Source organism: Methylobacterium sp. FW306-05-D (assembly GCF_058782155.1).
In genome coordinates, this window is sequence record NZ_JBYSXL010000002.1 from 107307 (window position 1) to 162100 (window position 54794).

Genomic DNA, 54794 nt, shown 5'->3' on the forward strand with positions numbered 1-54794 from the left:
TCCCGCCGATACCTACGGCGCAGTCGTCCCGTTCACGCCCCGCGCGCCGAGGCCTACGCTGCCGGCCGTCAGCGTCGAGACCGAGGCCGCGCTGATCGGCTGTGTGCTCTGGCAGCCCCAGGTCTACCCGCTGATCCAGCACCTCGTCGCGCCCGAGCATTTCTTCGAGCAGACCCACGGCGCGGTGTGGGAGATCATCATGGCGGTCGCGGCCGCGGGCGACACGCCGAACCTGTTGAAGGTGAAGGCGGCGGCCGGGCCGAAGCTGCTGGCCTGCGATCTCGGCGGCCAGACCGCGATGCAGTACCTGACGCGCCTCGCGTCTGACGGCTGCACGCCCGCTACGGCCGAGGAATATGCCAGGACGATTCAGCAGTACTGGCAGCTCCGCGAGCTGGCGATCGCCACGGTCGACGTGCGCGAGGGGGCCGGTTTCGTGCCAGGCCCGGCGCTGGAGCGGATCTACGCCCGGGTCGACGAGGTCCGCGCCTCGTTCGTGTCCCGCAAGAGCATGTCGGCCACCCTGGAGCAGGCCGGCGACGACCTCGTCGCATCGATCCAGGCGGATCTCCAGGGCACCGGCCGGAAGCTGCCGAGTTCGGGGCTGGCCCAATTCGACCGGGAAATCGGTGGGGCGCCCCAGCCGGGAACCCTGACCACCGTCGCGGCCCGGACCTCGATGGGAAAATCGGTGTTCGGGGTCGAAGTGGCCTCGCACATGGCGGACCAGGGCTTCGCCGCGATCTACCACTCGTTGGAGATGTCCCGCCGGCAGGTCGCGGCGCGCATCGCGGCGAGCGAGCTGGAGCGGCGCGGCGTCAGGATGCCGTTCGAACAAATCCTGCGCCGCGGCGGGTTGAACCAGCGCCAGGCCGAGATCGTGGCCGGCACGCTCTACGAGCAGCGTGCCCAGCCCATGACGATCGAGGACGGTGGCGGGCGCACCATCGGCGACATCGCGGCCGCCTCGGACCGATTGGCGAACCACTACGCCCGGAAGGGCATCCCGCTCGGGTGCGTGGTGATCGATCACGCCCACATCGTGAAGGCGTCGCGGGCCTACCGTCGGGAGGACGAGGGCCTGAAGGAGGTCGCGGACGGCGCCCTGGCCCTGGCCAAGCACCTCGACTGCCCGGTGTTCCTGCTGGCGCAGTGCAACCGCAACACCGAGGGGCGGGAGGACAAGCGCCCGCAGCTCGCCGACATCCGCGGCGCCGGCGCCTTCGAGGAGAACTCGGACGCCGTCGTCTTCCTCTACCGGGCCTCCTACTACATCGAGCGATCCCAGGCCTTCCGCGACGGTGACCCGACCGCGCAGGACGATTTCGAACGCGTCCGGCACGACCTCGAACTCATCATCGACAAGAACCGGGCCGGCCGCGCGAACCAGGTCGTGCGCGCCTGGATCGACCCGGCCCTCAACGCGATCCGCAACAGGCAGCAGCCATGACCGTGCAGCCCCTCGTTCCTGCGCACGTCGACCTGCGCGACTTCCCCTTCATGCCGCTCGAGGTGTCTCGGTTGCGGGACTCCTCCATCGTGGACGAGATCACCGGCGACGAGTTCCGGGCCGCCATCCTGCTGTGGTGCGCCTCCTGGCACCAGGTCCCGGCCGGGTCGCTCCCGAAGGAGGCCCGGCAGCTCTCGAAGTTCGCGGGCTATGGCCGGGTCGTGGCCGAGTGGGACAAGGTCTCCGCCGGCGCTCTCTACGGCTGGGTCGAGTGCTCGGACGGGCGCCTCTACCATCCCGTCATCGCGGAAAAGGCGATCGAAGCCTGGGAGAAGAAGCAGGAGTTCGCCACGCGCGAGACCCAGCGCAAAGAGCAGGCGGCGAAGGCGGCCGGCGCCCGCTGGGGCAAGAAAGACCCGGCCGCCGAACCGCCTCCGGAGGGGGATGACCCCGGCTCAGGGGCCAAGAATGCCCGAGCAATGCCCGAGCAATGCGCCAGCATGCCGGGAGCATTGCCGAAAGGGAATAGACAGGGACAGGGACAGGGAGAGGGAACCGCGCATCAGCGCGGGCAGCCGCCGGCCCGGGGCACGGACGAACTCGGACCGTGGCTGCGATCCCTCGTCGGCCAGGAACCGGTGCTGGTCGCCCAGGACATCCACGTCATCGAACGCCTGCTTGCCGAGGATTCGACCCGGGCCGACGTCGAGGCCGGCATCGCGGCGGCCATGGCGACGAAGGATTTCCGGCCCCGCCGATGGCAGCAGCTCGTCGGCTGGATCAAGGGCGCGACCAAGGACCGGCTCGAAGGGGTCGCCAAGGCCGGCCCGAGATCCGTGGCCAAGCCGCCCGCCACGCCGGAGCAGGACCGGCGGAATCGGCTGGCCAAGGCCACCGCCCATTTCCGCGGCGAGTGGCGCCAGGGCTGGCCCGACGAGTTCCTGCCCGGGCATCCGGCCTGCACCACGCCAGCCGACGTGATCGCCGAGGCTCGCGCCGTCGCCGAGCGAGACCACCCGGATGCGAGGAGTGCTGCGTGAGCACTGCTGCTGCATTGCTCCCGGATTCCGGGCGCATCGTCGAGCATTGGCGTGCTGGCGTCCTGTCGGTGCCGTCGCATTACCCGCCCTGCCCCGGCATGATCTGGACGGGCTGGCCGGACGTCCATGCGGGCATGATCGAGTTCCTCGACACCTGGGGCGTCGAGGCGGTTCATCTCGGGTTCGGAACCCGGGCGCTATTCGGGGTCCATCACCTCGCTGCTGCGATCCGTGCGGATTCCACCGGTGCGCTCGTGAACGTCACCCACATGCCGGTGGCCTCGCTCGAGCCCGGCATCATCCGGTTCGCGAACGGCCTCGTGCACCGCGGCATGACAAACCCGGCCGAATCCGTCCCGCTCTGGGAGTTCGTAAGGAGTGCCCGCGCGCGTGCTGGCTGAAAACCCGTTTCGTATTGAAGGGCCCGATCCGCCCGAGACCTATCCCCCACACCGTGTCCGGCTCTGGCTGCTTGCCGCCTGGGCCGGGCATTCCGAGGCCGATGCGCAGGCCGGCCCGAAACCGGGCGATATCAGGGTGCAGCGCTGGCCAGAAATATACGTCGCGGACTGGCGAATGAAAGCGCAGTTGAAAGCTTGGCTGAATTCCCAGGTCGGACGCGAGCCTAGTTTTCGCCAGGCTTGCCTCAACAATGGATGGAATCGCGACAGCGCGATGCGGGGCGTCGACATGGCGATCCGCCTAATTTGCATCGGGCTTGGCGCGACTCGATGAAGGGTGATCGTCTACTGGTATCTTCACGGTGGTACCAATAGGTTGCATTTGAGTCACCGCTGGCCTTCAATCAGCGCGAAACGCGAGGATGACGTATGGCCGACGACAACGAAGCCCAAAATCGCGAGATAGCTGCTCGCAGTTTAATTATCAAGCAACCTGAGTATTACTTTGCTGCCGAGCGCAAAAGCTTGGAAGCTAGGCTTTCGGAGCAGGCGCTAACACAAGAACAAATCGAAAGCATCCGAGAGAAGCAGGGTGGAAAGGTTATTCGAGACGCTTTGCTGGGAACATTTATTGTCGGAAAGGTCGCAAAGGCGTTTATTGATTTCAATGAAGGTGTTGATAAAAGCATATCTGAGGCAAAAAAATCACATCTTCTCGAAATTTATTTTGAAAAATCGGATAAAACAGAAAGTTCAGTTCTTGCGTTGCAGCATTTGATCACTGATCCGCATGGAAGCGTCTTGTTTAACAAGATTATACATATACTAGACGAGTCACCGCCTGATCCAGAGCAGTTTTCTCATCTTGCTGCGGCGCTGAAATTTGTTTCGGAAAACAACTTCGCGAAATTGTTCTCAGAGCATAAATTTGCTTTGTCTCAAATTGCAGCAATGACGCCCCAAGCGTTATCCATTTTGGCGAATTATAAGCACTGGCCCGCATTTGAGATGGGAACTCGCTCAAGTAGCGGTGGCAAAATCACAAACGACTACAACGATGTCTTTGCGGATGCTTTCGCTGCAGCGAAAGGCGTATCAAATGGTGCGGACATCGAACGCTTAAAGCACTCAATCAGTGAACTTATAAGCAGACGATTCATTGAGGCTGTCGTAGGGGATGATGACAGGGTTTACTGCAAGAGTACGGGTGCGGGCAGGAGTATAATACCATATTTAGCTGATATCTATTAAGTGGAGCTTCAGGCTGCTTTTCGACAGCTTTGCATGTAACATGCGCCGCACCGACCGTTTTCCCGAAAGTGCGGCGCATCTTCGATAATGGCGGGATTGACTTTCGTGCCAGCCCGCGGCGATCCGCGATTTAGGCCCGGCGTTAAGGACTGGACCTGCACAGGGGCACCACCGTGACCGCGTCGGCAACGAAGTCGTCCAGCACCACCCGCACCACCAAGACCCGCACCACCAGCGCGCGCCGCCGGCCGGTCAGCCTCGCGCCGATCACCGCGCGCGACACCGAGATCCAGGTCGGCACAGCCTCGGTCCGCAATCCCTACGATCCTTCGAGCTTCATCACCGCCACGGTGAACCGCAAGGTCGATGTGCTCTCCGCCGAGCGCGGCCAGGGCCGGATCACGGAAGCGCAGTTCCTCGTCGGCCGCGCCCTGCAGATGCTCTGGGAGAAGCAACTCGGCGTGCGCTCCGGCGGCGCCTGGGACGCCACCACGTCGAACGCCGGCCCGGGCCAGCTCGCCGTCTCCCATGCTTTCACCCTCGAAGACATCCGGATGCTCGGCCGGATCGAGACGGCCCGCGTGGTGAAGGCCACCAACGACCGGGCGGCCCGCGTGATCGGCGATGCCGGCGTGCGCTTCCTCCGCGCCATCCTCGCCGACGGGCACAGCTTCGGATCGTATGCCGAGGCCCGCGGCCGCGGCACCAGCGACCGTGCCTCCGCCGACATCGCCAAGCGCTTCCGCTGGCTCCTCGAGGAACTGACCGAAGCGCAACACACCGCCCGGGCGCCGGGCGCGGCCCCGATCCGCGACGCCTACGCCGCCCAGGCGGACGATCTGGCCGAGCGCCTGCTGCGGTCTGCCGCTCTTGCTCAGGCGGGAGAACAGGACTGAGCCACTGGCGAGGGAAAGTCTCATTGTCTCTACTCACGTCGGGTTTGATGCCGTGAGGACAACAAAATGGGGCAAGCTGCTTCGAATGAAAAACTGAAGCTTAGTGCGAATTTTCGCAATAATCTAAGTGTAGGATTGATACTGGGTGGCGTGCTAATCCCGTATATCAGTATCGCCTCGCGAGAAGATCATCTCTATCTAAAGCTTGTGACGTGGTCATTTACGCACGAGGAAGCGCTCTCCGCGACCAGAGCCTTCGGGGGAATGCTGGTCGCATTCGTCTACGCCTGGATCCTTCGTCGCCAAGCCGACAGCATAGCAGCGCGGATCGAAGGAGATTGAATGCGCCGTTGACCCGACGGGCATTCCGCTGCAAAAGACCAACGTCGCACGACACGCGCCCGGGGCTCACAGCCGCCGGGCGTTTGCATGTCTGGACCCCTTCCCCAGCTTCAGCGTTGCCAGAGCGTGACGCGGCCGGGCCTCCCTGACATGATCGGCACCCGATGATGACGGATCGCGAACGCGCCGAGCAGGTCGCCGACCTGCTTCGCATGGCCGACCGGCTCCGGGTCCCGGGCCACCGGCACACCGTCGACATGGTCATCGAGTCCCAGGACGAGATCCGCGCCGGGCTCCGCCGGCTCTACCGCGACCTGACCGGCCACGAGCTGCCGCGCGAGCCCGCGCCGCGCCGCTCGGTCGTCGCCTCGTTCAGCCCCGGATCGATCGCCGGGACCCGCGCCACGGTCGCGTTCCGGGGTCGGTCCCGGGGCCTCGCCGCGCGGGCCTGACCGCTTGATTTTTCGGGTCGATTTCGACGCCACGCTTCAGGGGTCGGACCACCCAAGTTTCTGGGCCTGATCGGCTCCCGGCCGCGATGAGCTGGGGCGCACGATAATCGCCCTTCCCTAGCTTCCATGCTTAGCGTGGCAAGCTCCCATGATAACGGGTCGAGCTCCCCTCCTTAGCTCCCCTCCTTAATCGCGCAGGCCCCTCACCTTGGGCCCCGAAACGCACCGGTTTCCAAGGTCTCCTGAGACTCTGGAAATAGCGGCCATTTAGGCGCTGAAACGCTAGCAAATACAGAGGCTTATCGGTGGTTTCAGGCTCGCGTCGCGTGGGCCGCCAACGGGCCCGGAATAAAATCCAGACGGAGACGAAGGCCTCCAGGGCGACCCGCGCCCTCGGATACCTCCGGGTCTCCACCGAGGAGCAGGCCGCGACCGGCCACGGCCTCGAAGCGCAGGAGAAATCGGTCCGCGCCTTCGCCGAAAGCCAGGGCTACGAGCTCGTCGAGGTCCTGACCGACCCGGGCGTCTCGGGCGCGACCCGGCCCGCGGATCGCCCGGCCTTCGGACGCGCCCTCGAACTCGCGGCGGCCGGGGCCTTCGACGTCCTGCTCGTCGCGAAGATCGATCGCCTCTCGCGCGACATCCGCCACGCCATGACGACGGTCTCGGATCTCGCCGAGCAGCACGAGATCGCATTCCGCTCGGTCACCGAGTCGGTGATCGACACCTCGAACCCGATGGGCCGGACCTTCTTCGCGATCTTCGCGGGCATGGCCGAGAACGAGCGGTTCGTGATCCGGGACCGCACCGCGGGCGGCCGGGTCGCCAAGGCGGGCAAGGGCGGGTTCGCCGGCGGGCAGGCGCCCTACGGTTACGCCAAGGATCTCGAGGGCGGTCTCCGGATCGTCCCGGATCAGGCCCGCATCGTTCGGCGCATCTACCAGGAGCGCCGCCGGAAGCGGACGCTCCAGGCCATCGCGGACGGTCTGAACGCCGAGGGCATTCCCTCGCCGAAGGGCGGCCGATGGGCCGTCTCGACGGTCGCCTACGTGACCGACAACCCGAAATACCGCGGCGCGGTCGAGTACCTCTTCCGCTGGAACGGTGCCGAGCAGCACGTGCTCCAGCCGGGCGCGCACGAGGCCATCGTCGCATGACCGCTCGCCCGGACTGGACGCCAGCGCAGGCCGCCCAGGCCCAGCGCGATCTCAAGCGCGACCCGGCCACCGCGGCCTACTGGATCCACATCAAGGCCCGCCGCGAGGCCCAGGCACGGAAGGCGCGGACCGTATGAACGCCGTCACGCTCTCGCGCCGCCTCGCCGGCCTCGCGCTCACCATCGACCGGGGCCGCCCCACCGCCGCGCACTGGGTCGCCGCCATGGCCCTCGCCGCCCAGACCGATCCGGTCCCGGGCCACACCCGCAAAATCGAGTTCATCGCCGGCCGCGCGAGCGTCCGCCTCGACCCGCTGCCCCGCTCAGGAATCCGCCCGTGATCCAGCCCCGCCCGTCCTCGCTGTGCCAGGTGCCCGGCTCCCCCCTGAAGGTCGGCAGGGCGATGGAGCCCCGGATGCGTCGCGTCGCGATCGGCGCGCGCCTCTCCGATGGCGCGGCGACGCTCGGAATGACCGGCCCCGATCCGGAGAAGCTCTCGGCCGAGGAGGCCCTGCGCTGCTTCGGCGTTGTGCAGGGCGGACGCTGATGCCGCGCGTCGGCATCCTGCTCCTGTTCGCGGGGCTGCTCGGCCTCATCGTGTATGCGGTGGTCGACGAGATCACGGCTGAAAAATTCAGCCTCCGTAAGGATAGCTGGATCTGCACCGCCAGCCACACCGAGACGTCGACCACGTACATCCAGGTCGGCAACGTGATGGTCCCGCAGTTCCACTCCAATGTGGTCTGCGATCAGTGGACGGCACGCTGATGCTGACATCGTTCTTCCGCGAATTGCTCGGGCCCGGTCCGGCCGATCACGGTCCGCCGCCGGTCGTCGACTTCGGCCGCATGGTGCTCGGCGCGATCGTCATCGCCTGCATCATCCTGTGGGTCCACCTGCTGCCCCAGCCGGCCCAGGCCGATGAGGCCGGGTTCCGCGCCGTGGTGCTGGTGTGCCCGGCCGGCGTCGCGGGCCCGGACTGCTCGCGCGACAACGCCCTCGACATGGCCGTGCAACCCGTCCCGCTGGTCACCGCCTGCGCCCAGGTCGGCGCGGTGCTGGCCACGCACCTGAGCCTCGCCCCGGGCGAGACGCACAAGATCGCCTGCGAGCGGCGGAAGGGCTGACCATGGCGATGACGAAGGATCAGGTCGAAGCACTGCTGCGAATGGCGGCGGGGAACGCGCACGCGCATCCCGGCTTCGTCTTCGGCTTCGACCCGGCGCGCGCCGGAAGCGATCGGTCCAGCACCTTCCACTTCACCCAGGCGCCGCCCCCGCCGCCGCGCAAGCCCTCGAAGTTCGACGGGCCCGACGTCATCGACCTCGTCCGCGATGCGGAGGGCGCGTGGCGCGTGCCGGCCGCGCTGGAGCCGCGGGTCCGCGCGCTCTGATGCTGATCCGGCCGCGCCCGCCCGAGGACATGATCGGCGCCGAGGGCGCCGTCACCGAGACCCCGGTGCGCCCCGCGCCCGACCTGCTCGCCTGGATGCGGGCCACCTTCATCGACGAGGACGCGCTGCTCGTGAACGAGGACCACGCCCATCTGCGCGAGGCGCGGCTCGGCGTGCTCTGGTGTGCCGTCCCGAACGCCCGCCAGGGCAACGCGGTGGTCGGCATGTGCGAGACGACCGCCTTCATGGGCAACCGCTGGGCCAAGGCGCGCTTCGAGCAGCAGGTCACCGGGTGGTTCGGGGAGATGCCCCACTTCCTGCTGACCTTCGACGCCGAGTACGCGGCTCTGTGTGACGACGCCACGTTCTGCAGTCTGGTCGAGCACGAGCTTTACCACGCGGGCCAGGAGCGCGATCCCTACGGCGCTCCGAAGTTCCGGAAGGACGGATCGCCGGCCTTCACGATCCGCGGCCACGACGTCGAGGAGTTCGTCGGCGTGGTGGCGCGCTATGGCGCCGGCGCGGCGGCGGGCCAGACCGCAGCCTTGGTCGCAGCGGCCAACCGGGCCCCGATCGTCTGCGAGGCGGAGATCGCCGGGGCGTGCGGGACCTGCGGCCGGGCTTTGACGTGACTTTGATCGGATCTCGGCCGTGAGCGCGCTTTCAGACGAGGTGAAAACCTTCATCGTCCAGCAGCTTGCGTGCTTCGACCCGCCCTCGGTGGTGGTGAAGGCGGTCAAGGCGGAGTTCGGCGAGGTCGTCACGCCCCAGCAGGTCGAGGCCTACAACCCGGAGCGCCGGGCGGGTCAGGGCCTCTCCGAGGGCTATCGCGAGCTGTTCCGGACCACGCGCGAGCACTTCCTCGACGACACGGCCTCGATCGGCATCTCGCATCGGGTCGCGCGCCTCCGGACGCTTCAGCGCCTCGCGGACCGGGCCGAGGCTCAGGGCAACATCGCGCTGGCCGCGCAGCTCGTCGTCCAGGCCGCGAAGGAAGTCGGCGACGTGTTCACGAACCGGCAGCGGATCGATGCAAGCCACACCGTCCGCAGCCACGAAGACGCTCTCGGGGATCTTGAGTGAGCGCGAGCTCGCGATCCGCCAGAAGCTGAAGGACGATTTCGAGCACTACGCGCCGCGCTGCCTGCGCATCCGGACGAAGTCGGGCAGGATCGTCGCCTTCACGCTGAACAAGGCGCAGCGCTACATCCACGCCCGGCTGCAGGAGCAGTTGCTCAGCACCGGCAGTGTTCGGGCCCTGATCCTGAAGGGCCGGCAGCAGGGCGCCTCGACCTACATCGGCGGCCGGTTCTTCTGGCGCACCAGCCACAACCGCGGCGTCCGGACCTTCATCCTGACGCACCAGGAGGATTCGACCGCGGCGCTGTTCGAGATGGTGTCGCGCTACCACGAGCACTGCCCCTCGCTGGTGCGGCCCTCCGCGGGCGCGGCCAACGCGAAGGAGCTGCTCTTCGACCGGCTCGACAGCGGGTACAAGGTCGGCACGGCCGGCTCGAAGGCGGTCGGACGCGGCAACACGCTCCAGTTCTTCCACGGCTCCGAGGTCGGGTTCTGGCCGCACGCGCACAGCCACGCGTCGGGCATCCTCCAGGCCATCGCGGACGAGCCCGGCACCGAGGTGATCCTCGAAAGCACGGCCAACGGGGTCGGGAACTACTTCCACCAGCAATGGCGGAAGGCGGAGCGGGGCGAGTCCGAGTTCCAGGCGATCTTCGTCCCGTGGTTCTGGGACGACGGCTATCGGAAGGCCCCGCCGCCGGACTTCGCGCTCTCGGCCGATCCCGACGAGCAGGGCGAGTCCGAGATCGACTACGCCGAGGCGCACGGCCTCGACCCCGAGCAGATGTTCTGGCGCCGCCGCAAGATCGCGGATCTCGGCGAGTCCCTGTTCCGGCAGGAATACCCCGCGACGGCGGCCGAGGCTTTCCAGATGGCGAACACCAACGGGCTGATCAGCGCGAAGCTGGTCATGGCCGCCCGCAAGCGCACGGTGGAGCCCTCGGGCCCGCTCGTGTTCGGGTACGATCCGGCCCACCAGGGCGGCGATCGCCACGCGCTGGCCAAGCGCCGCGGCCGCAAGGTCCTCTGGGCCGGCGGCAAGCCGGGCATGTCGATCCCGGAGAGTGCGAACTACGTCGCGGGCCACATCGACCGGGACAACCCGGTGAAGTGCTTCATCGACGTGACGGGCGGCTACGGCGCCGGCGTCTACGACATCCTGGTCGAGCGCGGCTACGGCTCGCCGGGCCGGGGCATCGTCGTCCCGGTCAACTTCGGCGGCGCCCCGATCCAGGAGGAGCGCTACTCGCCCACCACCGGCGAGAAGCTGCCCGGTCCGCTGAACCGCCGCGCCGAGATCTGGCTCAACTCGCTCGAATGGCTCGAGGACCCGGCCGGCGTCGACCTGCCGGACGAGGACGAGATTCAGGCCGACGCCTGCTCCACCGGCTACGGCCACAACTCGCGCGGCCAGGTGCAGCTCTGGTCGAAGGAGAAGATGCGCGGCATGGGCATCCCCTCGCCTGACCTGTGGGATGCCGTCGCGCTGACCTTCGCCGAGCCCGTGGTCGACGCCGCTCCGCTCAAGATCAAGGCCGGCGCCCGTCGCGCCGGCGGTTGGATGGGTGCCTGATGGCCACGAAGCAATCCCGTCGCCCAAAGGCCGCCGCCGAGGCGAAGCCCGAGCCGAAGGCCAAGCCGGCCGGGCGCTCGGTGCACGAGATCGCGATGGCGCGCTGGCGCAGGGCCGACGAGGCCGACCGCGAGAACCGCGAGAAAGCCTACTCCGACCTGGAGTTCGTCGAGGTCGAGGGCGCGCAGTGGACCGAGGAGGCCAAGCGCGCCCGTGAGGGCCGGCCCTGCCTAGAGTTCGACCGTCTCGGCACGTCCATCCTGCAGATCACCGGCGACATCCGGCAGATGCGCCCCGCGATCAAGGTCGTGCCGGTCGACAGCCGCGGCGACGTGAAGACGGCCGACACCATCGCCGGCATGACCCGGTACGTCGAGAACCGCTCCGACGCGCCCGCGGCGTATTTCGCGGCGGCCGACCAGCAGGTGACGGCTGGCATCGGCCACTGGCAGGTCCTGACCGAGTACGGCTCCGACTCCACGTTCGAGCAGGAGATCCGCATCGCCCCGATCCCGGATGGCATCGGCGTGCGCTGGGACCCCGACGCGGTGCTCCCGACCCGAGAGGACGCCAAGTTCTGCTTCGTGCCCTTCGACATGAGCCGGGACATTTACGAGGAGACCTATCCGGACCACCCGGCCGCCGAGATCGGCGCCTCCGACGTTGATGGCCGCAGCCTCGCGGAATGGGCGACGGCCGACATGGTCCGGATCGCCAAGTACTGGGTGAAGACCCCGGTCAAGAAGACCCTCGCCCTGATGCCCGACGGCGAGATCCTGGACCTGACCGACAAGGCGGCCGATGACTATGCCGAGAAGCTCGCCCTGGCCGAGACGGCCGGCGCCCGCATCGAGGAGCGCGACGGCCACAAGGTCGAAAGCTACCTGATCAGCGCGACCGAGATCCTCGAAGGCCCGATCGAATGGAAGGGCCGGTTCATTCCGGTCGTGCCGGCGATCGGCATCGAGATGACGATCGGCAAGAAGCGCACCCGCCGCGGCGTGGTCCGCAAGGCGAAGGACGCGCAGCGCGCCTACAACTATGCCCGATCGACCGAGACCGAGGTCGTCGGGCTCCAGCCCAAGGCGCCCTTCATCGGCACCGAGAAGCAGTTCAAGGGCTACGAGGACATCTGGCAGACGGCCAACACCGAGGCCCACCCGTTCCTGCCCTACAACGCCGACCAGCAGGCGCAAGGTGCCCCGCAGCGCGTCCAGCCACCGGTTGCCTCGTCCGGCATCATGGATCTGATCCGCGCCTCCGCCGAGGACATCAAGGCGGTGACCGGCATCTACGACGCCTCGCTCGGCGCCCGCTCGAACGAGACCTCGGGCAAGGCGATCCGCGCCCGCCAGCAGGAGGGCGACGTCGGGTCCTTCGTCTACATCGTGAACTTCAGCCGCTCGATCCGGCACACCGGCGCGATCGTCTGCGACCTGATCCCCCACATCTACGACACGGCGCGCACGCTCCGGATCGTGGGCGAGGACGGCAAGGTCGACCTCGTCGACATCAACAAGCCGCAGGGCGTGGCGGTGGACGGCAAGGCGCAGGTCATCGAGAACGACGTCACGGTCGGGGCCTACGATGTGGCCATGGAGATGGGCGCCTCGTACACGACCCGGCGCGAGGCCGCGCTCGACGGCATGATCCAGCTCGTCCAGGCCGCGCCGCAGCTCGCTCCAATGATCCTGGACCTCCTGGCCAAAGCCCAGGACTGGCCGATGGCGGACAAGATCGCCAAGCGCATCCGCACCATGCTGCCGCCCCAGATCCAGGCCGAGGAGGCACGGGAGAGTGGCGAGCCCGTGCCGCCGCCCGTGCCGCCCTCGCCCGAGCAGCAGGCCGCGATGCAGGCGCAGCAGCGGCAGGAGCAGCTTGAAGCAGCCAGGCACGAACTGGAGAACGCGAAGCTCGGGGTGGAGCACCAGAAGCTCCAGGCCGAGATGGCGAAGATCCAGGGCGAGATCCAGAAAGCCGTGCTCGACCACCAGGCCCGCATCGCCGAGGCCAATCGGCCGGCGGAGGGCGCGCCCGGCGGTCCGGTCGAGGATCCGCGCGTCGACGCGCTGGCCAATGGCCTCCAGCAGCTCTCGGACCTCGTCGCAATGCTGATGGAGGCAATGACCCCTCCGGCCGAGGCCCAGGAACCCGATCCCGCCGCGATGGGCGGCCCGCCAGGGCTGCCGGACCCCATGCCGGGCCAGATGCCCGCCGAACCGACCGAGGCGCCCCAGGGCGCCTTTTCTTTTGACCCGAGCGCGATGGGCCAGCCCGCCGCTCCGATGATGAGCTGATCACCATGGAACGCGCCTTCCGAGCGGTCCCGAACGGGACCATCCGCCTGCAGGCCGCAACGGTGGCAGGAGCCGCGCCGCTGCTGGCCGGCCTGCCGATCGGCGGCGGCTGTCAGGTCCGGATCTGGAACCGGGGCTCGGTCCCCGTCGCCATCGAGTTCGGCGCCAAGCTCGACATGCCCCTGCCAGTCCTGCCGAACGGGGCCACGCCCGGCGCCCAGAGCATCCCGGCCGGCGCGGTCGAGGTGCAGACCCTGCAGGCCGGCCAGCGCCATGTCGCGGTCGCCGCGGCATCGGGGACGCCCGACGTTGAGATCTCGGCGGGCGAAGGCCTGTAGCCGTGCTCCACAGCCAGGGCATCGAGCCGGCCATCGCTGCGGCCCAAGCCGTGGCCGCGGCGGCTGTCGCCGGATCGTCCCCGATCATCGATGGCGAATGGACCGTCGATTCCCTTCCGGACCCGGCCCTGAACCTCGACCGCTACGCCCGCGTGTCCGACCTGTTCGGCACCAAGCGCGACTTGGTGCTCGCCTCGAGGGTGGGCCAGGTCGCGTTCTGGCAGCCCGTGCGCCCGGTCTTCGCCGCCACCGCGCCCGTCACGGCCGACATGACGCTCCTGCCGCTCAAGAGCCCGTCCGTGATGTTCCTGACCGGGACCGTTGGCGTGGGCGTCACGCGCACGCTGTCGCTGTCCACGGCCCTCGCCTACCCGGGCGCGTCCTTCGAGATCCGCAACGACATGAGCGGCCTCGGCTCGCTGAAGCTCGCCGGCCTCGCGGTCGGCGGCCTCCTCTCCCTCGCCTTCGGCACCACGCAGCGCTTCTTCTTCGACGCGGCGTCGGGCTGGAAGCAGTTTTCCTGAGGCCCGCATGACCATCAAGTTCCTGGGGGCTGGTGGCGCGGCTGTCGTCGTCTATGGCCCGGATGCCACGGGCAGGACCTTTACCGGCAAGGCCCCGGCCGGTGCCAGCGTCGCGATCCTCAAGAACGGGACGCAGGACGGCACGGCGACCGCCGATGCGTCCGGGCTCTGGTCCTACACCTTCGCCACCGCGCCGGCGGCCAACGACGCCGTGATCGCGCGCGCGCTGGTCTCTTCGGCCGCCTTCACCGTGCCCGCGCCCGTCCCGGGCCCCGGCCCATCCATCCCCACCAACGCCCTCACGCTGAACGGCGAACCCCTCGCCCTCGGCAGCGAAGTCCTGACCCTCGGAGCCGCAGCATGACCATCGACGTCGCCAATCCGGGCGCGAGCACCGACCCCCTGCGCGCCGCCCTCGTCGCGCTCGCACCGCCCCGCCCCATGAACCGGCGCGCCATGGTGCTCGGCGACAGCCGCGGCGTGCTCGGCATGCCGCGCGGCGACCAGGCCGAGACGGTCACCAAGGATCGCGGCGCGCTCAACATCGGCTGGCAGTTCTGGCTGCAGCTCATGGCCAAGGGCCGGATCACCTTCGACGAGGCCGATTGCTTCGCCGTCGCGGGCTGCCCGACGCGGTCCTTCACCGGTTCCACCGCCGGGACGCCCCAGGCCATGGGCATGGTCGACTATCAGCTCCCGCTGGCCCTCGCGAACTCGACCGCCGGCATCGCCGTCCTGATCTGCTCGACCAACGAGCGCGGGGCCAACGGCGGCACCTGGACCCCGGACCAGTCCGTGGCGAACATCGTCGAGACCGCGACCCGCCTGACGGCCAAAGGCGTGCACGTCTACGTCATCACCGAGTATCCGAAGGGGAACGCGGGCTTCTCGCCGTCGGGCATCATCGACTTCGGCATCAAGCAGGCCGCCTATTCCGCCCTCGGCAGCGGCTATACCTTCGGGGACGTTCTCACGCTGACGAAATCCGGTCTTAACCCTGGGGTGAATGGCCAGGGTCCCAAGGTGAAGGTCGCGAACCCCGGCAACAATGTCGGCGCGGTCTCGGTGATCGAGGCCGGGACCTATGCGGCCTCGATCGGCGGCTCGCTGACGGGCTGGACGGTCGCCTCCGGCGTGAAGGCGGATGGCGTCACCCCCACCGGCGGCTCCGGCGCCACCTTCACAGTGGTGGAGGGGCCGGGCAACGGCACGCAGGGCCACATGCGGGTGCACGAGCGCCTGAACGCGCTGGATCTGCCGAACGTGTTCCCGGTCGACGTGTGGCCGGATCTCGCCGTCTCCCGCGACAGCCCCTTCATCGACCTCAACAAGTCGGCGGACGGCGTGCACCTGAACACGACCGGGGCCTACCTCGTCGCGCTGCGCCTCCTGGAGGCGATGGAGCCCAACCTTCCCCCGCGTCCCCGCATCCAGGGCGGCGGCCAGCGCTACGACGCCAAGTACAACCTCGGCGGCAATCTCCTGCCGTTCGGCACCGAGCTGTCGGGTCCGTCCCAGGCCGGCACGGCAGCTCTGCTCAACTTCCAGGCGGGAGGCGCCAGCGCCGCGACGGTGACGGTCACGGGCAACACCCCGAGCCCCGGTCTCATCGTCTCGCACGATAACGCCTACGGCAACGGCACCGGGCTGATGATCGACTTGGCGCCGGCGGCCGACGACCCGACCTATTTCGAGATCCGGCTCCGGGGCACCTCGACGACGTCGGGCGGGCGCGTGCGCCTGCAACTGCCGACCGCCCTGGTCTCGAACTTCAACGCGAACGTCGTCTATTCGCAGATGGCCGCCGGCGACAACGTCCGCGCCACGGCCGAGACCCGGATCAAGCGGGGCGCGGCAGGCATGATGGGCGTCCGTCTCAGCATCGGCGAAATCCGCGCCAACGCGGCCGGCTACTTCGCCGAGCACGCCGGCTACCCGGGCGCGTCCGGCGCGGCTCCGGGCCAGGGGGTCTACAGCGCCCCGTGGGACCCGATCCTGGCGGGCACGGGCTACCTCGAAGGCTTGCTGCGCACGAGCCTCCTGCCGATCGTTCAGGGCCAGAGCCTCAGTCTGCTCTGCCTCGAGCTGAACATCATCGCCGCCGCGACCGCCTACGACTTCACGGTCGGCTTCCGGAACTGGTCCGTCCAGAAAGTCCTGTGAGCCGGACGGCTTGACCCGACGGGCATTCTGCGCGCAATAGCTACCTGTCGCGAGACGCGTGGGCCGCATCGGCCCTGCTCGCGCCAGTTCCCATTTCCGACGTGCCGCCCGATCCCATCGGCGCCGATGCACGTCCGCTCCCCTTCACGCAGGCCAGTGCATGACGCGCAGGCCGCGATGATGCCCGCACCCGCTCCTCACCAGGGCGGGTTTTTTCATGGACGAACCACATGGACGAGGACCTGATCGTGCTGGGCGCGCAGGCGGAAACGCCAGCGGCAGGTGGCGAGGTCTCGGAAGCGACCGAAGCTCCCGGAGGCCAGCAGGCCGAAGGCGCCGAGGCCGCACAGCCAGGGACAGAGCAGGCCGATCCGGCCAACCCGACTCCGAAGTCCGATGCCCCGGAGGGCGAAGGCGAGGAGGACGGCGAGGCGGAGAAGCCGAAGAGGCGTTCCGGCATCCAGCGGATGCAGGAGCGTATCGCCCGACTCGAAGCCGAGCGTGCCGAACTCCTGAGCCGCAGTGCGCCGACGGGCGCCGGTGGCGACCGGAAGGCGGCCATCGAGAAAGAGATCGGCGCCGCCCCAAAGGAAGCCGACTTCGAGGACTATGCCGCGTTCGAGGATGCCAAGGCGGATTACCGTCTCGCCAAGGCCCTCGCCGAGCAGCGCCTGAACGAGCGGGACGCCCACGCGTCGCGCGCCCAGACGCAGGCCCGGGAAGCGGCGATCGAGGCCTTCCACGACCGGATGGACGACGCACGGGAGAAGATCCCGGACTTCGACACGGTCGTGAAGGCCGCTGCTGAGCGTGAGATCAAGGCTCACGTGCAGGATCTCGTCGTCGACAGCGAGAAAGGTGGGCTGCTCGCCTACTACCTCGCGAAGAACCCCGCCGAGCTGACCAAGCTCAACGGGATGAGCCCGCTCCAGGCCGCGAAGGCCGTGGGTGCGCTCGAAGCTCGCCTGACCCTGGCGAAACCCAACAAGGCCACCGCCGCCCCTGCTCCCGGCAAGACTGTCAGCGGTTCCGCAGCGCCGTCGTTCGACCCATCCAAGGCGTCAATGGACGACTATGCGGCTTGGCGGGCCAAGCAGCGCTGATCAACCTCTCAAATCAGGACACTTGATCCATGCCCAATACTCTGATCACCCCCTCGCTCGTCGCGAAGGAAGCCCTCGTCATCCTCGACAATAACTGCGTGATGGCGAACCAGGTCTACCGGGCCTACGAGCCCGAGTTCAAGAACACCGTGAATGGCTACAAGCAGGGCGACACCGTTTCCGTGCGTCGTCCCGCCCAGTTCACCGCCCGCCGCGGCAACGTCTCGGTCGCCCAGGACGTCGTCGAGGGCAAGACCGCGATCCAGATCAACCAGCAGGTCGGTGTGGACTTCAAGTTCTCCTCGACCGACCTGACGCTCAACATCGGTGAGCTGTCCGAGCGCGTGATCCGCCCCGCCATGGTGCAGATCGTGAACGCCATCGATCTCGACCTGATGGGTCTCTACACCAACGTCTGGAACTGGGTCGGCACGCCCGGGAACGTGATCAACAACTTCTCGAAGCTCGGCGCCGCCGGCCAGCGCCTCGACGAGATGGCCGTGCAGAACGACGAGCGCTCCGCTGTCCTGTCTCCGGCCGATCAGTGGGCGCTCCTCGGCACCCAGACCGGCCTCTACATGCAGGATGCCGCGAAGGACGCCTATCGCAAGGCGAAGCTCGGCATGATCGGCGACTTCGATACCTTCAAGTCGCAGAACGTGCCGACCCTGACCACCGGCGCCCGTGGCGGCGTCCCGGTCGTCAACGGCGCAGGCCAGTCGGTCGTCTATGCCGGCGCGGTCGCCAACACCTATGTCCAGACGCTGAACATCAACGGCGCCACGGCATCCGTGGCCGGCTATGCCAAGGCCGGTGACGTGTTCACCATCGCCGGGGTGTTCGCGGTCAACCCGGTGACCAAGGCGCAGCTGCCCTACCTGCAGCAGTTCGTCGTGACGGCCGACGCCGCGACCGACGGTACGGGCGCCGCCGCGCTCAGCATCTCGCCCCAGATCATCCCCACGGGTGCGTTCAAGACCGTCTCGGCGGCTCCGGCATCCGGTGCGGCGATCACCTTCAACGGTGCGGCCAACTCGAACTATGCCCAGTCGCTCGCCTTCCACAAGAACGCGTTCGCCCTGTGCATGGTCCCGATGGAGCTGCCGCCGGGTGCGGTGAACCCGGCCCGTGAGACCTACAAGGGTCTCTCGGTCCGCGTGGTGCCGTTCTACGATGGCGTCAACGACGTGAGCACCTGGCGCCTGGACGTCCTGTACGGCGTGAAGGCCATCGACCCCCGCCTCGCCTCGCGCGTCAGCGGCTGACGCCTCTCCACCACCACTAAGACGAAAGGGCGCCCTCGTGGCGCCCTTCGTCGTTCTGGGGCCCGGCCCCGCAGCAGACGAGGCCTCAGATGGACGAGACCACCACCACGTTGGCGACCTGGGGCTACAAGCCCGACGGGTCCGCCGAGATCTTCGACCTCGCCCCCGGCGAGCCCCTGCCCGAGGGCTGGCACGCCTCCCCCGACTGCATCGCCGACCCGGCGATGGCCACGGCGGAAGCCGTCTCGGCCCGTGCGGCCGGGCGCCCCTTCGAGCCCGTCGTCATGGTCGGCGATCAGGCCGGCGCCGACCCGCTCGCCGAGATCATGACGCTGAACGCCGAGGTTACCCGTCTGGGCGACATCATCGCGACCGGCACGGCCGAGAACGCGAAGCTGGTCGACGAGATCGAGGCCGTCGAGGCGGCCCGCGATGCGGCCCTGGCCGAGGTCGAGACGGCCCGGGCGGCCCACGCCGACACCCTCGCCGCGCTCGACGCGGCCGGCACGGCCCTGACCGACCTGCAGGCGCAGCTCACCCAGGCCCAGGCCGACGGCGGCTTCGCGGTTGCGGAGCGCGACGCGGCCAACGCCGACCTGGAGCGCCTTCGCGCCGATCTCGTCCAGGCCCGCGCCGACCTCGACGCCGCCACCGCCCCGGCCGCGCCGAAGGCCACCAAGGCCCGCTGACATGCGCACCCGCGAGGACCTGATCAAGCGCGTCCTGAAGGACGTCGGGGTGCTCGCGGCCGGGCAGCAGCCCTCCGACGAGGACCGGGCCGAGATCGACGACCTGATCGAGCCGGTCTGCGCCAAGCTGTTCGCGGACGAGGTCGCCAAGGTGAACGGCGACGAGATCGACGATGCGGTGTACCTGCCGCTCGCCGCGATCATCGCCGAGGCCGCCCTCGTGCCGTTCGGGATCGGCGGGTCCCGCGCGCAGGAGCTGACGGCGAACGCCGCGCAGGCCCGCACCGACCTGAAGCTGGCCTATCGCGTGTACGACGCCCGGCCCCCGATGCGGATCGAGCCGTTCTGGGGCGGCTCCGGCTCCCGACGCGGGCGCTGCTGATGCCGGCGATCTCCTGGCCGCTCTCGTCGCGCCCCGGGCTCTCCGACGCGGAGGGCTCGGGCCGGCTCATCAACGCCTTCGTCGAGAAGCTCGGCGACGGCGCCCGCGCACCGGTGTCCCGCCGCCGCGCGCCCGGTCTGGCGCGCTTCGTCGACACCGGCCTGCGCGGGCCCCGCGGCATGCGCCAGATCGGGGCGAACGTGCTGGCCGCCTATCGCGACCAGGTCGCCCGGATCTCCGAGGACGGCACGGTGCGGGTGCTCGGACCGCTGCCCGGCTCCCAGCGCATCACGATCGGGCGCAACAACCGCGCCCCGGTGCCGGACATCGTCGCGACGACCGAGTACGGCGCCTACCGGCTCACCCCCGACGGCCAGCCCCAACCCCTGATCATCCCCGGCGGACTGCCCCAGCCCAACTCGGTCTGCGAGCTGTTCGGGTTCCTGTTCTTCACCGCCGGCGACGGCACGTGCTTCGCCTCGGGGCTGAACGCGACCACGTTCAACACCCTCGACAAGACCACAGAGCAGGCGCGGCCCGGCGGGCTGCTGCGCGGCGTGGCGTTCCGCGACGAGCTCTTCCTGTTCGGCCCGTCCGGGATCGGGGTCTACGGCGGTCAGGCCCAGGCCAACGGCTTCCCGCTCGCCCGGGTCACCGGCATTCCGCGCGGCCTGATCGGGCCGTGGGCCGTCGCGGGCCACGAGGAAGGCTGGTCGAACGAGATGATCTGGGTCGGCGACGATTCCGTCGTCTACAAGCTCAGCGGCTACACCCCGGTCCGCGTCTCCAACCACGACGTCGAGCGCGATCTCGCTGCGGCGGCGAAGGTCGATCGCACCGCGATCGAGGCCTCGGTCCACTTGATCGGCGGCCACGCGTTCTGGGTCGTCTCGATGCCGGGCCGCACCTGGGTGCTCGACCTGACCACCGAGCAGTGGTTCGAGCGGGCCAGCGCCGGCCTCGATCGGTGGCGCGGCACCCAGAGCACCACGGCGTTCGGCCGCTGGCTGATCGGCGACAGCGTCGGGACCGGCCTCCTTGAGGTGCGCGAGGACGTGTTCGACGAGGACGGCGCCCCGCTGCGCTTCCGGATCGAAAGCCTGCCGGGCCAGGGCTTCCCCCAGCGCCTCCAGATCCCGCGAGCCGATTTCGACTTCGTGCTCGGCACCGGGCGGCTCTCGGCCGACCCGACCATCCGCGACCCGCGCGTCCTGATCTCGTGGTCGGACGACGGCGGCACGACCTGGTCGAACCCGCTGAGCCGTCCGCTGGGCCGCCAGGGCGAGACCCGGACCCGCATCAACGTGCTCCGCACCGGCCTGACCAGCCCGCAGGGCCGGACGTGGCGCATCGACGTGTCCGATCCGGTCTACTGCGCCCTCCTGGGCGGCGCGATGGCAGTCGAGGCCCGCACCGAATGAGCACCTCCCTCCCGACCACGCCATCCCCGCAGGCGCCCGCCGTCGTCGCCTCGACCGGGGTGCTGAACCGCGAGTGGTTCGTGTTCCTGCAAGCCCTCCTCGCCGCGCTCGTCGCGCAGGAGGCCCGCATCTCCGCCCTCGAAAATCAGTAGGAGGCCGCCATGGGCCTATTCGGCGCGTTCAGCGCGAAGCCGACCAAGGACGCCGTCGCGACCGCCGCGAAGGCGATCCAGACCGGCCAGATCCAGGGCAAGGATCAGCTCGACCAGGGCTACGACAACGCGGCGAACCTGTACGGCCAGGCCGGCGGCCTCTTCGGCAACCTCGCGGCCGGGTACGGCGCCGGCTCGAAGCTCTACGCCGACGCGCTGGGCATCAACGGCGAGGACGCCAGCAAGGCGGCCCGCTCGGCCTACACCGCGACGCCCGGGTACACGTTCAACCTGGATCAGGGGCTCCAGGGCCTCCAGCGCACCCGCGCCGTGAACGGCACGCTCGCCTCGGGCAACGCGGATACGGACGCGATGAAGTTCGCGTCCGGCCTCGCCTCGCAGGACTTCAACACCTGGCTCCAGAACCTGTCGGGCTACGACGGCAAGACCCTCGCCGCGACCACGGGAGAGGCCGGGACCCTCGGTACGCTGGGCGGCCTCGCCTACCAGACCGGCGCGGGCAAGGCCGGGATCGACGTCAACGCCGGCAACGCGGTCGCGCAGGGCGCCTACAAGGTGGGCGAGGCCGAGACCCGGGCCAACGAGAACACGTTCCAGGCCCTGCTCGGCGGCGCGAACCTCGTGGCCGGCGGCCTCGGCAAGGCCTTCTCGATCTTCGGAGGCGGCAAGTGAGCGGCGGCCCCAGCATCTTCTCGATGATTACGGGCATCGGGAAGTCGTTCGACGATTCCTACGATGCGGCCGAGAAAAGCCGCCTGGAGCGCGAGGCGCCGAACCTGATCTCGGACTACATGAGGGCGGCGTCCGGCGGCGCGGCCGCGCCCGTTCCCGGCACCACGCTCGGCACGATCGGGCAGGGTCCGGCACCGGGCCGGTCCGTTCCGGCCTTCGCGGCCACCGACGGCGCGATGGGCGATTATCTGGCGACGACCCGCGCCAAGGAGAGTGGCGGCAACGATCTGGCCGCGAACCCGAACTCGACCGCGAAGGGCCGCTATCAGTTCACCGACTCGACCTGGGCCGGCGTCGCCAAGCGTCACCCCGACCTCGGCCTCCAGCCCGGCGGCTGGCGCGATCCGGACCAGCAGGAACGCGCCATGGCCGCGTTCACGGCCGACAACGCGAAGGCCCTGACCGCGGCCGGCATCCCCATCAACCCGGGCAACCTCTACGTCTCGCACTTCCTTGGCGAGGCGGGCGGCCCGAAGTTCATCGCCGGCGCCATGTCGAACCCGGACGCGCCCGCGGTGGCCTTCGTGTCGCCCGGCGCGGCGCGGGCGAACCGTTCGATCTTCTTCGATCCGGACGGGCGGCCCAAGACGGCGGGCGCGGTCTATGCCGAGCGCACCGGCCGGTTCGCCGGCGGCGGCCCTGCGCAGGTCCCGACCCTGCCCGCGCCCGGCGGCGGCGTGCCGAGCATGGTGGCGGCGGCCTCGCCTCTCGCCGCCCAGCGCCCGGTCCAGGTCGCCGAGAACGAGGCCCAGACACAGGCGCTGGAGCAGCGGATGGGGATGACGCCTGGCACCGCGACGGCCGAGGCCGACATGCCGGCCGCCGACGCGGTGCCGGCGCAGTTCCAGATCCCCGGGCAGGCCGCGCCTGCCGCCCCCGCAGCGGCCGGTTTCGCGGGCTTCGGCACCCGCACGACCCGGTCCTCGCCGGAGCAGATGGCCGCCCTGCAGGCCATGTGGCGGAACCCGAACACCCGCGCCATCGCGACCCAGATCTATGGCTCGGTCCTGAAGGGCGAGGACAGCGCCTGGACGCTCTCGTCGATGGGCGACCAGCCGGTCCTGTTCAACGCGAAGACGGCCCAGATCGTGCCCGTGGGCCAAGCCAAGCGCTCGACGGCGACCGTGGGCAATGCCGTGGTCGACACGGCGACGGGACAGGTGATCTACCAGGGTCCCGACAAGGACGCCGACAAGCTCCAGAGCGTCGCGCCGGGGACCACCCTCTACGATCCGCGTGCGCGTCAGCCCGTCTTCACGGCCCCCGACAGGGAGGCCGAGACGAAGGACGAAGGCGCCAAGATCGCCGCGCAGGTCGCGGCCCGGAAGCGGGAGGCCGCCGGGCTCGGTTTGAAGGAAGGCACGCCGGCGTGGCAGGCCTACGTCGGAACGGGCAAGATCGGGCGCGACCAGGACCTGTCCGCCACCGACAAAAAGGCCATCCAGGAGGCCGACGAGGGCGTGCTCTCGGCTCAGACCGCGATCGAGGCCTTGGGCCAAGCCAAGACGCTGTCGAAACAGGCCTACGAGGGGCCGACCGCGGGCGCACGTGGGACCATCACCAGCATCTTCGGAAGCGACGACGGCATCGCCACCCAGGACCTGCACAACGTCGTCACGACGAATGCGCTGGGCCAGCTCAAAGCCATCTTCGGCGGCAACCCGACCGAGGGCGAGCGCAAGATCCTGCTGGACATCCAGGGCTCGGTGAATCAGCCGGACGCGGTGCGCCAGAAGATCTTCGACCGCGGTATCGCGCTCGCGCAGAAGCGGCTCGACTTCAACCAGCGTCGCGCCGAGGACATGCGCGGCGGGACCTACTATAAGCAGGATGGCGCACCAGGTGGGCCGAAGCCGGCCGAACCCCGGAACTCCCTCCCCGTGCGCGTGACGCCCCAGATGAAGCCGGAAGACGTGATGAAGCGCTACCCGTCGGGGACGCGCCTGATCCTGCCCGACGGTACCGAAGGAGTGGTGCCCTGATGAGCGACGATGCCTGGGCCGCGTTCCGCAAGCCTTCCGTGCTTCCCGCCGATGCCGCTCCGCCGGCCGTGGACGACTGGGCTGCGTTCCGTCTCAAGGCATCGGTCGAGCCGAAGGTCGAGGCGACCGCTCCGGCTCGGCCCGAGACTGGCGACTTCCCCGCCGATGGCGTTGCCGGCGACGGCTCGGCCGCGGTGGGCCGCGGCATCATCGAAGGCGTGCCCGTCATCGGGCCGTATCTGCTCGGCGGCGTAAATCGTGGTGTCGCCGCGGTCCGGACGCTTCAGAACGGCACCACCTTCCCGGAGGAGCTGAAGCGGGTCGAGAAGTTCGGCGAGGCCACGGCCAAGGAGAACCCGAAGGCTGCCGGGCTGGGCGAGTTCGTCGGCGGCGTCGCCGGCACCCTGCCGCTGGTGGCGGCGGCCCCGGCCGCATTCGGGGCTGGCGCGGGCTCGCTGCCAGTCCGCATGGGAGCCTCGCTGCTCTCCGGTGCCGCTCTGGGTGGCGCGGATAGCGCGGTCCGATCCGATGGCGATGGCAAGCAGACATTCGTTGGTGCGGGCCTCGGTGGCGCGCTCGGTGCTGCTGGCCCTGCCGTCGGCGCGCTCGTCGGCAAGGGCGTCGCCGCCCTGAGCAGCAAGGGGCGCAGCCAGGCCCTGGTGACCGAGGCGCTGGACGGGATCTCGGACAAGGACCTCGCCTCAGCGCAGTACCTAATCGAGCAGGCCAAGAACCTGCCGGGCGGCGGGGTGAACCTGACCCTGGACGAGGCGCTGAACGCGGTCACGGGCGGCCAGGCCACGCGCGCCTCGCAGCTCGCCCGGGTCGTCGGCAACTCCGGCGGCGAGGGCGGCCGCATCATGAACGAATTCTATGCCGGCCGGCCGGCCTCGATCGACAACGTGGGTCGCGCCGGGTTCGACGGGATCGGACCGCAGAACCAGGCGCCGACCGCGCTCGGGGGCACGGTACAGGCAGCGGCCCAGGCCGGCGTCGCCGCCACGCCCGAGGGACAGGCCGTGATCCGGGCGCAGCAGGCCGCCGGCCCGCGCGTCACCCAGGATCAGGCCGGGCAGGTGATCCAACGCGAGATGCGCGGCGTCGCCGACGCGCGCGAGGCGGCCCGCAAGGTGCAGGCCGACGGCGACTATGCGGCGGCGCGGGCCGCCCCGGAGAACGTCGGCGTCGAGGGCACCGTCACGGTCGAGCGGCCGGGCGAGCCGGTCGTGACCCAGCCGGCCTACTCGCGCCCGCAGTTCGAGGCTGATGCGCCGCGCCCGGTGGAGCCGTTCGAGCGCCCCGGCGCCGTGGCGACCGAACCCGGACCGGAAAGCCTGGCGCGCTTCATCGCGCGCAATGGCGGTCTGCGCCTGGACGGCGACGCGGCGGCGACGGACCTCCAGCGCTTCACCGTGCCGGGCGTCGGCAAGGTCGCCCGGCCCGATGGGAAGAGCCTCGACAACTTCTGGCGCGAGCGCCTGATCGAGGAGGGGTATTTCCGGCCGGACGCCGATGGCGGCATGGCGCGGGACATCTCGTCCGAGCTGCTGCGCAAGCTGCAGAACGAACAGCGCGGCGTGCCGTCCTACCCGATGGATGCCCAGGGCCGCCCCCGCGGTCGCTCCGAGGCGAGCCGTGGTCGCGACGAATACGACGCCGCGCTCTCGACGGCGGAATCCCGCCTCAACGAGGACCTGACCCGCGCCGGGATCGACCCGGCCGGCGTGCATCCCGACATCCGGAGCCGCGTGGTCGGCGCCGTGATGCGCGGCGAGATCCCCGACCCGCTCGACGCCTACGAGCACGTCGTCAGCCGCATGAAGGGGCCGCTTGAGCCCTACGTGAAATCGACCACGATCACGGAAGAGATCCCGAGCGTTCGGTTCGGGCAGGTGAACCCGCAGGCCGCCCTCGACGCAGTTGATGAGGCACTTCGCACGGCCAAGGGAGATGTTCGGAGCGAACTTATGCAGTTCCGCAAGGATCTGCACGGACCGGATGGGCAGATTGATCTCACCGTCGAGGGTCAGCTGAAGGCCCGCGAGCGGCAGGATTATCGGATTCAGGCTGCTCGCGAGGCTGGCGATCGAACCAAAATGCGCGACCTGCAGATCGCCCGCTCGACGCTGGACGGCGAGCTGAAGGCGGTACCCGAAGTCGCCCGGGCCGACACCAACTTCGCGGCCAACTCCCGTCCTCTGGAGCCCTTCGAGGGCAACACGCCGCTGAGCCGTGTCGTGCAGCGGGACGCAGACACGGGTCGCATGGCAACGCCGGCCGAACAGGTGCCGAGCAATCTCCAGGGTGCCACCGCCGCGCGCGAGTTCCTAGCGAACGCCACGCCCGAGGCACGCCGTGCCTTCCAAGCCCGCGAGGTCACCCGGATCCTCGACGAGGTCTCCGCCGGCGAGGGCGGCGCCTCCGCCACCTCGATCCGCGCCGCGATGCGTCGAAACGAGGACCTGCTCGTGCAGCTGCCGGAAGCACGTCAGCGGCTCCGCGCCCTCGCGATGGCGCACGAGGGGCGCGAGGTAGTGGAGCGCTCGCCGCTCGGGCAGATCGCGAAACGCCCCGATGTGAAGGCTGCCGTCGAGGCCCTCTTCCCGACGAACCCGGATGTCGGCTCACACGGCGAAGTCGCCTCGGCGGTCCAGGCCTTGGCCCGGAGCAACCCGGGCGCGGCCCGCGATCTGGTGCGCTTCTACCTGGAGCGTGTGTTCAACGAAGCGACCGAGGAAGTGAAGGGGATCGCCCGCCAGTACGGCGGCGCCGGCTTCGCCTCGGCGGTTCGCGGGAACGGTCAGCAGCGCCTAAACCTTGAGGCTGCGATCCGAGCGCTGCCCAGCGGCGATGCGGTGTGGGGCGGCCTCAACCGCATGCTCACCACCATGGAAGCGACCGGTTGGAAGCCAGTCAAAGGCTCCGATACCTACTTCAACACCGTGATCGGCCAGCGCCTGAAGGAGGGCACCGGCCCGATCGGCAAGGCGATTACCGAAGTGGCGTCGAGCGCCGCGGCTGGCGCCGGCGTTGGCGGGGTGAAGGGCGCGGCCGGCGGCGCGGTCCTGGGGGCGAAGCGGGCCGGCAAGGAGCTCCTCCAGGACCGCCGCATGCTGAAGGACGGTGAGGCGATCGCCCGCATCCTGACCGATCCGAAGGCGATCCCGTACCTGCGCTCGCTCTCGCACGCCAAGGAGGGGAGCCGCAGCGCCGAGCTGCTGACCACCAAGCTGCTGCTGCTCACGAACCGCGGCGTGTCCTCAGCTGTTCAGGCGCCCGCGTCAGTCTCGGCGCGGTAGGAGGCGCCGCATCCGTCCATCTGGAGTGCGAGGCCAGAAGACGCCGGCTGCGACAATTGCCAGGATAAGCGCCAGCGCCAACCACGAGGCGGAGCCGCCAGCGGCGTCGTAGAAGTTGCTCAGCGCCGGCCCGCCCCACGTCTTCAGCCCCCACCAGACGAGGCCCATGGCGGCGGCGTAGAGCACGAGGGTGAGGGCGACGACGAACCAGCGGGGCATCAGCGCCGCCTACCTGATAGGGGGTACGCCCGTACGATGTGGCGATAGAGCATGATCGTCGCGAGGGTGCAGAGCAGTAGCAGCGCCAGCGACATGCCCAGCATGAACACAGGGGATGCGCTGCTGGACCGTGGAGCCCACGCCTGCACTACCCACCATGCTGCGACCATCGCGAGGAGGTAGACGAGCACAGCGGGGAGAAAGCGGGACCAGCGGGGCATCAGTGAGCTTCGGAGCGGCGGCAGATGTGCAGCAGGATCATCGCACGCAGTTCAGTGCGCGCGGCGAGCGAACAGGAGCGCACCGCCACCGACCGTTACCAGGACGGCGACGATGTAGGCGAGTTGGATGAGTTCCGAGCCGTGGGTCATCGCAGGCCCCTCAAAAACAGACGTGCGATCAGATGTAGGCTCAGACCGGTGATCAGACAACTGAGGGCGGTCAGCGCCTGAATCGTCAGAGCCGCGTCGGATGGGGCTACCGGCGGCTTCGGTGACAGGGATGGAGCGAGCGCTCCGACCGCGATCAGGGCAACCGCCACACCGTTGAGGAAGGTCGCGGTCAGCTTCGCACGCTCGTTAGCGATCAGTTTCTTGCGCTGTTCCAGTTCGTCAGGGGCCAAGCGATAGTTCCTTTCGGTAGCGAGAACTCACACGTCGGTTCTCCTATACGAAGGAGCTCGCGCCCATGGTATTCGCGGCTGCGCCCCGGAAACTTTCCGGACCTGAGCCTGCGAAAGTTTCGCACCCTTCAAGGGCGCTGGCCGGCCACCCGACGGCTAGATTTGGCGCTCACGCTTCCATCCATGTGGAACTCGACACCATAAGCTTCCAGGACCTGCCGCACGATCAACCGCGTCAGCTTTTGAGTCGATACTCCCGATTCCAAGCGGCTCAAGGTGCTGGGGGCCATGCTGGCGTCCCTGCTCAACTGGACCAGCGAGAGGCCGAGAAGCTGCCGGGCGGTACGGATCTGCAGGGCCGTGATCGTCATCGGAGTTCGGGAGCGGTCGCACTATTGCATCGCACGCTCTAGCTTGCCGCGACGCAGCAATCCATGTCGGCAGGAACACATGGGCGTGACGACGCCCCTTGACCCGACGGGCAATCCGCCCGAAACAACCACCGTCCCGAGACGCGCGCGAGCGAACCGCCGCGCTGCCCAAGGCCCCGCCTCCGCGCGGGGCTTTTGCATTTCCGGAGCACCCCTGCATGACCGTGTCCTGGCCGTTCTCGCGGCAGCAGGTGCTCGACGATTCCGGGCGCCCCCTGCTGATCCCGCGGGCGAACTTCTATGCGGGCGGCACCACCACGCCGCTGACGGTCTACAAGGATGCGGCGCTGACCAAGCCCTGGACGCAGCCCGTCGAGGCGGACGGATTCGGGCGTTTCCCTCGGGTCTACCTCCCGGCCGGGCTGTACCGCGAGGAGGTGCTCGGGCCCTACGGCGACCTGCTCTGGAACGACGACGGCCTGGGCGAGGCCGTGGTGAGCGATGGTGGCTCCGACGCGCCGATCGACCCGACCGCCGTCGCCGTGACGGGCGACATCAAGTGGCGCCTCGACGCCTCGATCCAGGCCGGCTGGGTCCGGATGAACACCCGCACGATCGGCGGGGCCGGCTCGGGCGCGACCGAGCTCGCCAACGCCAGCGCCAAGGCACTGTTCCTCTACCTCTGGAACACCTTCCCTGACGGTGTCGCATCCGTGATCGGCGGGCGCGGTGTCTCGGCCGCGGAAGATTTCTCCGCCGGCCGGCAGATCATGATCCCGACCATGCAGGGCCTGGTCGCGGCCGGTCTGGACGACATGGGCTCGGCCCCGGCCAACCGCATGCAGGTCTCGGCGCAGCTCACGCTCTCGGCGGGCTCGCCCGTCGCGACGGTGAATTCCGGCGACCGCATCGCGCTCAACATGACCATCCAGGCCGACGGCGTCCCGCGCGGCACCCAGGTGACCGGCCGAACCGGCAACACGATCACGATGTCGTCCCCGGCCTCGGTCGGCACGACGGGCACCGTGCCGGCCCGCTTCTCGTACTTCTACGATGCCCAGGAGCCGGGCGGGATCGGCGGCGACTGCGTCGAGGCGCTGTCCCTGAAGCACCTTCCGGCCGATTTGCCGGATGGAACGGTCGAGGTGGGTTTCCCGGCGCAGGTCGGGGTGAAGTACGCGGAACTCGTTCCGATCCGTCAGGGCACGGGCGACGTGGCCAACAACATGTGGACGGCCACCGAACCATATCAGACCACGCCCAACCCGCAGGGCACGAAGACGTTCGGCGTCCCGATCTCGAACCCGGACGGCGGCGTGCCGCACCGGACCATGCAGCCGACTCGGCTCGGCACCTTCTACCTCAAGCTCTGAGCGCTGCGATGGCCTCCTACCTGAACACGCTCGGCTCGGTCTCGCGCCGGGGCCAGTGGCGATTTCGCGAGATCCTGCGGACGGCCCGCACCGATGGGCGAACCGACCTGACCGATGACGGGCTGATCGACTTCGCCTCCGCATCCGACGTCGTCCTCACCGTGACGCGGCGCCCGCCGATCCGGCACCAGGCTTGGTGTGGTCCGGCCTTCGGGTCGGCGGATGGGTACTGCGATCCGGCGCCGATGCTGACCGCATCCCTCTCAGCCGGGACCCTGGCGGCCCTGAACCCCGGCATCGTCGAGGTGCTGTTCCCGGCCGGGTCCCTGCTCGGCTTCGCGCCCGGGATTTACGACGTCCGGATCAGCATCACGATCGGTCCGGAGACGGCCGAGATCTTCGACGAGCCGATCGCCTTCGCCTGATCGCTCCCGCCCCTGCCTGACCGCTTCCACCCGCCCTCGCCCGGCGGGTTTTTTGTTGCCCGGAGCCCCGCGCATGCCCCCCTATCCGCAGAAGCCCACCTTCCCCGTCGACTTCCGGAAGGGGCGAGGCACCAGGGTCAGCCGCATCGGCGCCGCAGCGCTCCAGATCGATCTCGCGGAAGGGGAAACCGACAACACGGCCCTGGCTCCGATGGCCACCCTCACGATCAAGGGTAACGCCACCGGCGACACCGCCGCGCCCCAGGACGTGCCACTGGCCACCCTGACCGCCCCGGGCAACCCGATCGGCGACAAGCTCGCCGAGACGGTGAGCATCACGGACCTGCGCTTCCGCAAGCTCGCCCCCGAACAGACCTGGAACGGTGCGATCCAGCGCGCATCCGCGGCCGCGCAGAACGTGCGGATTCCGACCGGCATCTACGACGTCGACGAGGCCGCCCTCGCGGCGGGCGTCACCTACGAGTGCCAGGGGCGCGGCGCGGTGCTGCGACGCGTCGCCGGCGCGACCGGGCGCTATGCGGTCAAGGCGGCGGCCATCGCCGGCTTCGCCCTGCTGAACCTGACGATCGACGCCAACGCGGACAATCAGACGGTTGGCGGGACGGCCCTCTATGTTTCGGGCTGCTCGGACTTCAGCCTGGGCGGACTGCGCCTGCGCGGCCACCATTCGATCGACGGCGGCAATCTCGGCGTCGGGCTCCACATCGCGGACTGCGTCGACAGCGCGCTCGGCACCGAAAGCCGGATCGACGACGTCACGGTCCGCGGCGTGGGCGGCGTGACGCCCCGCACCCTCACCGGGGTGCTCGTGGAGCGATCGAGCAACCTCGCATTCAGCGGCATCACTTCCACGAACCATCGCTACGCCGACATTGCGCTCGACAACCAGGTGCTTCCGTTCGCGGGCGCGACCGAGACGCTGATCTCCTTCACCGACATCGTCACGCACGGGGCCGGCATCGGCCTGTCCATGCTCGGCAACACCGCGGCGATGGGCCCGAACGGTCACCTGTTCAGCCAGACCAGCTACGTCCACGCGAAGATCCTAATCAACGGCCTGCGTGCGTCCGGGCACACCTTCCATGGGCTGTCGGTCCAGGCGGACGGGGTGGCGATCGGAAGCCTGCAGATCTCGGGATGCGGCAGCGGCTCGGCCTACGGGGCGGTGAACATCTCCTCGCGCCGCTTCTCGATCTGCGGCGGCTCCATCACGGGAAACACCGGGCAGTACGGGCTCGACGCCGGCGGCTCGATCTCCGGCACGATCTCGGGGCTGACGATCGCCGACAACGGCTGGCTCAACCCCGCGACCGGCAAGAAGCAGGGCATCGGGCTCAACCTCGGCGCCACGATCAAGGTGCAGGTCATCGGCTGCACGCTCGACAACAACGGCGGGGCCGGGGGCGGGGCCGAGATCCTGGCCTCGGCCTATGACGGAGCGAATTCCTTCAACTGGTTCCCGTGGCGCGGCGCGGCGCTGGTGGTGCGGGGCTGCACGATCGCCATCGGCAACGCGGCCATGGTCGGCTTCCAGGTGGTGAATGGTTTCGGCGGCGTCATCTTCGAGGACAACCTGATTATCAACGACTTCGGGGCGGCGGAGATCGTCGCCTTGGGGAGCGCGGCGGCGACCCGCATATACCGCAACCGCATCCTCACCGGCCTGTCCTTCAAGCGGACGATCGCGTCGGCCGCGACGGTGATCATCCCCGACGCCGGTGGCAGCTTCCAGATATCGGGCACCGGCATCATCAACACGCTGAAGACCCGCGGCCAGGCCTTCTATGCCGGCAAGGTCTGCGGTGCGGAGCCGACGGCCGGGGCGACGTTCGCATCGAACCCGACCTCGTCGCTGGCCGAGGTGACCCCGGTCATCGACGCGTTCCGGAACCTGATCGGGGCCTACGCCTCCCCCGGCGCGACGGTCTACGGCTCGGCCCCGGCCTGCGTGTTCTCGGACGGCACGACCAGCGTGCCCATCTCGATCACGCTCGGCTCGGACAACGCCGACGAGCGCGAGATCACGCTGGCCTTCCTGGGGGCGGCGCAGGTCGTCGAGGGCGGCAACATCTTCCTCGCCAACGGCGTCGCCTTCCAGGCCGGGAATCGGGGCACCTCCACGCTTCGGCTGCGGGGCGCCTTCGGCAACTGGTACGAGATCTCGCGCACCATCTAGCGGCAACCGCCCCCGGCTCCGGGCGCCCGCACGCCTGACCTTCCGTCCGTCCCGCCCGCCTCGAGCGGGCTTTTTCATGCGCGGAGCATCCCCGTGAAATTCAAGTCCAACTGGCGGGCGGTGCTTCGGCACGCCTGGAGCGTTCGGCTGGCCGCGCTCGCCGTCGCCCTGTCCGGCATCGAGGTCGCGCTGTCGTGCCTCGCGGGCAGCCCCCCGATCCCGGCCGGGTGGTTCGCCGCACTCTCGGGCGCCGTGACGATCGCGGCGGCCGTGGCGCGCCTCGTCTCGCAGAAAGCGCTCCCGGACGGGGGTGACGCATGAGCCGCCTCACCAGGAAGACCGGCATGTGGGGTGGAGCGCTCGCAGCCACGGCCGCCGGGCTGATGGCGATCGTCAACGTTGGCAAGGACGAGGGCCTGCGTCTGCGGACGTACAAGGACATCGTCGGAGTCCCGACCTACTGCTACGGCGAGACCCAGGGCGCCGTGATGGGCCGGACCTACACCAAGGAGCAGTGCGACGCGCTGCTGCTGCGCCGCCTCGACGAGTTCGCGGGCAAGGTCGAGCACTGCGTCAAGGCGCCGATGAGCGACCGGACTCTCGTGGCCTTCACGTCCATGGCCTACAACGTCGGGGTCGGCGGGTTCTGCGGCTCGACCACGGTCCGGCTCTACAACGCCGGCGACCGCCCCGGGGCCTGCCGGGCGATGGGCTACTGGAACAAGGCCGGCGGGCGCGTCGTCCCGGGCCTGACCGCCCGGCGCGCCCGCGAGACGGCCCTCTGTCTGGAGGGCCTGAAGTGACCGCCCTCTTCACCATCCTCGCCAACGGCTGGACCGCCTTCTCGCTCGTCTCGCTCCTGACCGGCGCGGGCGGGCTCGGACTGATCCTGCTCGCCCTGCTCGGCACGGCCTACCTGCCGGGCTTCCTGCGTCGGCCGCTGATCGGCGCCGGGCTCGCCCTGCTGGTCGGCGCCGCGCTGTTCCAGGCCGGACAGGCCAGAGGCGCGCACGAGGCCTTCGCGCGCGAGGCGGCCCGGGCCCTCGCGGCCGAGCAGACCCGGACCAAGGTCGCGAAGGACATCACCGACCGTGTGGCGATCCAGGCCGTGCGCGACCTCGCCGCGGCCGACGAGACCAACCGGAAACTCAGGAAGCTGCTCGATGACATGGACCACGATCCGGAGCGGGATCGCCGCTGCACTACTCGCGACGACGCTCGGCGCCTGCGAGCACTCTAGCGGCGCAGGGTCGGACGTCCGCGTCACGCTCCCGGCCGCGCCCGACGGTGTGGCCGAGTGCCTGCGCCGGTCCTTCCCCGAGATCCCCGATCGCGCCCTGACGAAGCGCGACGTGGTCCGGATCATCGGCGAGGCCAAGGCGCTCGACCGGGCCAAGACCGCCTGCGGCGCCCGCGCCGTCTTCTGGATCGACAGCGTCCGCCGCGACCTGGCGCGCTGATCCTCCCTCGCGCGACCGGACACCGGCGCGCCGCTGGCCTTGGGGGCCGTCATGAACAGCATCTCCGATACCGAGGGGCACGTCGTGCTGCCGCGGCGCATGCCCTTGCTCGTCGGCCTGGGATTCCTCGCCACCTTCGCGGGGCAGGTGTTCTGGGCCGGGACCTACACGACCACGATCGACAACCGGCTGAACGCCCTGGTCGACAGCGACGGGCGCATCACGGCCCGGTCCGACGAGCGGTACGCGATGCTGACCAACCGCCTCGAAAGCCTGGAGCGCGACCGCGACCGGCTCCCGAAGCTCGAGGAGCGGTTCGGCCGCATCGAGGAGAAGATGACGATGATGATCGAGTTGCTGCGCGAGACCCGGCAGGAGCGCGCCACGAAGCGCTGATCCCCGCTATCCACCGCCGTCCACAGGGCCCCGGAGCTTCGGCTCCGGGGCTTTCGTCGTTTCAGCGATGCCCAGCAGCTCAGGCAGGCGCGCCATGTTCACGGCGATCCGCCGGGCCTCGTCGTTCGACATGCGCCCGGTCGAGGATCGGCGCTGCTCGTCGTCGCAGAAATACAGATAGGCGATCGGGAAGCCTGACGCATCCTGCACGACGTAGGCTTCGGCGACCTCCTTCACGGACCAGGGGCGCGCGAAGCGGCGTACAGCGGGTGCCGCGGGCGCAGTGGACACCGTGGGCGCCAAGCGCTCCTGACGATGCCGGCGGCCATCCTTCGTCTCGATGACGATCTCGATCACGCTCAGGATGGCGGATGGCCCGAAATCGTAGTCCCAGATCCATTGCGGATTGACCTTCGGACCGCGCTTCAGGTCGACCGCCTCGCGCAGGATCAGCCGCAGCCGGAATTCCCCGGCATGCTGGCGCTCAAGGAGCTCGCGGATCTGCCGGCTGGATTCGATCCACGCCGCGCCGGCCTTGCTATCGGGGAAGTTGCGCGGGTGATAGGCGTCGGTGGTGATCTCGTGCCAAGGGGTCGGTTCGTCGCTCACGGCTTCTCCGGCCGGGCCAGCAGGATCGCGGTCCGCACGGCGGCGCGGCGCAGATGCTCGGTCGCTTCCTTGTTCGCGACCGTCGCCTTCGACCACGGATGCGCCTTCACGGCGGCGGCCACATCCAGGCTGTGCCCGTCGTTGAACCGGAAAAGGCTCACGGTCGGGTCGCGCATGAAGACGTCGACCGCGGCGACAACCTCGTCTTCGAGGATGGCCTTTGCCTTGTAGAGTTCGCCGGTCGTGGGGTTGTCAGCCATGCCGATGAGATAGCACGCGGTGCGCCAACGTCACCGCCCGAACGCCCAGAGCGGCACCGCGCCGCTGGGCCGGCCCGGCTTGTCGCGCCGATAGGTGGTCCGCTCGAACGCGATCCGATCGTTAAGCACGGCTGACACCTTTTCTCCGCTGAGCACCATGGCGCCGCAGAAGTCGACGCGGATCGTGCCGACTTCGGGGTGCACGCCGAAGCACTCCAGCGTCGTCCAGCCGAGGCCCACGGCCTCATCCGCCCAGCGATCCAGGAAGTCGACGCATGCCTCGTGCGTGCCGCCCCAGGATTGGAGCGTGAAGCCAGGACAGGGGACGACGCTCGGGCGGAGGTCGAGGAAGGCCTTGCGCCAGAATGCGGGGTCGGCAGGGACGATCTTGGGCGTGGAGGGCATCGGCGCGGCGCCTGGTTCGTCCGTCACGTACGGCCTCGCGCCGTTCGCTGGTGGGGTAAACGGTGGGGTGACACCCCCGAAGAACCGAATTTACGAAGGGAAACAGTGGCCGCTGGCGGAGGGAGCGGGATTCGAACCCGCGATACCGTTTCCGGTATACACACTTTCCAGGCGTGCGCCTTCAACCACTCGGCCACCCCTCCGGTCCCGGCATCGCGTCTCGCAGCCGCCGGGGCGGCCGGGCTTCGCGAAGGCGCCGGGAGGCGTCCTGTACAAGCCGCACCGGCAGCGTGCAAGCCTTCGAACGGCAAAGCTGTCGAATCCGTCGCGATTTCGGAGGTCCGGGGATCGGGCGCGGCGCGGCGGTTCTCAGATTCGCCGCTTTTGCGGCCGATGCGCTCGGGGCGGCGTCGCGCCGCCGCAAGGCCCCGGGAGCCGTTCTCCGCCGTGATCCGCTTCGACAACGTGACCAAGGTCTACCGGACGGACGGCCATCGCCGCACGATCCTGGAACGCGTCTCGTTCACCCTGAAGCCGGGCGTCAGCTACGGCATCCTCGGGATCAACGGCGCCGGCAAGTCGACCTCCCTGCGCCTCCTGGCCGGCACCGAGATGCCCACGAAGGGCCGCGTGGTCCGCACCACCCGCGTGTCCTGGCCGCTGGGCTTCGCCGGCGGCTTCCATCCGGCCATGACGGGGCGCGACAACATCATCTTCGTGGCCCGGATCTACGGCGAGGACCCGCGCAAGGTGCTGGAATTCGTCGAGGATTTCTCGGAGCTCGGCAGCTACCTCGACGTGCCGATCCGGACATACTCCTCCGGCATGGGCTCGCGCCTCGCCTTCGGCATGAGCATGGCCATCCCGTTCGACTGCTACCTCATCGACGAGGTGACGGCGGTGGGCGATGCCCGCTTCCAGAAGCGCTGCGAGGAGGCCTTCGCGGCGCGCCGCGAGAACGCCGACGTGATCATGGTCTCGCACGCCATGGACACCCTGCGCACCTGGTGCCAGCAGGGCATCGTAATCATCAACGGGCGCGCCATCGTCTACGAGAACATCGACGACGCCATCGAGGTCTATCGCCGCCTGAACGCCTGACGGGCGCGGGCCGGCCACGGTTTTGCCGCGCGGCCGGTGCAAAGGGTGTATCGTAGCCGTCGGACGGCCGGACGACATGGAACACCGGGGCGCATGAGCATCGAGATCCGCAACCCGCAGGGGCAGCCGCTCACCACGGCCGACCGCTCGAATGCCGTCGCGGAATCCCTGAAGCAGATCGCCCGCGTCTCGCGCTTCGCCGACCGCAAGAAGGGCATCCGCTCCTACCAGAGCCACGTGAAGACCGACGCGCTGATCCCGGTTCTGTTCGTCGTCTGCTTCCTGATCCCGACCCTGGCGGCCATCGCCTATTACGGCTTCATCGCCTCTGACCGCTTCGTCGTCGAATCGCGCTTCGCGCTGCGCCCCGCCCTGGGCAACGTCGACAAGGCCTCGCCCGATCAGGTCGGCACCAATTCGGGTTCTCCGACCCGCCAGATGGTGGCGCAGGACACCCTGATCGCGACCAACTACATCCTCAGCCGGCCGATGATCGAGATCATCGAGAAGAAGTATCCCCTCCGGGAGATGTTCTCCCGCTCCGGGATCGACTTTTTCTCGCGCTTCAATCCGGACAAGCCGATCGAGAAGCTGGTCAAGTACTGGCACGAGCGGGTGCATCCCAAGGTCGAGTCCGGCTCCGGCATCATCAGCCTGACCGTCAACGCCTTCGACCCGCAGGACGCCCTCGACCTCTCGAACGCGATCCTGGCCGAGAGCGAGCGCATGGTGAACGCCCTCAGCGGCCGGGCCCGGGAGGATGCCGTTCTCGAGAGCCAGCGCGAGCTGAAGCGCGCCGAGGAGCGGATGATGAAGATCCGCACCGAGGTCGCGGCCCTGCGCAACCGCGACGGCGTCCTCGACGCCCAGAAGACGAACGAGAGCAACCTCAAGGTCCTGGGAGAGCTCCGGACGGCCCGCATCAACCTGGCGGTCCAGCTGATCCAGGGGCAGCGCGACCTCTCGCCGGAGACCCGGCGCATCCAGGACATGAAGGCCCAGCTCAAGGACCTCGACGACAACATCGCCCGGATCGAGCGCCAGTCGGCCAGCGAGGACCCCGAGCAGCGCCGCATCCTGGCCAACGCGCTCACCCGGTTCGAGGCCTACGACACGGAACGCACGGAGGCGGAGAAGTACTTCGCCAAGGTGCTGGCCTCGAACGAGCGTGCCCGGATCATCGCGGAGCGCCAGATCGAGTTCTTCAGCATGATCGTCGAGCCGGTGAAGCCGGAATCCTCGCAGGAGCCTCGGCGCCTGCTGATGATCTGCCTGATCTCGGGAGGCGCCGCGATGGTGTTCGCCCTGGCGGTGGTCACCCGCAAATACCTCGCCTGACGGAGGGTTTCCGGCCGCGCCCGGCGATGGGCGGCCCGGCGTTAACCCTTCGCTAACCCTGCGCCCGGCAAATCTTGCCGGGCTCCCGAACCTCGGGGGCAGTGAGGGTGACGATGAGCGAGACGGCTGCTGCCGCGCCGGCTCCGGCGGGGGGCTCGGGAGGGAGCCTCGCACAGTTCGCGAGCTTCGCGATCCCGAACCGGGCCAACCTGAACGCGCTCTCCAAGCGCACGGACCTGTTCTTCGCCACCGCCGTGATGGGCATCCTCACGGTGCTCATCTTCCCGCTGCCGGCCTTCCTGCTCGACCTGCTGCTCGCGGTCTCGATCATCATCTCGGTGCTGATCATGATGACCGGGCTGTTCATCGACAACCCGCTCGAGTTCACGGTCTTCCCGACCCTGCTGCTCGTCGCGACGCTCCTGCGCCTCGCCCTCAACCTCGCCTCCACCCGCCTCATCCTCGGCCACGGGCACGAGGGCACGGCGGCGGCCGGCCACGTCATCGAGGCCTTCGGCAACTTCGTGATGGGCGGCAACTTCGTCATCGGGATCATCGTCTTCGCGATCCTGATCATCGTGAACTTCGTCGTCATCACCAAGGGCTCCGGCCGTATCGCCGAGGTGGCCGCGCGCTTCACCCTCGACGCGATGCCGGGCAAGCAGATGGCCATCGACGCCGACCTCTCGGCGGGGCTCATCGACGAGAAGGTGGCCAAAGCCCGCCGCGCCGCCCTGGAGGAGGAATCCTCGTTCTTCGGCGCCATGGACGGTGCCTCGAAGTTCGTTCGCGGCGACGCGATCGCGGCCCTGCTCATCACCTTCATCAACGTGATCGGCGGCATCATCATCGGCGTCGCCCAGCAGGGCATGCCGTTCCTGGGGGCGGCCAAGTCCTACACGCTGCTCACCATCGGTGATGGCCTCGCCTCCCAGGTGCCCGCGCTCATCGTCTCCACGGCCGCCGGCATCCTGGTCTCCAAGGCGGGCGTGAAGGGCTCGGCCGACAAGGCCCTCGGCAAGCAGCTCGCCAACTACCCGAAGGCGCTCGGCATGTCCTCGGGCGTGATGGTGCTGATCGCCCTCCTGCCCGGCATGCCGATGCTGCCGTTCCTGGCGCTCGCCGGCGCCTCCGGCTACGCCGCCTGGCACTTCGCCAAGATCGCCCGCGAGGCGCCGCCCCTCGACGCCGACGGCGCACCGATGGACGCCTCCGCGGTAGCCGCGGCGGCCGCCGCCAAGGAGGAGACCGTCACCGACCTCCTCAAGCTCGACGACCTCAAGCTGGAGATGGGCTACGCCCTGCTCGCCCTGGTGAACGGGCCGGAGGGCCAGGACCGCCTCACGGACCAGATCAAGGCCCTGCGCCGGCAGCTCGCCGCCGAGCTCGGCTTCGTCATGCCCTCCGTGCGCATCCTCGACAACGTCCAGCTCGACGCCAACGCCTACGTGGTCCGCGTCAAGGAGATCGAGGCCGGCACCGGGCAGATCTTCCCCGGCCAGTTCATGGCGATGGACCCGATGGGCGGGCAGGTCCAGCTGCCCGGCCAGCACATGCTGGAGCCGACCTTCGGCCTGCCCGCCACCTGGATCGACGCGAGCTTGCGCGACCAGGCCCAGCTCAAGGGCTACACGGTGGTCGACGCCGCCACCGTGGTCTCGACCCATCTCACCGAGATCATCAAGGCCCATGTCTCCGAGCTCCTCAACCACGTCGAGGTGCAGAAGCTCCTGCGCGAGGTCTCGAAGGAGCATGCCGAGCTTCTCAAGGAGGTGATGCCGAGCCAGATCGGCACCACCGGCATCCAGCGCGTGCTGCAGTTCCTGCTGGCCGAGCGGGTCTCGATCCGCGACCTCGGGGCGATCATCGAGGGCATCGCCGAGGTCGCCGGCCACGTGAAGAACCCGCGCGACATCGTCGAGCACGTCCGCGCCCGCCTCGGGCGCCAGATCTGCGCCCAGTACCAGGGGCCGGACGGCATGCTGCCGATCATCACCCTGTCGCCGGCCTGGGAGCAGGCCTTCCTCGAATCGATCGCGGGCGAGCGCGACGAGCGCTACCTCGCGATGCAGCCCTCGCGCCTCTCGGAATTCGTCAACACGGTGCGCGACCGCTTCGAGACCGCCGCCCGCATGGGCGAGATGCCGGTGCTGGTCACCTCGGTCCAGGCCCGGCCCTTCGTGCGCTCGATCATCGAGCGCTTCCGGCGCGAGACCCCGGTGATGAGCCAAGCGGAGATCCATCCCCGCGCCCGGCTCCGGACCGTGGGCTCGGTCTGACCCGGCTCGCCTCCGGCAACGAGAAGGGCCTGTCGCCGAACCCCCCGGACGGGAGATCGGCGGCTGGCCCTCGGCGCCGTGCCCAGGAGCATTTGACCTCGGCGGAGCGCCCGGCGGATCAGACCGGCTTCTTCTCCATGCGGCGCTCGATGGCGTGCGCGTCGAGGCCCGGGGCGGTGAAGGGCGCCTCCGGGGTGGAGGGGTCGTGGGGCTGGTCCCTCAGGGCCGAGGCGAGGCGGTTGCGCTCGTACATGAGCACGACCACCACCGAGATCAGGAACGGGAGCCAGAAGTAGAACAGCCGGAAGACCAGCAGGGCGGCGATCACGGAGGGACGGGCGATGTCGGGCATCGCCACCACGAAGACCAGCTCGAACACGCCGAGGCCGCCGGGCGCATTCGACACCAGGGCCGCCGAGAACGAGGCGAGGAAGACCGCGAGCACGACGAGGAAGCCCGGATTCCCGGCCTCCGGCAGGGCGAAGTAGATGATGCCGGCGGCGCCCAGCAGTTCGAGCGGCGCGGCGATGAGCTGGCGGCCCATGATGCGCGGGCGGGGATATTCGAGCTTGAACTTGCGGATCGTCAGCGGCTTCAGGTGCAGCAGCGACCCCGCGACGTAGAGGGCCACGAAGCCGAGCAGGCCGGCGCCGAGGATGCGGGCGGTGGCGGGGTCGGTCAGGATCGCCGGCAGGTAGCCGTTCAGGCGCGTCAGGGTATCGGGCAGGACCGTGAGGACGAAGCCGCCGAGCAGGATCGTGCCGAGGCCGAAGGTGAAGGAGCAGAGGGCCACCAGCACCGCGACCTGGGCGGCGGAGAGGCCCTTGGCGGTGTAGGCGCGGTAGCGCACCACGGCGCCGGAGAAGACCGAGGCGCCGATGTTGTGGGAGAGCGCGTAGGTGGTGAAGGAGCAGACCGAGACGAAGAACCACGAGATGTGGCGGATGCCGAGATGCAGCAGCGCGATCCGGTCGTACCAGGCCAGGGCGGCGTAGGCGACGAGGGTCGAGAGGGCGGCGAGAAGGAAGCGATGGACCGGGATCGCGGCGAAGCTGCCCTTGATCTCCGCCACCGAGATGCCCGCCAGCTCCTTGTAGAGCAGGTAGCCCGAACCGATGACGGCGGCGAGGCCGATGATCGGCCAGATGAAATCGCTGATCTTCTTCATGGTGGTTCGGACGAGCCCCTTCTTCGGGGCCCTCCCTGCACGACGACGCGTGCCATCGCAAGCAAGGTTCCGCGCGGCCCCGGCAGGGAGGCTCTTCCCACGGGATCATGACGGTTTCGTGCCGGCCATCCCCGGGGCCGGCACGGTGCCTCCGTCAGGCGCGGATGCGCGACAGGCCGATTCCGTCCATGGCGGCCTGGTCGCGGGCGGCCTCGGCCACGCGCTCGGCGTTGCGCTCGCGGTCGTCCAGGATCTCGATCTTCTTCAGGTCCTCGAAGGCTTCGCCGAGCTCGGCCTTGGCCTCGGCCAGCTGCCCCTCGAGGGCGGCGGCCGACTGGCGCATGTTGTCCCGGCGGGTGGCGGCGGCCCGGGCATAGGTCGGATAGGCGAAATGCGCGGGGTCGGAGATGCCGGCGCGGCTCTCCTCATGGGCGACCTCGCGGTCGAGTTCCATCGCCATGCGGGTGAAGTCCGCCTTCATCATCTCGATCTGCGTCACGCGCCGACGCTTCTCGTCGACCTGGAAGCGCCGCAGCCGGATCAACGTGTCACGGGATTTCATGGGCGGTCTCACTCCACGCAACGCACGGCTCGCCGGTGCGCGACTGGCCGCGCCCCGGGCCCGGCTTCGGGAGACGGTGTCGGGGCCTCCCCTCAGGGGGCGCCGACGATCTCTGCCAGGCGACGGTAACCCTCGCCGATCGAAGTTGCTTCTTCCTTACCCTGACCCAGAAAAGCCTCCATTTCGGGCATGAGCGCGATCGCCTCGTCGACTTCCGGCGAGGCGCCGGCCCGGTAAGCCCCGAGCCGGATCAGCTCCTCCATGTCCGCGTAGGTCGAGAGCAGCCGCCGGGCCCGGCGGACGGTGGGCAGGTGCTCGGGGTCGCAGGCCCGCGGCATGGTGCGGGAGACCGAGCGCAGGACGTTGATGGCCGGGTAGCGCCCGCGCTCGGCGATGCCGCGCTCCATCACGATATGGCCGTCGAGGATGCCCCGGACCGCGTCGGCCACCGGCTCGTTGTGGTCGTCGCCCTCGACGAGCACGGTGAACAGGCCGGAGATCGCCCCCTGCCCCGTCCCGGGTCCGGCCCGCTCCAGCAGGCGGGGCAACTCGCTGAAGACCGTCGGCGTGTAGCCCTTGGCGGTGGGCGGCTCGCCGGCCGCGAGGCCGATGTCGCGCTGGGCCATGGCGAAGCGGGTGATCGAGTCGATCATGCACAGGACCTGCGCGCCCTGATCGCGGAAGTACTCGGCCATCGCCAGCGTGACGTAGGCCGCGTTGCGCCGCATCAGGGCCGGCTCGTCCGAGGTCGCCACCACCACCACCGAGCGGGCGAGGCCGGCGGCCCCGAGATCGTCCTGGAGGAATTCCTGCACCTCGCGGCCGCGCTCGCCGACGAGGCCGATCACCGCCACGTCGGCGGCGGTGTAGCGGGCGAGCATGGAGAGCAGCACCGACTTGCCGACGCCGGAGCCCGCGAAGATGCCCATGCGCTGGCCGGCGCACATGGTCAGGAAGGTGTTGATGCAGCGGATGCCGAGGTCGAGGGGCGGCCCGACCCGCCTGCGGGCATGGGCCGGGGGCGGGTCGGCCCGGAGGGGATAGATCGCCGGGCCGGAGGGCAGCGGCCCGAGCCCGTCGATCGGCCGGCCGAGGGCGTCGATGGTCCGGCCGAGCCAGGCCGCCGAGGGACGCACCGCGCCCGCGGCCTCGTCCCGCACCATCGCGGGACAGCCGCGCCGCACGCCCTCCAGGGACCCGAACGGCATGGCGAGCGCCCGGTCCCCCTGGAAGCCGATGATCTCGCAGGGCACGGCGCCGAGGCCGTTCTCGACGGCGATGTCGAGCCGTCCGCCGAGACGCATCGCCGCCACCGGACCCGCCACCTCGATCAGCAGGCCGCGAATCGCCACCACCCGCCCGTAGGTCTCCAGTACCTGGATTCCGTCGAGGGCGCCGCGTGCGTCAGCCAGGCGCAAGCGTGCGACGCCAGGGTCCCGGTCGGTCATCGGCGGTTCTCTCAACCATTCGTTTACCTCCCTCCTTAACACTGTGCGCATCGGGCTTGTAGCGCGCGGCCGGCTCATGCCGGGACGGAAAAGATTTCTGTTCGGCAGGCGACATTCGGACGTCGTTGTTCCGAAGAGACAGCGCGCGACAAGTTCAAGCGGGCGAGGCACTTATCGGGACAGGTGAAGGTTTCGCATCCGGTTCCGGGGCGGTCGGACGAGAACAGACCGTCAACGGCGGGAAGCGTGGCCGGATCGCGGAGCCAAATGGGTGCTTGCGTCCGTGAATCAGGGTTTGTTAACGATTAACGAATAGCGTTTCACGTCATTGACGAGGGAGCGTTCGCCACGGGCCGGTGGCGGACGAACGGCGGGGGCTTGCCCGTACGCTGCACACGGCCGGCTGGGCTGGGGACCGACGATGCGGGTACTTCTGATCGAGGACGACAGCGCGACCGCGCAGAGCATCGAGCTGATGCTCAAGTCCGAGAGCTTCAACACCTACACCACCGACCTCGGTGAGGAAGGGATCGATCTCGGCAAGCTCTACGACTACGACATCATCCTGCTCGACCTGAACCTGCCGGACATGTCGGGCTACGAGGTCCTGCGAAATCTCCGCGTCGCCAAGGTGAAGACCCCCATCCTGATTCTCTCCGGCATGGCCGGCATCGAGGACAAGGTGAAAGGCCTCGGCTTCGGCGCCGACGACTACCTCACCAAGCCCTTCCACAAGGACGAGCTCGTCGCCCGCATCCACGCGATCGTGCGCCGCTCGAAGGGCCACGCCCAGTCGGTCATCACCACCGGCGACCTGATCGTGAACCTCGACCAGAAGACCGTCGAGGTCTCCGGCAGCCGGGTTCACCTGACCGGCAAGGAGTACCAGATGCTGGAACTCCTCTCGCTGCGGAAGGGCACGACGCTGACCAAGGAGATGTTCCTGAACCATCTCTACGGCGGCATGGACGAGCCCGAGCTGAAGATCATCGACGTCTTCATCTGCAAGCTGCGCAAGAAGCTCGCCAATGCCTCCTCCGGCAAAAACTACATCGAGACCGTCTGGGGTCGCGGCTACGTGCTGCGCGAGCCCAACGAGGGCGAAGAGCGGATCGCCGTCTGAACTCCGGTCGGACGGTGAAACGGCCCCGCATCAGCGGGGCCTTTTTTGTTTGTGCGGGGGCGCGATCCGGATCGCCGCCGTCGGAGCGGATCGCCGGGCTCAGCGTCGGTGATCCAGGGCGCCGGTCCGGGCGTGCACGGGATGCCCCCCGATTCGATGCGGGGCCGTCCCATGTCACGGGAGGTGCTGGTGTCGCGGGCGCGTCTCGGCCCGTCGGGTCCGAACTTCAGGGCGTTCCGACGTAGCGGTCGCGGCCGGCCTGGAGGCTGCACAGGAACGCGCAGGCGGCGATGGCACAGAACAGGGCCGTCGAGGCGGCCCAGCCGCCGGTCAGGTCGTGCGCCAGCCCGAAGCTCAGGGGGCCCAGCGAGGCCATGGTGTAGCCGACGCTCTGGGACATCGCCGCGAGGCTGCCGGCGGCGGCCGGGTCGCGGGCCCGCAGGACGATGATGGTCAGACCGAGGCCGAACAGGCCGCCGAGGCCGGCGCCGAGCAGCATGCCGACGGTAAGCGCCCAGGCGAGCGGCCCGTAGACCAGGGTGACCAGGGCCAGGGTGCAGAGGCCGAGGAGGCCGGCGGCGAAGCCGCGCTGGTCGCGGACGCGGGCGGCGAAGGACGGCACCAGGAGCGCCGCCGGGGCCTGCCCGATGCTCATCAGCGAGGACACGAACCCGGCCTCGACCGCGCTGAGGCCCCTATCGTGCAGCACCAGGGGCAGCCAGCCGAACATGATATAGGCCAGCGACGATTGCAGGCCCATGAAGCCGGTGACCTGCCAGGCCAAGCGATCGCGCCAGAGCGAGACCGGCCGCGCCGCGCGTCCCGCAGTATCGGGCGCCCGGGCGAAGGGCGCCCAGGCGAGGGTGGCGACGAGGGCGGGCACGGCCCAGAGGGCCAGGGCCTCGGGCCAGCCGTCGAGCCCGTCGGCGAGGGGCACCGACAGGCCCGCACCCGCCGCGGCGCCGAGGCAGAGCACCATCGTGTAGAGGCCGGTGACGATGCCGGTGAGGCCGGGGAAGTCGCGCTTGACCAGCCCCGGCAGGAGCACACCGGACAGGCCGATGCCGAGGGCGGCGAGGCAGGCCCCGACGAAGAGGGGGCCCAGGCCGCCGAACCCGCGCAGGCCGGAGCCGAGGGCGACGATCGCGACCGCGAGGAGAACGCCGCGATCGGCCCCGAGGCGGCGCATCACCCAGGGGCCGAGCGTGCAGGCGAGGCCGATGCAGAGCACCGGCAGGGTCGTGAGCAGCGCCGCCCCGGCGGCGGTGAGGGCCGTCTCGGCGCGGATGCGCTCGAGGAGCGGGCCGACCGTGGTCAGGGCCGGGCGCATATTGAAGGCGACCAGCATGATACCGAGGCCGAGGAGGATCGGCCGGGCCGACACCGAAGGGCTTGTCTTCACGCGCCGCGCCGCCGTGCCGCCAGGGTGGTGAGGAGCGCCCCGAGCCAGACCAGGGCGAAGGGCAGATCGCCGAGGCTGGCATAGACCGTCCGCCCGGACAGGCGCGCCGGAAGGTCGGCGTCGAGGACGCCCTCGACCCCGAGGGGCAGGCTCGCGGTGATCCGGCCATGGGGGTCGATCACCGCCGAGATGCCGGTATTGGCGTCGCGCACCAGGGGCAACCCCTCCTCCACGGCGCGCAGGCGCGCCTGGGCCAAGTGCTGGCGCGGCCCCGGGGTATCGCCGAACCAGGCATCGTTGGTGAGGTTGAGGATCAGGCCCGGCACCGGGGGCGGGCCGCTGGGCGTGGCGCCCGGCACGATGGCCCCGGGGAAGATCGCCTCGTAGCAGATCGTCGCCGCCACGGGTGGCAGGCCCGGCACGCTCATGATCCGCTGGGTCGCCCGGTCGCCCGCCGTGAAGCCGCCCGGGATCGAGACGAACTGGCGGATGCGCAGGGCGCGCAGGGTCGCGTCGAGGGGCCCCGGCAGGTACTCGCCGAAGGGCACGAGGTGGACCTTGTCGTAGATGTCGCCGAGCTTCGGCCCGGCGGAGATGGTCAGGATGCTGTTGAAGAAGCGTGGCCGCTCGTCGCCCACCGGCACCTCGGCCCGGGCCGCGCCGGTGATGAGCTGCTTGCCCGGCGGGAAGGCGGCGGCGATCCGGGCCAGGGCTTCCGGGTCGCGCTGGATCAGGAACGGGAAGGCCGATTCCGGCCAGATCACGTGCGTGACGTCGGCGATCCCGGTGCGGTCGGGGGCGGCGGCCCGGTCGCTGAGTTCGAGGTAGCGGTCGAGGATGTCCTGCCGGTTCTCCGGCCGGAACTTGGCGTCCTGGTTCAGGTTCGGCTGGACGAGCCGCAGGCGCACGCCCTTGACCACGGAATCGGCGGTCGCCGGAACCCGAAGGGCGCCGAAGCCCGCGAGGCCCGCCAGGGCGAGGCCGGCGAGCCCGAGGGGGACGTAGCGTCCACGCCGGGTCTCCGCGACCGCCAGGGTCGCGGGCGCCGCCGCGACGAGGATCGCCAGGAAGGTCAGGCCGTAGAGGCCGACGACGGCCGCCCCCTGCATCAGCCAGAGGTTCTGGCCCAGGGCCATGCCGAGGGTGTTCCAGGGAAACCCGGTGAAGAGGTGCCCGCGCAGCCACTCGCAGGCGGAGAGGCCGAGGGCGAGGGCGACGATGCGCAGGGCGCCGCGCGACCAGACGAGCCGGGCGAGCGCGAAGCCGAGGGCGTAGAACAGGGCGAGCACCGCCGGCAGGCCGACGACCCCGAGGGGCAGCGCCCAGAGGAATTCCTCCGCCTCCACCAGGAAGGCCGAGCCGAGCCACCACAGGCCGGCGGTGAGGTAGCCGAAGCCCCAGGCCCAGCCGATCACCGCGCTGGCGAGCACCGCGCCGCGGGTGGCCCTGCGCCCGCTGGCGGCCCCGTCGATCAGCCAGACGGCGACGCTCAGGGACACGACGAGGGCGGGGAAGAGCCCGAAGGGCGGCATGGCGAGGGCGCCGAGCGCGCCGGAGGCCATCGCCACGGCGAGGCGGCGCCAGCCGGCGGTGAGCATGACCCACTGGGCCAGGGCGGCGAGCGGTCCCGTCGCCGGACCGCGCCCGGCGCGGTCCGCGGGAATCGAGGTCATGCCGGCTCCGTCACGGGGCGGGCGATTCGGGCGTCGGCGTCGGGGCCGGCAGGGCCAGGGGCACCACGGCGGTGATGCGCGCGTCGCCGCGCTGCAGGCGCAGGCGCTTCACCCGGCGCGGATCGGCGTCGAGGACCTCGAATTCGAGGTCGCCGGGCCCACTGATGAGCTCGCCGCGCGAGGGCACCCGCCCCGCGAGGGTGACGATGAGACCGCCGATGGTGTCGATCTCCTCGGCCATCTCGCCGACCGCCGCCACGAGGTCGACGCCGCTGGCCGCCGAGACCTCGGCGAGGCCCGCGCGGGCATCGGCGACGAAGACGTCGCCCTCCCCGTCCACGCGCTGGACGAGATGTCCCTCGGCGACGTCGTGCTCGTCCTCGATATCGCCCACCACCATCTCGATCAGATCCTCGATGGAGATGAGGCCGTCGGTGCCGCCGTACTCGTCGATGACGAGGGCCATGTGGGTGCGCGTCGCCTGCATCCGCACCAGGAGGTCGATGGCCGGCATCGAGGGGGGTACGAACAGCACGGGGCGCTGGATGCGGGTGGCCGCCAGGGTGGCCGAGAGGTCGACATGGGCGAGGTTGAGGGTGCGCAGGGCCCGGGTGCCCCGCCGCGCCCGGGGCGGGAGCACGGGGGCGGCCTCGCCCTCGCTTGCCGGGGCCGCGGGCGGGGTCCGGCGGCTGCCGGCCTCGGCCCGGGCGGCGATGTGGTCGACGAAGTCGCGGATGTGGACCATGCCGCGCGGGTCGTCGAGGGTCTCGCCGTAGACCGGCAGGCGCGAATGCCCGGCGGTCCGGAACAGCTTCAGGAGATCGCCGAGGCTGGTCTCCATCGAGACCGCCACGATGTCGGCCCGGGGAATCATCACGTCGTCGACCCGCACCTTGTGCAGGCCGAGCACGTTCTTGAGCATGGCGCGTTCGAGGGGCGAGAAGGCGTTCTCGCCGGTGTCGGGCTCGGCCAGCGCGTCCTCGATGTCGTCCCGCAGCGAATCGCGGGGACGCAGGTGGAAGACGTGCAGGAGGCGGTCGTACCAGGGCTCGCGGGCCTGGCTCTCACCGTCACCGGAACTGGGCGCGGCCTGGGCCGCGCCGCGACTTCGATCGTTTGTCATGTCTCTCTGATCTGGGATGTCGGGCGGTCCGGCCGCCCACGGTGCCGCTCACGCGGCGGAGGGGTCCGCCGCGTAGGGATCGGGAACGCCGAGGGTGCGGAGGGCCGCCACCTCGAGGGCTTCCATCGCGTCGGCATCCGCCTCGCCGGTCTCGTGGTCCTGACCGAGCAGGTGAAGGGTGCCATGGACGAGGAGATGGGCCAGATGGTCGCTGAGCGGCTTCGACTGCTCCGCACTTTCGCGCAGCATCGTGTCATACGCAAGAACCACGTCGCCCAGCGGCACCGGCATGCCCGCATGGGCGGGCTGCGCCGGCGCGGGGAAGGACAGTACGTTGGTGGGTTTGTCCTTGCCGCGCCAGGTCCGGTTCAGGTCCCGCACCACCGCGTCGGTGGCGAGCAGGATGCTGATCTCGACGGCGCCTTCCGGCGGCTCGGGGGCCACGGCGAGGCCGGCCTCGACGGCGCGAATCACGAAGCCCTCTAGGTCGGGCGCCACGCTCTCCCAGCGCGGGTCCTCCACCGCCACGTCGATCTCCGCCGCAAAGGCGGGGCCGGCGCTCACGACAGCGGCCTCCGGCGCGAGACCGCGTTGCGGTCGGCGTCGCCCTCCCCGTGCGAGGCGGCCTCGTAGGCGGTGACGATGCGGCGGACGAGGTCGTGGCGCACCACGTCGACGTCGCGGAAGGTGACGCGGCCGATGCCCTCGACGCCGTCGAGGACGCGCACCGCCTCGACGAGGCCGGACTTCTGGCCCGGCGGCAGGTCGATCTGGCTGGGATCGCCGGTGATGATCATGCGCGAGTTCTCCCCGAGGCGGGTAAGGAACATCTTCATCTGCATCGAGGTGGTGTTCTGCGCCTCGTCGAGGAGGACCACGGCGTTGGTGAGGGTGCGGCCGCGCATGAAGGCCAGCGGCGCGATCTCGATGACGCCGGTCTGCAGGCCGCGATCGACGTGGCGCGCCTCCATGAAGTCGTAGAGCGCGTCGTAGATCGGGCGCAGGTAGGGATCGACCTTCTCGCGCATGTCGCCGGGCAGGAAGCCGAGGCGCTCGCCGGCCTCCACGGCGGGGCGCGACAGGATCAGGCGCTCGACATGGCCCTGCTCCAGCAGGGAGACGGCGTAGCCCACGGCCAGCCAGGTCTTGCCGGTGCCGGCCGGACCCTCGGCGAAGACGAGTTCCTGTCCGCGCAGGGCCTTGATGTAAGCGTCCTGCGCCGCGTTGCGGGCGCGCACCGCCCCGCGCTTGCGGGTGGCGATCTGGTCGAAGACCGCCCGGTCCGGCTCGGCGCTGACCTCGGCGGCCGGGAACAGGTTGCCCTGCTGGGTCGTCTCCTGGATCGCCCCGTCGACGTCGCCGAGGGTCAGGGGCAGGCCGCTGGCCCGCACCCGGGCGTAGAGCCGCTCGAAGACCTTGCGGGCCTTCTCGGCCGCCTCGACGCTGCCCTTCACCACGAGGTGGTTGCCGAGCGCCGTGGCGGTGACGGAGAGGCGCCGCTCGATATGGGCGACGTTCTGGTCGTACTGGCCGAAGACGAGGCTCGCGAGGCGATTGTCGTCGAAGGTCAGGGAGACTTCCTCGGTCTCGACCAGTCCCCCGATCCGCGCCGCCGGGCCGCGCCCGCGCAAGGGCCCCCCGCGTCCCCCCGCCCCTTCAGATCCTGGCACGCCGTCGTCCTTCATTCGCTACAGGAAATCCGCCTCGGCCGTGCGCAAACACGCCGCGTCGCAGACGATGCCGAGATGGGCACCCGGCGCGCGCCGGACAGGGGCGCACCGGCGCGGCGTATCGACCGACGGGGCCGGGGCACGCCCTCAAGCGGCGGCCGCCGTACCGCCGACGGCCTCGCCGAACAGGCTGTTCGAGCCCGCCCGGACCACCCGGACCGGCACCACGGTGCCGATGGTGGCGGACGGCGCGTCGAACTGGACCGGCAGGAGGTGGGGCGTCTTGCCGGCGACCTGTCCGGGATGGCGGCCGAGCTTCTCCACCAGCACCTCGACCACGTGGCCGACGGCGGCGGCGTTGAAGGCGTGGCGCTGTGCGTCGAGGAGCGCCTGGAGCGCGGCGAGGCGCTCGGACTTCACGGCCTCGGGCACCACATCGGCGCTCTCGGCCGCCGGGGTCCCGGGGCGCGGGCTGTACTTGAACGAGAAGGCGCTGGCGAAGCCGATGTCGCGCACCAGCCGCATCGTGTCCTCGAACTCGGCATCGGTCTCGCCGGGAAAGCCGACGATGAAGTCGGAGGACAGGGCGATGTCCGGCCGGGCCGCGCGCACGCGCTCGATGATCCGGCGGTAGGCGTCGCCCGTGTGCTTGCGGTTCATCGCCTTGAGCACCCGGTCCGAGCCCGACTGCACCGGCAGGTGCAGGTAGGGCATCAGCGCCGGCAGCGTGCCGTGGGCGGCGATGAGGTCGTCGTCCATGTCGTTGGGGTGACTGGTGGTGTAGCGCAGGCGCAGCAGGCCGGGGATGCGCTCCAGGGCGTGCATCAGCGCCGGCAGGGTCGCGCTGAACCCGTCCGGTCCGGCGCCGTGATAGGCGTTCACGTTCTGCCCGATCAGGGTGATCTCGCGCACGCCCCCGCGCACCAGCTTCTCCGCCTCGGCCAGGATCGCGGCTACGGAGCGGGAGACCTCGGCGCCGCGGGTATAGGGCACGACGCAGAAGGCGCAGAACTTGTCGCAGCCCTCCTGCACGGTCAGGAAGGCGGTGACCCCGTGGGTGCGGCGGGCCGGGAGGTGATCGAACTTGTCCTCCACCGGAAACTCGGTGTCGACCACGCGCTTCGTGGCCGAGCGTGCCAGCAGGTCCGGCAGGCGGTGATAGTTCTGGGGGCCGACCACCACGTCGACGGTGGGGGCGCGGGCCAGGATCTCGGCGCCCTCGGCCTGGGCGACGCAGCCGGCGACGACTATTCGGGTCTCGCGGCCGGCTTGCGCCCGCTCACCCTTGAGCACCCGCAGGCGGCCGAGCTCGGAATAGACCTTGTCGGCGGCCTTCTCGCGGATGTGGCAGGTATTGAGGATGACGACGTCCGCCTCCTCCACCGCGTCGGTCGCCGCGTAGCCCTCGGCGCCCAGCACGTCCGCCATCCGGGCGGCGTCGTAGGCGTTCATCTGGCAGCCGTAGGATTTGACGTAGGCTTTCTTCAACAGTCCGATTCCGGAAGATGACGATCTGCGAGGGCCCTTAGCATGGATCGGCGGCGGCGTCGCGACACCCGTATCCTCTTCCTTCGCATCGGGCGATGCATCGCCCGCGAATTTTCGCAGTTGCGTCAATTCCTGAATGTGGCATCGTTCCGTCTCGACGATCGGCTGCCATGACGACGGTTTGGGACGAGGCGAAGCGGCAGGCGAACCTCGCCAAGCACGGCTACGACTTCGCCGATTTCGACACGCATTTCGACGGCGGGACGGCCCTGATCCGCCCGGCCCGTCCCAGCCGGAACGGCCGCGTCCGCTACCTGCTGATCGGGGATTGGAACGGCGAGCGGGTGGTGGCGGTGGTCGTCTCGCCGCTCGGCACCGAGGCCCTGTCCCTGGTGAGCCTGCGCAGCGCCAGCCCTGTTGAGAGGTCCGCCTATGACCGACACTGCGCCGAAACTCGACCGCGTCGAACCCGCCTACACCCAGGAGGACTGGGATGCGGTGTCCGATACGCCGGAACTGTCCGAGTCCGAAGCCACGGACCTGCGGCCCGCCCGCGAGGTGCCCGACATCTTCGCTCTGCTGCCGAAACGGGGGCGTGGGCGCCCGAAGCGCGCAGATGCGAAGGTCAACCTCACGCTCCGCGTCGAGCCCGCCCTCATCGAAGCCTACAAGGCCGCCGGTCCCGGCTGGCAGGTCAGGATGCAGGAGGCCTTGGCCATCTATCTGCGATCCGGAGCGGCGTCCTCCGCCGACCGCGGGGCCCGACCTACGGCCGACCCCGCACGGAAGGTCGGCCCGAAATCCGCCTGATCCGTCGGGCGCGCTGCGATCATCGGATCGTCAGGTCCGCGCCCGAAACCGCCGTGCCGCGATCGACCGGCTCGTGGCTTCGTCCCGACCAGACCGGTCCCAGGGGCGGCCGGCCCGTGACGCCGCGCTGGAGGGCGGCCCGCACCGAGGCTTCCGCCAGGGCGGTGGCGCGCTTGCGGTCGGTGCCGGCCTCCACGGCGATCGGCGCGCCCCAGACCACGTGCACGTCGATGGGTCCGCCGTCGAAGAAGGCGGCGAGATGGGGGGCGAGGTCCATGTCGCCGTACCAGGCCACCTCAGGGCGCTCGGCGCGCACCAGGGGCAGGCCGTTGCGGCGCGGATAGGTGATGGCCAGCGGCTGGAGCCGGATGCGGGCGGGCCCCTCCCCGGCCACCGCCGCCCGGGCGGCGCCCACCAGCGAGGAGCGGAACGGCAGCAGGCGGGTGCCGTCCCCGGTGGTGCCCTCGGCGAAGAGCACGATCAGGTCGCCCCGGGCGAGGCGCTGCGCCACCGTGGCGTTGACGGTGGCGGTGTCGGCCCGGCGCGCCCGGTCGATGAAGACCGTGCGCTGCAGCCGGGCCAGGGTGCCGACCACCGGCCAGCCGGCGATCTCGGACTTCGCCACGAAGGAGAGCGGCCGCAGGGAGCCGAGCACGATGATGTCGAGCCAGGAGACGTGATTCGACAGGACGAGCGCCGGCTCCGCTTCCCCGGGCGGCGTGCCGCTCTGGGTCACCCGCAGGCCGAACAGGGCGACGAAGACCCGGTGGAACAGCACCGGCATCCAGGCCGCGATGCGGCCGCGCCCGTACCGGAGGCTGATGAGGTGGGGCCCGACGATGACGAGGAACGCCAGGGCGCAGAGCGCCAGGCGGCAGAAGGCACCGAGGCGGGACATCGGGCGGCTAGCGCGCGCCGGCTGGCGTCACGCCAGCACCGCCGTCATGGTCAGGGCCGTGGCGCGGGCGCCGTCGGCGCGGGTGTAGTAGCCCGTCCGCTCGCCCACCTGCCGGAAGCCGTGGCGGGCATAGAGCTTCAGGGCCGGCGCATTGCCCTCGTCGACCTCGAGATGGACCGTCCGGATTCCGGCCTGGACGAGGTGCTCGAGATGAGCGGCGATGAGCTTGTGCGAGAGGCCGCCGCCCCGCGCGGCCGGTGCCAGCACGACGGTGAGGATCTCGGCCTCGTCCGCCGCCCGGCGCGAGAGCACGAAGCCCTGGATCGCGCCGCCCTTCCACAGGGCATGCGCCTCGGTGGAGCGCTCGCACAGCATCCGCTCGAATTCGTGCGCGTCCCAGGGGCGGGCGAAGGCGGTGGCATGGATGCGGGCCAGGGCCCGCGCCTGCCCCGAATCCCGCAGCAGGGTGACGTAGGGCGCCGTGCCCCAGGCTTCCCACCAGGCGGACCAGACCTCGAAGGGCCAGAACGGCGTCAGCGAACGGGTCATCGGCGGGCGAGTCTCGCGTGATCTTGCGGCTGGGCGTCGGGGCCGCGCAGGTAGAGCGGCCGGGCGAGCGCCTGGGCGGGGTCGGCGAGCATGCCGAGCGAGGCGACCCAGGCGATCTCCGCCGCGCCGGTGCCGGCGACCGCGATGTCGAGGCCCCGCGCCCTGGCGGCCTGGGCGACCAGGGGGGCGCCCGAGCCGACGAGGGTGACGGCGCCGTCGAGCATCGCCGCCGCCTCAGCCACCGGCAGGTGGCTCGGCGGCACGACGATGCCGTCGGTCATGCTCATCGCCTGGAGATAGACCGAGCCGTGCCGGGCATCGATGGCGGCCACGATCAGGCCCTCGCCGTTCACGGCGAGCAGCGGCGCGAGCAGGGCCGACAGGGTGGTGACGCCGACCACCGGGACGCCGGTGGCGAGCCCG

The 54794-nt window shown here is 69.8% G+C and carries 63 protein-coding genes, 1 tRNA gene and 1 pseudogene (2 of these 65 cut by a window edge); 46 read left to right on the top strand and 19 right to left on the bottom strand.

Annotated elements, in window-relative coordinates:
• From AC3WLN_RS01730 to AC3WLN_RS01885, 32 genes are all read left to right on the top strand, one after another.
• Positions 1-1450: the 3' portion of a replicative DNA helicase gene (locus AC3WLN_RS01730; RefSeq protein ID WP_492479152.1), read on the top strand. 17 nt of this gene lie to the left of the window's left edge; 1450 of the gene's 1467 nt are visible here — the last part of the coding sequence; the start codon falls outside the window, past its left edge; its stop codon occupies positions 1448-1450.
• A complete protein-coding gene (locus AC3WLN_RS01735; protein ID WP_492479154.1) occupies positions 1447-2490 on the top strand; it encodes a DUF1376 domain-containing protein in 1044 nt (347 codons plus the stop codon). Before AC3WLN_RS01730 ends, AC3WLN_RS01735 begins: the two co-directional genes overlap by 4 nt.
• Positions 2487-2891, top strand: a complete 405-nt coding sequence (locus AC3WLN_RS01740; protein WP_492479156.1) for a hypothetical protein — start codon at positions 2487-2489, stop codon at positions 2889-2891. The genes AC3WLN_RS01735 and AC3WLN_RS01740 overlap by 4 nt, the downstream gene beginning before the upstream one ends.
• Positions 2881-3225: a hypothetical protein gene (locus AC3WLN_RS01745; protein ID WP_492479157.1), complete on the top strand. Its 345-nt coding sequence runs from the start codon at positions 2881-2883 to the stop codon at positions 3223-3225. The genes AC3WLN_RS01740 and AC3WLN_RS01745 overlap by 11 nt, the downstream gene beginning before the upstream one ends.
• A 95-nt stretch (positions 3226-3320) precedes the next feature.
• Complete coding sequence (locus AC3WLN_RS01750; protein ID WP_492479158.1) at positions 3321-4142, top strand: hypothetical protein; 822 nt, start codon at positions 3321-3323, stop codon at positions 4140-4142.
• 173 nt (positions 4143-4315) lie between these two features.
• Positions 4316-5038: a hypothetical protein gene (locus AC3WLN_RS01755; protein WP_492479159.1), complete on the top strand. Its 723-nt coding sequence runs from the start codon at positions 4316-4318 to the stop codon at positions 5036-5038.
• Positions 5039-5104: 66 nt separating this feature from the next.
• Positions 5105-5380, top strand: a complete 276-nt coding sequence (locus tag AC3WLN_RS01760) for a hypothetical protein (RefSeq protein WP_492479160.1) — start codon at positions 5105-5107, stop codon at positions 5378-5380.
• Between the two features lie 164 nt (positions 5381-5544).
• A complete protein-coding gene (locus tag AC3WLN_RS01765) occupies positions 5545-5832 on the top strand; it encodes a hypothetical protein (protein WP_492479162.1) in 288 nt (95 codons plus the stop codon).
• A 326-nt stretch (positions 5833-6158) separates the two neighbouring features.
• Positions 6159-6989 carry a recombinase family protein gene (locus AC3WLN_RS01770; RefSeq protein WP_492479163.1) on the top strand — a complete coding sequence of 277 codons (831 nt, stop codon included), beginning with the start codon at positions 6159-6161 and terminating at the stop codon, positions 6987-6989.
• Complete coding sequence (locus AC3WLN_RS01775) at positions 6986-7126, top strand: hypothetical protein (protein ID WP_492479165.1); 141 nt, start codon at positions 6986-6988, stop codon at positions 7124-7126. Before AC3WLN_RS01770 ends, AC3WLN_RS01775 begins: the two co-directional genes overlap by 4 nt.
• The gene (locus AC3WLN_RS01780; protein ID WP_492479166.1) at positions 7123-7329 is read left to right on the top strand and encodes a hypothetical protein; all 207 of its coding nucleotides are present in this window, start codon (positions 7123-7125) and stop codon (positions 7327-7329) included. The genes AC3WLN_RS01775 and AC3WLN_RS01780 overlap by 4 nt, the downstream gene beginning before the upstream one ends.
• On the top strand, positions 7326-7535 hold the full coding sequence (locus AC3WLN_RS01785) for a hypothetical protein (RefSeq protein ID WP_492479167.1): 210 nt from the start codon (positions 7326-7328) through the stop codon (positions 7533-7535). Before AC3WLN_RS01780 ends, AC3WLN_RS01785 begins: the two co-directional genes overlap by 4 nt.
• Entirely contained in the window at positions 7535-7756 is a 222-nt protein-coding gene (locus tag AC3WLN_RS01790) for a hypothetical protein (RefSeq protein ID WP_492479168.1), read from the top strand. The genes AC3WLN_RS01785 and AC3WLN_RS01790 overlap by 1 nt, the downstream gene beginning before the upstream one ends.
• Positions 7756-8115 (top strand): hypothetical protein, encoded by a 360-nt coding sequence (locus AC3WLN_RS01795; RefSeq protein ID WP_492479169.1) that lies wholly within the window; start codon positions 7756-7758, stop codon positions 8113-8115. The genes AC3WLN_RS01790 and AC3WLN_RS01795 overlap by 1 nt, the downstream gene beginning before the upstream one ends.
• A 2-nt stretch (positions 8116-8117) precedes the next feature.
• Complete coding sequence (locus tag AC3WLN_RS01800) at positions 8118-8381, top strand: hypothetical protein (protein ID WP_492479170.1); 264 nt, start codon at positions 8118-8120, stop codon at positions 8379-8381.
• On the top strand, positions 8381-9013 hold the full coding sequence (locus AC3WLN_RS01805; protein WP_492479171.1) for a putative metallopeptidase: 633 nt from the start codon (positions 8381-8383) through the stop codon (positions 9011-9013). Before AC3WLN_RS01800 ends, AC3WLN_RS01805 begins: the two co-directional genes overlap by 1 nt.
• Before the next feature lie 19 nt (positions 9014-9032).
• The gene (locus AC3WLN_RS01810) at positions 9033-9464 is read left to right on the top strand and encodes a DUF2280 domain-containing protein (RefSeq protein ID WP_492479172.1); all 432 of its coding nucleotides are present in this window, start codon (positions 9033-9035) and stop codon (positions 9462-9464) included.
• Positions 9457-11034, top strand: coding sequence for a terminase large subunit (locus tag AC3WLN_RS01815; protein ID WP_492479173.1), 1578 nt, complete (start codon positions 9457-9459; stop codon positions 11032-11034). Before AC3WLN_RS01810 ends, AC3WLN_RS01815 begins: the two co-directional genes overlap by 8 nt.
• Positions 11034-13331 (top strand): portal protein, encoded by a 2298-nt coding sequence (locus tag AC3WLN_RS01820; RefSeq protein ID WP_492479174.1) that lies wholly within the window; start codon positions 11034-11036, stop codon positions 13329-13331. The genes AC3WLN_RS01815 and AC3WLN_RS01820 overlap by 1 nt, the downstream gene beginning before the upstream one ends.
• Before the next feature lie 5 nt (positions 13332-13336).
• Positions 13337-13669: a hypothetical protein gene (locus tag AC3WLN_RS01825; protein WP_492479175.1), complete on the top strand. Its 333-nt coding sequence runs from the start codon at positions 13337-13339 to the stop codon at positions 13667-13669.
• 2 nt (positions 13670-13671) lie between these two features.
• Positions 13672-14193, top strand: coding sequence for a hypothetical protein (locus AC3WLN_RS01830; protein ID WP_492479176.1), 522 nt, complete (start codon positions 13672-13674; stop codon positions 14191-14193).
• A 7-nt stretch (positions 14194-14200) separates the two neighbouring features.
• The gene (locus AC3WLN_RS01835) at positions 14201-14557 is read left to right on the top strand and encodes a hypothetical protein (protein WP_492479177.1); all 357 of its coding nucleotides are present in this window, start codon (positions 14201-14203) and stop codon (positions 14555-14557) included.
• Positions 14554-16356, top strand: coding sequence for a hypothetical protein (locus tag AC3WLN_RS01840; protein WP_492479178.1), 1803 nt, complete (start codon positions 14554-14556; stop codon positions 16354-16356). The genes AC3WLN_RS01835 and AC3WLN_RS01840 overlap by 4 nt, the downstream gene beginning before the upstream one ends.
• A 230-nt stretch (positions 16357-16586) precedes the next feature.
• A complete protein-coding gene (locus tag AC3WLN_RS01845) occupies positions 16587-17459 on the top strand; it encodes a hypothetical protein (protein ID WP_492479179.1) in 873 nt (290 codons plus the stop codon).
• 29 nt (positions 17460-17488) lie between these two features.
• The gene (locus tag AC3WLN_RS01850) at positions 17489-18724 is read left to right on the top strand and encodes a P22 phage major capsid protein family protein (protein ID WP_492479181.1); all 1236 of its coding nucleotides are present in this window, start codon (positions 17489-17491) and stop codon (positions 18722-18724) included.
• 89 nt (positions 18725-18813) lie between these two features.
• Complete coding sequence (locus tag AC3WLN_RS01855; RefSeq protein ID WP_492479182.1) at positions 18814-19413, top strand: hypothetical protein; 600 nt, start codon at positions 18814-18816, stop codon at positions 19411-19413.
• A gap of 1 nt (position 19414) precedes the next feature.
• On the top strand, positions 19415-19795 hold the full coding sequence (locus AC3WLN_RS01860; RefSeq protein WP_492479183.1) for a hypothetical protein: 381 nt from the start codon (positions 19415-19417) through the stop codon (positions 19793-19795).
• Entirely contained in the window at positions 19795-21216 is a 1422-nt protein-coding gene (locus AC3WLN_RS01865) for a packaged DNA stabilization protein (RefSeq protein ID WP_492479184.1), read from the top strand. The genes AC3WLN_RS01860 and AC3WLN_RS01865 overlap by 1 nt, the downstream gene beginning before the upstream one ends.
• On the top strand, positions 21213-21368 hold the full coding sequence (locus tag AC3WLN_RS01870) for a hypothetical protein (RefSeq protein WP_492479185.1): 156 nt from the start codon (positions 21213-21215) through the stop codon (positions 21366-21368). The genes AC3WLN_RS01865 and AC3WLN_RS01870 overlap by 4 nt, the downstream gene beginning before the upstream one ends.
• Before the next feature lie 9 nt (positions 21369-21377).
• Positions 21378-22061 (top strand): hypothetical protein, encoded by a 684-nt coding sequence (locus tag AC3WLN_RS01875; RefSeq protein ID WP_492479186.1) that lies wholly within the window; start codon positions 21378-21380, stop codon positions 22059-22061.
• The gene (locus AC3WLN_RS01880; protein ID WP_492479187.1) at positions 22058-24103 is read left to right on the top strand and encodes a hypothetical protein; all 2046 of its coding nucleotides are present in this window, start codon (positions 22058-22060) and stop codon (positions 24101-24103) included. The genes AC3WLN_RS01875 and AC3WLN_RS01880 overlap by 4 nt, the downstream gene beginning before the upstream one ends.
• The gene (locus AC3WLN_RS01885; protein WP_492479189.1) at positions 24103-27402 is read left to right on the top strand and encodes a hypothetical protein; all 3300 of its coding nucleotides are present in this window, start codon (positions 24103-24105) and stop codon (positions 27400-27402) included. Before AC3WLN_RS01880 ends, AC3WLN_RS01885 begins: the two co-directional genes overlap by 1 nt.
• Here AC3WLN_RS01885 and AC3WLN_RS01890 read toward each other — a convergent pair.
• The 3 genes from AC3WLN_RS01890 to AC3WLN_RS01900 form a co-directional block, all read right to left on the bottom strand.
• Positions 27385-27621, bottom strand: a complete 237-nt coding sequence (locus AC3WLN_RS01890; RefSeq protein ID WP_492479190.1) for a hypothetical protein — start codon at positions 27619-27621, stop codon at positions 27385-27387. The two genes, AC3WLN_RS01885 and AC3WLN_RS01890, sit on opposite strands and share 18 nt — an antisense overlap.
• A gap of 367 nt (positions 27622-27988) precedes the next feature.
• A complete protein-coding gene (locus tag AC3WLN_RS01895; protein WP_492479191.1) occupies positions 27989-28243 on the bottom strand; it encodes an amino acid transporter in 255 nt (84 codons plus the stop codon).
• Between the two features lie 128 nt (positions 28244-28371).
• Positions 28372-28614, bottom strand: a complete 243-nt coding sequence (locus tag AC3WLN_RS01900; protein WP_492479192.1) for a helix-turn-helix domain-containing protein — start codon at positions 28612-28614, stop codon at positions 28372-28374.
• A 218-nt stretch (positions 28615-28832) separates the two neighbouring features.
• Between AC3WLN_RS01900 and AC3WLN_RS01905 the strand changes: the two genes are divergently transcribed.
• From AC3WLN_RS01905 to AC3WLN_RS01940, 8 genes are all read left to right on the top strand, one after another.
• Positions 28833-29987 (top strand): hypothetical protein, encoded by a 1155-nt coding sequence (locus AC3WLN_RS01905; protein WP_492479194.1) that lies wholly within the window; start codon positions 28833-28835, stop codon positions 29985-29987.
• Between the two features lie 8 nt (positions 29988-29995).
• Entirely contained in the window at positions 29996-30412 is a 417-nt protein-coding gene (locus AC3WLN_RS01910) for a hypothetical protein (protein ID WP_492479196.1), read from the top strand.
• 73 nt (positions 30413-30485) lie between these two features.
• Positions 30486-32609 carry a hypothetical protein gene (locus tag AC3WLN_RS01915; RefSeq protein WP_492479198.1) on the top strand — a complete coding sequence of 708 codons (2124 nt, stop codon included), beginning with the start codon at positions 30486-30488 and terminating at the stop codon, positions 32607-32609.
• Between the two features lie 93 nt (positions 32610-32702).
• Complete coding sequence (locus AC3WLN_RS01920; RefSeq protein ID WP_492479199.1) at positions 32703-32930, top strand: DUF7940 domain-containing protein; 228 nt, start codon at positions 32703-32705, stop codon at positions 32928-32930.
• On the top strand, positions 32927-33412 hold the full coding sequence (locus tag AC3WLN_RS01925; protein WP_492479200.1) for a lysozyme: 486 nt from the start codon (positions 32927-32929) through the stop codon (positions 33410-33412). Before AC3WLN_RS01920 ends, AC3WLN_RS01925 begins: the two co-directional genes overlap by 4 nt.
• Complete coding sequence (locus tag AC3WLN_RS01930; protein WP_492479202.1) at positions 33409-33849, top strand: hypothetical protein; 441 nt, start codon at positions 33409-33411, stop codon at positions 33847-33849. The genes AC3WLN_RS01925 and AC3WLN_RS01930 overlap by 4 nt, the downstream gene beginning before the upstream one ends.
• A 49-nt stretch (positions 33850-33898) precedes the next feature.
• The gene (locus tag AC3WLN_RS01935; protein ID WP_492479203.1) at positions 33899-34069 is read left to right on the top strand and encodes a hypothetical protein; all 171 of its coding nucleotides are present in this window, start codon (positions 33899-33901) and stop codon (positions 34067-34069) included.
• 51 nt (positions 34070-34120) lie between these two features.
• Positions 34121-34465 (top strand): hypothetical protein, encoded by a 345-nt coding sequence (locus tag AC3WLN_RS01940; protein ID WP_492479204.1) that lies wholly within the window; start codon positions 34121-34123, stop codon positions 34463-34465.
• 6 nt (positions 34466-34471) lie between these two features.
• Here AC3WLN_RS01940 and AC3WLN_RS01945 read toward each other — a convergent pair whose 3' ends face one another.
• The 4 genes from AC3WLN_RS01945 to AC3WLN_RS01960 form a co-directional block, all read right to left on the bottom strand.
• Positions 34472-35074: a hypothetical protein gene (locus tag AC3WLN_RS01945; RefSeq protein ID WP_492479205.1), complete on the bottom strand. Its 603-nt coding sequence runs from the start codon at positions 35072-35074 to the stop codon at positions 34472-34474.
• Entirely contained in the window at positions 35071-35334 is a 264-nt protein-coding gene (locus tag AC3WLN_RS01950) for a hypothetical protein (protein ID WP_492479206.1), read from the bottom strand. Before AC3WLN_RS01950 ends, AC3WLN_RS01945 begins: the two co-directional genes overlap by 4 nt.
• 30 nt (positions 35335-35364) lie before the next feature.
• Positions 35365-35766, bottom strand: coding sequence for a hypothetical protein (locus AC3WLN_RS01955; RefSeq protein WP_492479207.1), 402 nt, complete (start codon positions 35764-35766; stop codon positions 35365-35367).
• An 86-nt stretch (positions 35767-35852) separates the two neighbouring features.
• Positions 35853-35942: transfer RNA gene (locus AC3WLN_RS01960), tRNA-Ser, on the bottom strand.
• Positions 35943-36186: 244 nt separating this feature from the next.
• Here AC3WLN_RS01960 and AC3WLN_RS01965 point away from each other — a divergent pair.
• The 3 genes from AC3WLN_RS01965 to flhA all read left to right on the top strand — a co-directional run bounded on the left by AC3WLN_RS01965 (position 36187) and on the right by flhA (position 40457).
• Positions 36187-36840: an ABC transporter ATP-binding protein gene (locus tag AC3WLN_RS01965; protein WP_463769705.1), complete on the top strand. Its 654-nt coding sequence runs from the start codon at positions 36187-36189 to the stop codon at positions 36838-36840.
• Between the two features lie 93 nt (positions 36841-36933).
• Positions 36934-38178: a KpsE/RkpR family capsule polysaccharide export protein gene (locus AC3WLN_RS01970; protein ID WP_492479208.1), complete on the top strand. Its 1245-nt coding sequence runs from the start codon at positions 36934-36936 to the stop codon at positions 38176-38178.
• A gap of 113 nt (positions 38179-38291) precedes the next feature.
• The gene (flhA, locus tag AC3WLN_RS01975) at positions 38292-40457 is read left to right on the top strand and encodes a flagellar biosynthesis protein FlhA (protein WP_492479209.1); all 2166 of its coding nucleotides are present in this window, start codon (positions 38292-38294) and stop codon (positions 40455-40457) included.
• 118 nt (positions 40458-40575) lie between these two features.
• Here flhA and AC3WLN_RS01980 read toward each other — a convergent pair whose 3' ends face one another.
• From AC3WLN_RS01980 to fliI, 3 genes are all read right to left on the bottom strand, one after another.
• Positions 40576-41625, bottom strand: coding sequence for a putative bifunctional lysylphosphatidylglycerol flippase/synthetase (locus AC3WLN_RS01980; protein WP_492479210.1), 1050 nt, complete (start codon positions 41623-41625; stop codon positions 40576-40578).
• A gap of 154 nt (positions 41626-41779) precedes the next feature.
• Positions 41780-42187 (bottom strand): flagellar export protein FliJ, encoded by a 408-nt coding sequence (gene fliJ, locus AC3WLN_RS01985; RefSeq protein WP_463769713.1) that lies wholly within the window; start codon positions 42185-42187, stop codon positions 41780-41782.
• A 92-nt stretch (positions 42188-42279) separates the two neighbouring features.
• Positions 42280-43635 carry a flagellar protein export ATPase FliI gene (gene fliI / locus AC3WLN_RS01990; protein ID WP_492479211.1) on the bottom strand — a complete coding sequence of 452 codons (1356 nt, stop codon included), beginning with the start codon at positions 43633-43635 and terminating at the stop codon, positions 42280-42282.
• A 421-nt stretch (positions 43636-44056) separates the two neighbouring features.
• Between fliI and ctrA the strand changes: the two genes are divergently transcribed.
• Positions 44057-44758 carry a response regulator transcription factor CtrA gene (gene ctrA / locus AC3WLN_RS01995; RefSeq protein WP_019903129.1) on the top strand — a complete coding sequence of 234 codons (702 nt, stop codon included), beginning with the start codon at positions 44057-44059 and terminating at the stop codon, positions 44756-44758.
• A gap of 226 nt (positions 44759-44984) precedes the next feature.
• On the opposite strand, the gene AC3WLN_RS02000 is transcribed toward ctrA, so the two are convergent.
• From AC3WLN_RS02000 to miaB, 6 genes are all read right to left on the bottom strand, one after another.
• Positions 44985-46160, bottom strand: a complete 1176-nt coding sequence (locus AC3WLN_RS02000) for an MFS transporter (protein ID WP_492479212.1) — start codon at positions 46158-46160, stop codon at positions 44985-44987.
• Complete coding sequence (gene lnt / locus AC3WLN_RS02005; RefSeq protein ID WP_492479213.1) at positions 46157-47833, bottom strand: apolipoprotein N-acyltransferase; 1677 nt, start codon at positions 47831-47833, stop codon at positions 46157-46159. Before lnt ends, AC3WLN_RS02000 begins: the two co-directional genes overlap by 4 nt.
• 10 nt (positions 47834-47843) lie before the next feature.
• Complete coding sequence (locus tag AC3WLN_RS02010; protein WP_492479214.1) at positions 47844-48956, bottom strand: hemolysin family protein; 1113 nt, start codon at positions 48954-48956, stop codon at positions 47844-47846.
• A 48-nt stretch (positions 48957-49004) separates the two neighbouring features.
• The gene (gene ybeY, locus AC3WLN_RS02015) at positions 49005-49520 is read right to left on the bottom strand and encodes an rRNA maturation RNase YbeY (RefSeq protein WP_492479215.1); all 516 of its coding nucleotides are present in this window, start codon (positions 49518-49520) and stop codon (positions 49005-49007) included.
• Complete coding sequence (locus tag AC3WLN_RS02020) at positions 49517-50560, bottom strand: PhoH family protein (protein ID WP_492479260.1); 1044 nt, start codon at positions 50558-50560, stop codon at positions 49517-49519. Before AC3WLN_RS02020 ends, ybeY begins: the two co-directional genes overlap by 4 nt.
• Before the next feature lie 213 nt (positions 50561-50773).
• Positions 50774-52114 (bottom strand): tRNA (N6-isopentenyl adenosine(37)-C2)-methylthiotransferase MiaB, encoded by a 1341-nt coding sequence (miaB, locus tag AC3WLN_RS02025; protein ID WP_492479217.1) that lies wholly within the window; start codon positions 52112-52114, stop codon positions 50774-50776.
• A 170-nt stretch (positions 52115-52284) separates the two neighbouring features.
• Here miaB and AC3WLN_RS02030 point away from each other — a divergent pair.
• Both AC3WLN_RS02030 and AC3WLN_RS02035 read left to right on the top strand, forming a co-directional pair.
• Positions 52285-52521: pseudogene (locus AC3WLN_RS02030) on the top strand (BrnT family toxin); the annotation flags it as partial.
• A gap of 25 nt (positions 52522-52546) precedes the next feature.
• Complete coding sequence (locus AC3WLN_RS02035; protein WP_492479218.1) at positions 52547-52924, top strand: BrnA antitoxin family protein; 378 nt, start codon at positions 52547-52549, stop codon at positions 52922-52924.
• A 19-nt stretch (positions 52925-52943) separates the two neighbouring features.
• Here the strand turns inward: AC3WLN_RS02035 and AC3WLN_RS02040 are convergent, their stop codons facing one another.
• The 3 genes in view from AC3WLN_RS02040 to tsaB are tightly spaced (at most 27 nt apart) and all read right to left on the bottom strand, a layout consistent with a single transcriptional unit that may run on beyond the window.
• Complete coding sequence (locus AC3WLN_RS02040; protein WP_492479219.1) at positions 52944-53822, bottom strand: lysophospholipid acyltransferase family protein; 879 nt, start codon at positions 53820-53822, stop codon at positions 52944-52946.
• A 27-nt stretch (positions 53823-53849) separates the two neighbouring features.
• Complete coding sequence (locus AC3WLN_RS02045) at positions 53850-54371, bottom strand: GNAT family N-acetyltransferase (protein ID WP_492479220.1); 522 nt, start codon at positions 54369-54371, stop codon at positions 53850-53852.
• Positions 54368-54794, bottom strand: the 3' portion of a protein-coding gene (gene tsaB, locus AC3WLN_RS02050; protein ID WP_492479262.1) for a tRNA (adenosine(37)-N6)-threonylcarbamoyltransferase complex dimerization subunit type 1 TsaB. The gene runs 251 nt beyond the window's last position; only the last 427 of its 678 coding nucleotides appear in the window; the start codon falls outside the window, past its right edge; it ends in the stop codon at positions 54368-54370. The genes AC3WLN_RS02045 and tsaB overlap by 4 nt, the downstream gene beginning before the upstream one ends.

Bases quoted from the DNA above. Each gene is read 5' to 3' on its own strand.
- AC3WLN_RS01915 (WP_492479198.1), top strand. From the start codon at position 30,486: ATGCCCCCCTATCCGCAGAAGCCCACCTTCCCCGTCGACTTCCGGAAG.
- AC3WLN_RS02045 (WP_492479220.1), bottom strand. From the start codon at position 54,371: ATGACCCGTTCGCTGACGCCGTTCTGGCCCTTCGAGGTCTGGTCCGCC.
- ctrA (WP_019903129.1), top strand. From the start codon at position 44,057: ATGCGGGTACTTCTGATCGAGGACGACAGCGCGACCGCGCAGAGCATC.
- AC3WLN_RS01760 (WP_492479160.1), top strand. From the start codon at position 5,105: ATGGGGCAAGCTGCTTCGAATGAAAAACTGAAGCTTAGTGCGAATTTT.
- AC3WLN_RS01835 (WP_492479177.1), top strand. From the start codon at position 14,201: ATGACCATCAAGTTCCTGGGGGCTGGTGGCGCGGCTGTCGTCGTCTAT.
- AC3WLN_RS01875 (WP_492479186.1), top strand. From the start codon at position 21,378: ATGGGCCTATTCGGCGCGTTCAGCGCGAAGCCGACCAAGGACGCCGTC.
- AC3WLN_RS01765 (WP_492479162.1), top strand. From the start codon at position 5,545: ATGATGACGGATCGCGAACGCGCCGAGCAGGTCGCCGACCTGCTTCGC.
- AC3WLN_RS01950 (WP_492479206.1), bottom strand. From the start codon at position 35,334: ATGGCTGACAACCCCACGACCGGCGAACTCTACAAGGCAAAGGCCATC.
- AC3WLN_RS01805 (WP_492479171.1), top strand. From the start codon at position 8,381: ATGCTGATCCGGCCGCGCCCGCCCGAGGACATGATCGGCGCCGAGGGC.
- AC3WLN_RS01890 (WP_492479190.1), bottom strand. From the start codon at position 27,621: ATGCCCCGCTGGTTCGTCGTCGCCCTCACCCTCGTGCTCTACGCCGCC.
- AC3WLN_RS01790 (WP_492479168.1), top strand. From the start codon at position 7,535: ATGCCGCGCGTCGGCATCCTGCTCCTGTTCGCGGGGCTGCTCGGCCTC.
- AC3WLN_RS01750 (WP_492479158.1), top strand. From the start codon at position 3,321: ATGGCCGACGACAACGAAGCCCAAAATCGCGAGATAGCTGCTCGCAGT.
- AC3WLN_RS01735 (WP_492479154.1), top strand. From the start codon at position 1,447: ATGACCGTGCAGCCCCTCGTTCCTGCGCACGTCGACCTGCGCGACTTC.
- AC3WLN_RS01840 (WP_492479178.1), top strand. From the start codon at position 14,554: ATGACCATCGACGTCGCCAATCCGGGCGCGAGCACCGACCCCCTGCGC.
- AC3WLN_RS01800 (WP_492479170.1), top strand. From the start codon at position 8,118: ATGGCGATGACGAAGGATCAGGTCGAAGCACTGCTGCGAATGGCGGCG.
- AC3WLN_RS01780 (WP_492479166.1), top strand. From the start codon at position 7,123: ATGAACGCCGTCACGCTCTCGCGCCGCCTCGCCGGCCTCGCGCTCACC.
- AC3WLN_RS01905 (WP_492479194.1), top strand. From the start codon at position 28,833: ATGACCGTGTCCTGGCCGTTCTCGCGGCAGCAGGTGCTCGACGATTCC.
- AC3WLN_RS01970 (WP_492479208.1), top strand. From the start codon at position 36,934: ATGAGCATCGAGATCCGCAACCCGCAGGGGCAGCCGCTCACCACGGCC.
- AC3WLN_RS01940 (WP_492479204.1), top strand. From the start codon at position 34,121: ATGAACAGCATCTCCGATACCGAGGGGCACGTCGTGCTGCCGCGGCGC.
- AC3WLN_RS01845 (WP_492479179.1), top strand. From the start codon at position 16,587: ATGGACGAGGACCTGATCGTGCTGGGCGCGCAGGCGGAAACGCCAGCG.
- AC3WLN_RS01885 (WP_492479189.1), top strand. From the start codon at position 24,103: ATGAGCGACGATGCCTGGGCCGCGTTCCGCAAGCCTTCCGTGCTTCCC.
- AC3WLN_RS01900 (WP_492479192.1), bottom strand. From the start codon at position 28,614: ATGACGATCACGGCCCTGCAGATCCGTACCGCCCGGCAGCTTCTCGGC.
- fliI (WP_492479211.1), bottom strand. From the start codon at position 43,635: ATGACCGACCGGGACCCTGGCGTCGCACGCTTGCGCCTGGCTGACGCA.
- AC3WLN_RS01855 (WP_492479182.1), top strand. From the start codon at position 18,814: ATGGACGAGACCACCACCACGTTGGCGACCTGGGGCTACAAGCCCGAC.
- AC3WLN_RS01870 (WP_492479185.1), top strand. From the start codon at position 21,213: ATGAGCACCTCCCTCCCGACCACGCCATCCCCGCAGGCGCCCGCCGTC.
- fliJ (WP_463769713.1), bottom strand. From the start codon at position 42,187: ATGAAATCCCGTGACACGTTGATCCGGCTGCGGCGCTTCCAGGTCGAC.
- AC3WLN_RS01825 (WP_492479175.1), top strand. From the start codon at position 13,337: ATGGAACGCGCCTTCCGAGCGGTCCCGAACGGGACCATCCGCCTGCAG.
- AC3WLN_RS01860 (WP_492479183.1), top strand. From the start codon at position 19,415: ATGCGCACCCGCGAGGACCTGATCAAGCGCGTCCTGAAGGACGTCGGG.
- AC3WLN_RS01820 (WP_492479174.1), top strand. From the start codon at position 11,034: ATGGCCACGAAGCAATCCCGTCGCCCAAAGGCCGCCGCCGAGGCGAAG.
- AC3WLN_RS01910 (WP_492479196.1), top strand. From the start codon at position 29,996: ATGGCCTCCTACCTGAACACGCTCGGCTCGGTCTCGCGCCGGGGCCAG.
- flhA (WP_492479209.1), top strand. From the start codon at position 38,292: ATGAGCGAGACGGCTGCTGCCGCGCCGGCTCCGGCGGGGGGCTCGGGA.
- AC3WLN_RS02040 (WP_492479219.1), bottom strand. From the start codon at position 53,822: ATGTCCCGCCTCGGTGCCTTCTGCCGCCTGGCGCTCTGCGCCCTGGCG.
- AC3WLN_RS02010 (WP_492479214.1), bottom strand. From the start codon at position 48,956: ATGACAAACGATCGAAGTCGCGGCGCGGCCCAGGCCGCGCCCAGTTCC.
- AC3WLN_RS02035 (WP_492479218.1), top strand. From the start codon at position 52,547: ATGACCGACACTGCGCCGAAACTCGACCGCGTCGAACCCGCCTACACC.
- AC3WLN_RS01865 (WP_492479184.1), top strand. From the start codon at position 19,795: ATGCCGGCGATCTCCTGGCCGCTCTCGTCGCGCCCCGGGCTCTCCGAC.
- AC3WLN_RS01775 (WP_492479165.1), top strand. From the start codon at position 6,986: ATGACCGCTCGCCCGGACTGGACGCCAGCGCAGGCCGCCCAGGCCCAG.
- AC3WLN_RS01980 (WP_492479210.1), bottom strand. From the start codon at position 41,625: ATGAAGAAGATCAGCGATTTCATCTGGCCGATCATCGGCCTCGCCGCC.
- AC3WLN_RS01795 (WP_492479169.1), top strand. From the start codon at position 7,756: ATGCTGACATCGTTCTTCCGCGAATTGCTCGGGCCCGGTCCGGCCGAT.
- lnt (WP_492479213.1), bottom strand. From the start codon at position 47,833: ATGACCTCGATTCCCGCGGACCGCGCCGGGCGCGGTCCGGCGACGGGA.
- AC3WLN_RS01925 (WP_492479200.1), top strand. From the start codon at position 32,927: ATGAGCCGCCTCACCAGGAAGACCGGCATGTGGGGTGGAGCGCTCGCA.
- AC3WLN_RS01850 (WP_492479181.1), top strand. From the start codon at position 17,489: ATGCCCAATACTCTGATCACCCCCTCGCTCGTCGCGAAGGAAGCCCTC.